General features: G+C 74.0%; 39 protein-coding genes and 3 pseudogenes (1 of these 42 running past the window's edge). 12 read left to right on the forward strand and 30 right to left on the reverse strand.

What is annotated here, in order from left to right; genetic code table 11:
• The 3 genes in view from E6R18_RS04600 to E6R18_RS04610 are tightly spaced (each overlapping or abutting the next) and all read right to left on the reverse strand, a layout consistent with a single transcriptional unit that may run on beyond the window.
• Positions 1–1,727 carry the 5' portion of a hypothetical protein gene (locus E6R18_RS04600; protein ID WP_136315531.1) on the reverse strand. 70 nt of this gene lie to the left of the window's left edge, so 1,727 of the gene's 1,797 nt are visible here — the first part of the coding sequence; its start codon is at positions 1,725–1,727; the stop codon falls past the left edge of the window.
• On the reverse strand, positions 1,724–4,300 hold the full coding sequence (locus E6R18_RS04605) for a lantibiotic dehydratase (RefSeq protein WP_136315532.1): 2,577 nt from the start codon (positions 4,298–4,300) through the stop codon (positions 1,724–1,726). Before E6R18_RS04605 ends, E6R18_RS04600 begins: the two co-directional genes overlap by 4 nt.
• Complete coding sequence (locus tag E6R18_RS04610) at positions 4,297–5,448, reverse strand: hypothetical protein (RefSeq protein WP_136315533.1); 1,152 nt, start codon at positions 5,446–5,448, stop codon at positions 4,297–4,299. The genes E6R18_RS04605 and E6R18_RS04610 overlap by 4 nt, the downstream gene beginning before the upstream one ends.
• Positions 5,449–5,653: 205 nt before the next feature.
• On the opposite strand from E6R18_RS04610, the pseudogene E6R18_RS04615 reads away from it, so the two are divergent.
• Positions 5,654–6,074: pseudogene (locus E6R18_RS04615) on the forward strand (TerD family protein); the annotation flags it as partial.
• Positions 6,075–6,106: 32 nt separating this feature from the next.
• On the opposite strand, the gene E6R18_RS04620 reads toward E6R18_RS04615, so the two are convergent.
• From E6R18_RS04620 to E6R18_RS04655, 8 genes and pseudogenes are all read right to left on the reverse strand, one after another.
• A complete protein-coding gene (locus tag E6R18_RS04620) occupies positions 6,107–6,907 on the reverse strand; it encodes an alpha/beta hydrolase (RefSeq protein ID WP_136315534.1) in 801 nt (266 codons plus the stop codon).
• 233 nt (positions 6,908–7,140) lie between these two features.
• A complete protein-coding gene (gene rpsR, locus E6R18_RS04625; protein WP_136315535.1) occupies positions 7,141–7,380 on the reverse strand; it encodes a 30S ribosomal protein S18 in 240 nt (79 codons plus the stop codon).
• 30 nt (positions 7,381–7,410) lie between these two features.
• Entirely contained in the window at positions 7,411–8,562 is a 1,152-nt protein-coding gene (locus tag E6R18_RS04630) for a GTP-binding protein (protein WP_136315536.1), read from the reverse strand.
• Positions 8,559–8,816, reverse strand: a complete 258-nt coding sequence (locus tag E6R18_RS04635; RefSeq protein ID WP_136315537.1) for a type B 50S ribosomal protein L31 — start codon at positions 8,814–8,816, stop codon at positions 8,559–8,561. Before E6R18_RS04635 ends, E6R18_RS04630 begins: the two co-directional genes overlap by 4 nt.
• Positions 8,817–8,884: 68 nt before the next feature.
• Positions 8,885–9,019: pseudogene (rpmG, locus tag E6R18_RS04640) on the reverse strand (50S ribosomal protein L33); the annotation flags it as partial.
• A 218-nt stretch (positions 9,020–9,237) separates the two neighbouring features.
• Entirely contained in the window at positions 9,238–10,065 is an 828-nt protein-coding gene (locus E6R18_RS04645) for an SDR family NAD(P)-dependent oxidoreductase (RefSeq protein ID WP_136315538.1), read from the reverse strand.
• Positions 10,062–10,274 carry a hypothetical protein gene (locus tag E6R18_RS04650; protein WP_136315539.1) on the reverse strand — a complete coding sequence of 71 codons (213 nt, stop codon included), beginning with the start codon at positions 10,272–10,274 and terminating at the stop codon, positions 10,062–10,064. The genes E6R18_RS04645 and E6R18_RS04650 overlap by 4 nt, the downstream gene beginning before the upstream one ends.
• Before the next feature lie 117 nt (positions 10,275–10,391).
• Positions 10,392–11,402, reverse strand: a complete 1,011-nt coding sequence (locus tag E6R18_RS04655) for an AraC family transcriptional regulator (RefSeq protein WP_136315577.1) — start codon at positions 11,400–11,402, stop codon at positions 10,392–10,394.
• A gap of 148 nt (positions 11,403–11,550) precedes the next feature.
• Between E6R18_RS04655 and E6R18_RS04660 the strand changes: the two genes are divergently transcribed.
• The 4 genes from E6R18_RS04660 (at position 11,551) to E6R18_RS04675 (ending at position 15,091) form a co-directional block, all read left to right on the forward strand.
• Positions 11,551–12,087 carry a GNAT family protein gene (locus tag E6R18_RS04660; RefSeq protein ID WP_136315540.1) on the forward strand — a complete coding sequence of 179 codons (537 nt, stop codon included), beginning with the start codon at positions 11,551–11,553 and terminating at the stop codon, positions 12,085–12,087.
• Between the two features lie 43 nt (positions 12,088–12,130).
• Positions 12,131–12,778 (forward strand): class I SAM-dependent methyltransferase, encoded by a 648-nt coding sequence (locus E6R18_RS04665; protein ID WP_136315541.1) that lies wholly within the window; start codon positions 12,131–12,133, stop codon positions 12,776–12,778.
• A 133-nt stretch (positions 12,779–12,911) separates the two neighbouring features.
• Positions 12,912–14,351 (forward strand): rhodanese-like domain-containing protein, encoded by a 1,440-nt coding sequence (locus tag E6R18_RS04670; RefSeq protein ID WP_136315542.1) that lies wholly within the window; start codon positions 12,912–12,914, stop codon positions 14,349–14,351.
• Positions 14,348–15,091 carry a sulfite exporter TauE/SafE family protein gene (locus E6R18_RS04675; RefSeq protein ID WP_136315543.1) on the forward strand — a complete coding sequence of 248 codons (744 nt, stop codon included), beginning with the start codon at positions 14,348–14,350 and terminating at the stop codon, positions 15,089–15,091. Before E6R18_RS04670 ends, E6R18_RS04675 begins: the two co-directional genes overlap by 4 nt.
• A 44-nt stretch (positions 15,092–15,135) precedes the next feature.
• Here the strand turns inward: E6R18_RS04675 and E6R18_RS04680 are convergent, their stop codons facing one another.
• Positions 15,136–15,414, reverse strand: coding sequence for a metal-sensitive transcriptional regulator (locus E6R18_RS04680; protein ID WP_018553589.1), 279 nt, complete (start codon positions 15,412–15,414; stop codon positions 15,136–15,138).
• 206 nt (positions 15,415–15,620) lie between these two features.
• Here E6R18_RS04680 and E6R18_RS04685 point away from each other — a divergent pair, with 206 nt between their 5' ends.
• Together E6R18_RS04685 and E6R18_RS04690 are read left to right on the forward strand one after the other, a co-directional pair.
• Positions 15,621–16,076, forward strand: coding sequence for an SRPBCC family protein (locus E6R18_RS04685; RefSeq protein WP_136315544.1), 456 nt, complete (start codon positions 15,621–15,623; stop codon positions 16,074–16,076).
• Positions 16,077–16,118: 42 nt separating this feature from the next.
• Positions 16,119–17,711 (forward strand): NAD(P)/FAD-dependent oxidoreductase, encoded by a 1,593-nt coding sequence (locus E6R18_RS04690; protein ID WP_136315545.1) that lies wholly within the window; start codon positions 16,119–16,121, stop codon positions 17,709–17,711.
• Positions 17,712–17,736: 25 nt separating this feature from the next.
• Here the strand turns inward: E6R18_RS04690 and E6R18_RS04695 are convergent, their stop codons facing one another.
• A complete protein-coding gene (locus tag E6R18_RS04695) occupies positions 17,737–18,597 on the reverse strand; it encodes an SDR family oxidoreductase (RefSeq protein ID WP_136315546.1) in 861 nt (286 codons plus the stop codon).
• 258 nt (positions 18,598–18,855) lie between these two features.
• Between E6R18_RS04695 and E6R18_RS04700 the strand changes: the two genes are divergently transcribed.
• Together E6R18_RS04700 and E6R18_RS04705 are read left to right on the forward strand one after the other, a co-directional pair.
• Entirely contained in the window at positions 18,856–19,542 is a 687-nt protein-coding gene (locus tag E6R18_RS04700; protein WP_136315547.1) for a HemK2/MTQ2 family protein methyltransferase, read from the forward strand.
• On the forward strand, positions 19,526–19,750 hold the full coding sequence (locus E6R18_RS04705; RefSeq protein ID WP_136315548.1) for a CDGSH iron-sulfur domain-containing protein: 225 nt from the start codon (positions 19,526–19,528) through the stop codon (positions 19,748–19,750). Before E6R18_RS04700 ends, E6R18_RS04705 begins: the two co-directional genes overlap by 17 nt.
• Before the next feature lie 59 nt (positions 19,751–19,809).
• Here the strand turns inward: E6R18_RS04705 and E6R18_RS04710 are convergent, their stop codons facing one another.
• The 6 genes from E6R18_RS04710 to E6R18_RS04735 are packed head-to-tail and all read right to left on the reverse strand — an operon-like array spanning position 19,810 to position 25,094.
• On the reverse strand, positions 19,810–21,039 hold the full coding sequence (locus E6R18_RS04710) for a cytochrome P450 (protein ID WP_136315549.1): 1,230 nt from the start codon (positions 21,037–21,039) through the stop codon (positions 19,810–19,812).
• Between the two features lie 10 nt (positions 21,040–21,049).
• A complete protein-coding gene (locus E6R18_RS04715) occupies positions 21,050–22,261 on the reverse strand; it encodes a cytochrome P450 (protein WP_136315550.1) in 1,212 nt (403 codons plus the stop codon).
• Entirely contained in the window at positions 22,258–22,884 is a 627-nt protein-coding gene (locus E6R18_RS04720; RefSeq protein WP_168712274.1) for an ATP/GTP-binding protein, read from the reverse strand. Before E6R18_RS04720 ends, E6R18_RS04715 begins: the two co-directional genes overlap by 4 nt.
• Entirely contained in the window at positions 22,862–23,188 is a 327-nt protein-coding gene (locus E6R18_RS04725) for a DUF742 domain-containing protein (protein ID WP_168712276.1), read from the reverse strand. The genes E6R18_RS04720 and E6R18_RS04725 overlap by 23 nt, the downstream gene beginning before the upstream one ends.
• Before the next feature lie 23 nt (positions 23,189–23,211).
• The gene (locus E6R18_RS04730; RefSeq protein WP_136315552.1) at positions 23,212–23,640 is read right to left on the reverse strand and encodes a roadblock/LC7 domain-containing protein; all 429 of its coding nucleotides are present in this window, start codon (positions 23,638–23,640) and stop codon (positions 23,212–23,214) included.
• 2 nt (positions 23,641–23,642) lie between these two features.
• Entirely contained in the window at positions 23,643–25,094 is a 1,452-nt protein-coding gene (locus tag E6R18_RS04735) for an ATP-binding protein (protein WP_136315553.1), read from the reverse strand.
• A 552-nt stretch (positions 25,095–25,646) separates the two neighbouring features.
• Between E6R18_RS04735 and E6R18_RS04740 the strand changes: the two genes are divergently transcribed.
• Positions 25,647–26,864, forward strand: coding sequence for an FAD-dependent monooxygenase (locus tag E6R18_RS04740; protein WP_136315554.1), 1,218 nt, complete (start codon positions 25,647–25,649; stop codon positions 26,862–26,864).
• Between the two features lie 70 nt (positions 26,865–26,934).
• Here the strand turns inward: E6R18_RS04740 and E6R18_RS04745 are convergent, their stop codons facing one another.
• The 10 genes from E6R18_RS04745 to E6R18_RS04790 form a co-directional block, all read right to left on the reverse strand.
• On the reverse strand, positions 26,935–27,663 hold the full coding sequence (locus E6R18_RS04745; protein WP_136315555.1) for an ABC transporter ATP-binding protein: 729 nt from the start codon (positions 27,661–27,663) through the stop codon (positions 26,935–26,937).
• A 10-nt stretch (positions 27,664–27,673) separates the two neighbouring features.
• Positions 27,674–28,498 carry an ATP-binding cassette domain-containing protein gene (locus tag E6R18_RS04750; protein WP_136315556.1) on the reverse strand — a complete coding sequence of 275 codons (825 nt, stop codon included), beginning with the start codon at positions 28,496–28,498 and terminating at the stop codon, positions 27,674–27,676.
• On the reverse strand, positions 28,495–30,489 hold the full coding sequence (locus tag E6R18_RS04755) for an ABC transporter permease (protein ID WP_136315557.1): 1,995 nt from the start codon (positions 30,487–30,489) through the stop codon (positions 28,495–28,497). The genes E6R18_RS04750 and E6R18_RS04755 overlap by 4 nt, the downstream gene beginning before the upstream one ends.
• A 1-nt stretch (position 30,490) precedes the next feature.
• A complete protein-coding gene (locus E6R18_RS04760; RefSeq protein ID WP_136315579.1) occupies positions 30,491–31,699 on the reverse strand; it encodes an ABC transporter substrate-binding protein in 1,209 nt (402 codons plus the stop codon).
• A gap of 100 nt (positions 31,700–31,799) precedes the next feature.
• Positions 31,800–32,204 (reverse strand): roadblock/LC7 domain-containing protein, encoded by a 405-nt coding sequence (locus E6R18_RS04765; RefSeq protein ID WP_136315558.1) that lies wholly within the window; start codon positions 32,202–32,204, stop codon positions 31,800–31,802.
• Positions 32,201–34,612, reverse strand: coding sequence for a nitrate- and nitrite sensing domain-containing protein (locus E6R18_RS04770; RefSeq protein ID WP_136315559.1), 2,412 nt, complete (start codon positions 34,610–34,612; stop codon positions 32,201–32,203). Before E6R18_RS04770 ends, E6R18_RS04765 begins: the two co-directional genes overlap by 4 nt.
• A 793-nt stretch (positions 34,613–35,405) precedes the next feature.
• Positions 35,406–37,787, reverse strand: coding sequence for an excinuclease ABC subunit UvrA (locus tag E6R18_RS04775; protein WP_136315560.1), 2,382 nt, complete (start codon positions 37,785–37,787; stop codon positions 35,406–35,408).
• Positions 37,788–37,896: 109 nt separating this feature from the next.
• Positions 37,897–38,346, reverse strand: coding sequence for a helix-turn-helix transcriptional regulator (locus E6R18_RS35225; RefSeq protein ID WP_136315561.1), 450 nt, complete (start codon positions 38,344–38,346; stop codon positions 37,897–37,899).
• 61 nt (positions 38,347–38,407) lie between these two features.
• On the reverse strand, positions 38,408–39,490 hold the full coding sequence (locus E6R18_RS04785) for a hypothetical protein (protein ID WP_136315562.1): 1,083 nt from the start codon (positions 39,488–39,490) through the stop codon (positions 38,408–38,410).
• Between the two features lie 131 nt (positions 39,491–39,621).
• Positions 39,622–40,434 (reverse strand): SAM-dependent methyltransferase, encoded by an 813-nt coding sequence (locus E6R18_RS04790; RefSeq protein ID WP_136315563.1) that lies wholly within the window; start codon positions 40,432–40,434, stop codon positions 39,622–39,624.
• A gap of 268 nt (positions 40,435–40,702) precedes the next feature.
• Here E6R18_RS04790 and E6R18_RS04795 point away from each other — a divergent pair, with 268 nt between their 5' ends.
• Both E6R18_RS04795 and E6R18_RS04800 read left to right on the forward strand, forming a co-directional pair.
• Positions 40,703–42,091 (forward strand): lipase family protein, encoded by a 1,389-nt coding sequence (locus E6R18_RS04795; RefSeq protein ID WP_136315564.1) that lies wholly within the window; start codon positions 40,703–40,705, stop codon positions 42,089–42,091.
• A gap of 437 nt (positions 42,092–42,528) precedes the next feature.
• Positions 42,529–43,704 (forward strand): macrolide family glycosyltransferase, encoded by a 1,176-nt coding sequence (locus E6R18_RS04800; RefSeq protein WP_206308215.1) that lies wholly within the window; start codon positions 42,529–42,531, stop codon positions 43,702–43,704.
• 73 nt (positions 43,705–43,777) lie between these two features.
• On the opposite strand, the pseudogene E6R18_RS04805 reads toward E6R18_RS04800, so the two are convergent.
• Positions 43,778–43,941: pseudogene (locus E6R18_RS04805) on the reverse strand (electron transfer flavoprotein subunit alpha/FixB family protein); the annotation flags it as partial.

Consider the following 43,941-nt stretch of genomic DNA (forward strand, 5'->3'; position numbering starts at 1 on the left):
GCAGGGTTCAGCGAGACCGCCCCGAAGAAGACCGGCAGGGTGCCGAGCACCGGGTCGGAACGCAGCGGTGTCCCCGCCGGCTCCCCGGGCAGCACGCCCGCACCGGCGCAGGCGGCGATCTCCGCGCGCAGCCGCGCCAGCGCGTCCGGGCCCGCCGTCCGCAGGGCCCCGGTGTGCACGTCCGCGACGCCGGCGCCGGGCCGCAGCCGGTCCGCGATGCGGCGGGCGAGCACCGTGGCGAGGCACCCGTGCGCGGCCTCCTGCACGGTCGGGCCCCAGCCGTGTCCGTACAGTTCGCCGGTCTCGGCGTGCACCGCCCGGGCCAGCACCCAGCCGGCCCCCGGCACCTCCAGCAGCCGCACCGTCACCGGGAGACCGTGCTCCTCGGCCAGGGCGCGTCGCACCACCTGAGTGCCCGGCAACAGGCGCTCGGGGACCGGCCGTTCGCTCGGCACGGCGTGCTCCGTCAGCAGCCGCAGCGCGCCGTCCAGCAGCCACTGGTCCTCAGTGGTCCCCGCGGCGCCCACCGCCGACGCGCCGTCCGGACCGGCCAGCCGGCGCAGCGCGTCCAGGGCGACCGCGACGGTGGCTGCCTGCTGGTCCCCGGCCCAGCCGATGACGCCGGCCCCCGCCCGGCCGGGCAGCCTCGCCTCGCGCAGTGCCAGCGGGAGTTGCGGCAGGTCGCCGCCCTCGGCCAGCTCGAACAGCCCGGTCCAGGGCGCGGACAGCGGGGCGACGACACGCTGTAGCGCCGGGTCGGCCGCCGGAGCACTTCCGGCTTCCGCCGAAGCCGGGGCGGGCTCCGTCGCGGCGGCGCCCGCCCCGGTACGCAGCACGTCCGCGGACAGATCCTCCCCGTGCACGACATGCGCGCCGCCCGCGGTACCGACACCGGTCAGCGCCTCGAACACCAGCTGTCCGGCCAGGGCCCCCGCCAGCGCGTCGGCGCCGGGCATCGGCGCGGGCCCGGTCCCCCGGGCCGCGGCCCAGTCATCGGCACGGGCCGCCAGCGCGTCGGCGGTGTCCGCGCCGGACCCGCCGGTCACCACCGGGCCGACGAGGGCGGTGGCGCCGAGCCGTACCGGCACCAGCGGCACGCCCGCGGGGAGCCCGAGGAGCCGAGCGGCGGCCTCCGCGACGCCGGTGCCCTCGGCGCACCAGATCACCGCGTCCACGCCGGTCACCGCTCCGGGGCCGGTCACGCCGTCCGTGAGCAGCGTGGCGCCCAGCCGCCGGGCGGTGGCCACCGCGTCCTGCGGGTCGGTGGGAGCGAGCACCAGTCGGCCCGCTCCGGCCCGGGCCAGCCCGCGCGCCGCGGGCAGCACGGCCGCGCAGGGGCCGTACAGCAGGACCCGGGCGGCCCGCAGCGCGCCGAAGGCGGCGTACGGGTCGTCGCTGAACGCCTCCAGATGGGCGAGCGCTTCACCGAAACGCTCCCGGGTCTCCGCGTCCGGTGCGGCGGCGGTGAACCGCTCGGGGTCCAGCAGCAGGTCGCGGGCCCGTAGTTCGTCGGTGAGCCTGCGCACGGCCGGGCGGGCCCGCTCCGAGCCGAGGGCCGCCACCATCTCGTCCTCCGTGGTGCCCGTCTCGAGCAGCGGGACGCAGACGTCCGCGACGGTCAGCAGCACCTGGGGCCCCAGAATGACGAACTGGGTGTGCGGTCCGCTGAAGTAGACGCCTCCCGAGACCGGTGCATAGTGCAGATACGGCCGTGACCTCATCGTCATGCGGTCTTTCCTCCGTAGGTGAAGGGGGCGCCGGCGGTCCGGGCGATCTCGACCACCCATTCCGCCGCGTGCCGGGAGTCCGCCACGGCGGGCAGGGCCTCTTCCAGGTAGCCGGGGCTCCGGCGGTCCATGAGCCGGGGCAGTACGCGTACGCTCACGGCGCTCTCCAGGTCGGTGTACTGGGGCTTCTGCCGCTGCCGGTGCTCCTCGGCGCCGAAGCCGAGCGCGGCGGCGGCCCGGAGCGCTTCGGTTCCGTAGGTGGCCTCCAGCGGTGTCTTGAGGACCACTTCGGCGGGTGCGCCGTGCCGGGTGCGCCAGCGGGTGAGCGCCCGCAGCCGGTCGGTCTCCTCCCGGCCGGCCGTGACCGCCTCGGCGAGTTCGGCCCCGCCGTACCAGCGGCGCCGGGCCAGCACCGCGCGTCCCACCAGGATCCGCGGGCAGGCCCGGGTGGCGGTGCCCGGACCGCCCGCCGAGGCGTGCCAGTCGCCGACGAAGTCCTCCATCAGCCGGCCGCCGCTGACCAGCCACGCCGCGATGCGCACCGGGGCGGGCAGGAACTCGGGGTGCCCGCTGCCGAGGGTCAGCACCCGCAGGTCGCGTCCCTCGGCATCGCGGACGCACAGCGCGTCGGTGGCCGGGTCGTGGGCGAGGCGCAGCGCGGACCAGCCCTGGGCGTCGATGCCGTCCGGCAGGACCCGGGCGTGGGCGTTGACGTTCAGCCGGTGCAGCCCGAGGTCCTCGGCGACGCGCCGGCCGTCCGCCCCGTACTGCCGTCGCAGCCGCTCCGCCAGATACGGCAGGGCCCGGCCGCCCAGCTCCCGGTCGGCACCGAGGAACCGGCCGTAGAGCATGCCGTGCCCGGCGTAGGCGTCGTTGAAGACGAGCCGGTCCCGCCAGGGTTGTACGAGGACCCCGTAGGCCAGCGGGTCCCGGCGGAAGCGGTCCGGCAGTTCGGCGACCAGACCGCGGGCCTCCCGCGCGGACAGCACCGCCTCCCGGGCGTCGGGGCCGGCGGCCGTGAGCGTGCTCCGCATCCGGGCCAGGACCTCCTGCCGCAGCCGGTGCAGCCGGCCGAGGGAGCCGTCGGGCGGCCCGCCGTCCTGCGGGATGTCGCCGTCCAGCGAACCTCCCCGCCGGTACACCTCGGCGGCGATCCGTTCGGCGTGCTCGGCGAGCGGCACCTCGGCTCCCGCCCCGTACCACTCCACGAAGATCGCGGAGAGCACCGCGCGGATGTCGTGCAGCCGGTCGAAGACCGACAGGAGTTCCACCACCGCCGCCATGTCGTCCAGGGCCCCGCCCCAGGGGCCGGTGTCCACCGTCAGGGGCGGCAGTACGTAGTCCTCCTCCACCAGGACCTGCGCGGGGCGGGCGGCGCGGTGGCTGAGGCCGGCGAGCGTGCCGCGCAGCCGGGTGAGCACGGCGGCCCGCTGCTCGGCCGGGGCCGCCGCGACCTCCGGGAGCAGCCGGTCCACCTCGCCCAGCAGCGGGGCGCTGGGCAGGCCGGGGCGGTCGAGCATCGTGCGGAGGGGCAGGGCGCCGTCCTCCGGGCCGTCGCTGAGGCAGAGGATGCCCGCGCGCACGGCCCCGCGCACCGCGGTCAGCGCGTCCTCGGCCGAGCAGCCCAGCTCCCCGGCCACCTCGGCCGCGACGGCGGACACCTGCCTGGCGCCCAGGGCGACGGCGTTGACCAGCGGGCGCACCGGTCCCGCGACCGGGGTGGAGAGCCGGCGAATGACGCCCCCGGCGGGCTGAAGGAACATCAGCTTCTCGCGGCCCGGGCCGAACTCCGAGGTCGGCGGCAGCTGCACCCAGTCCTCGGGACCCGGCGGCCGGTCCGGCGTCGCCTCGTACCGCAGCCCGCCGAGTACGTAGTGCAGCATGATCCGGTCGAGTCCGACGACCGGGACCGCGCCGGCGGGGGCCTCGTCACCGAGCGCGACGCCCTCCCGGCCGGGAAGGGCCAGCCCCACCGCGGTGAACCGGGAGAGCGGACTCGTGCGGATCATCGCGCGGGTGACGTACTGGACCAGGCCGCGTTCTGACTTGCGCAGCCGGGCGGACAGCCTCCCGCCGCCCTCCAGGGCGGCCCGGTAGCGGTCGGCGCCGGCGGCCACCTCCGGGGCGACCAGGGCGAGCGCACGCCTGAGGTCGTCATCGGCGAGGAGCCCCGCCAGCCGCTTCCGTTCCCGTTCCGCGGCCTGCGGGTACTCCCGGTCCAGCGACTCCCGCAGGGTGTCCCGCACGGCGCGGGCCGCCCGCCACCGCGCCACCGCGGGCACCGGATCGTCCTCGGTGCGCGGCACGCGGTCGTTGTGGATGTCCCGGCGCAGCGCGATCAGCGGGCCGCGCGCGCCGGGGTCGGCGGCGGCGCCGATCAGCTCGTGCAATTCCGCGGAGCAGACCTCCGCGGCGGCCTCGACCTCGTTCTCCGCGGCGCACACCTCGTCCAGCAGCGCGGCCAGTACGGAGTCCGCCAGCCGCACCCGGACCAGCGGGTTGACGCGCAGCATCCACAGCGGTTCACCGGTGTGCCCGGCCTGGGCCTCCTCGCCCGTCGTCCCGGGCCTCACGCGGCGGACCCGGCGGGCCGGCCGGCCGCCGCCCGGGACAGGCGGTCGCTCCAGGATTCCCCCAGCACCTCGTCCACGGTCTCCGCGATGGCGTAGCACAGGTAGTAGCGGTGCAGCGGGGCCACGTCGAGCAGCAGGAGCTGCTGGTAGAACAGGTTGATCAGCAGCCGGTAGGAGGCGAACCAGTCGGTGGTGCCGGCCACGGCCCCGGAGGCGTTCACGGCCGTGTGGAAGTCGCTGCCCCGCCGGCCGGTGACGTCCTCCTGGCCGGGCGGCCCCATCGTGCGCCGGTCGAAGCCGCCCTCCCGTTCCTCCAGCGTCCGCAGGGTCAGCGCCCCCTGCGCGACGGCCGAGTCGAAGACCCCCATGCAGTAGTGGAACGCCTGACGCCAACGGGCCGCCGACGGGCTGCCGGTGTCGTCCAGGGTCTGCTGCACCAGGGCCCGCAGCAGCGGTGCGTCACCCGCGAGGCGGCGGTCGAAGGCCGGCCGTACGTCCTTGCGGGGCGCCGCCCAGGACAGGAACGCCTCGGCGTGACTGCGCAGCGAGAACACGCCGAACGGGATGCCGGAGTGGTGGGCCGCCGCCAGCGCGACCATGGCCTCGGCCACCCGGGTGGGCAGGGTGCCCGCCCCCGCGGCGGCCTCCGCGACCGCCGCCGTCAGCGGCCGGTTGATCCGGGTCAGCGCCAGGTCGCACAGGGCGTTCAGCGGCTCCGGCCAGGTGGCGGTCCGCGTGGCGTCCAGCCATTCGAGCCGGCCGTGCGGGTGCATCGGCAGATAGGGCGGCTCGACCCGCTCCAGCCTGCCGAACTCCCGGGCGCGGGCGAGGTATTCCTCCTCGCTCTGCTGCTCCTCCGGCGCCAGCGGTCCCGCGTCCAGCTTCGCCGCGAGGTCGTCCCAGGGCAGCACGGCCCCGCCCTCACCCCCGGCCGGCCGGGCCACCAGGTCCACATGGGGGCCGTGCAGCCAGCCCCGCCGCAGATACAGAACCGGCGCGTTCAGTTCCTCGTCGAGCATCCGCACGGCCGGGAGGACGGCGTTCGCCAGCCACCCGGGGTGGATGCTCCCTCGGGTGTGGAGCCGGACTCCGGTGGTGCCGCCTGGGGCACGGGCCGGAATTGCAGCGGGTTCGGTATCCAGGTTCAAACCGTGTCACCTGCCGTGATCGGGGCGGTCGGGGCGAGCCGCCGCCGATCCTGCGTCGCCGCCGGGTGACCGGACAACGGTGTGGAGATCCCGGCTGACATGCGTCATGCCTTTGATGACATTGATCACTGACCCCGGAGAGGGAGTCGACGGCCGTGCGACCGGGCTGCATAGGATCGGGCGGATGCGCCGGCCGCACCTTGCGGACGTCATCGCCTTCGCGGTCGACGCGCAGGAGCAGGTCCGGGGGGACGAGGACTTCGCCTTCTACGGCGCGCCCGAGCATCCGGACGGCACCGTACGCCTCGGCACGGACGGTCCCACGGAGCAGGTCGTCGCCGCCGACCTGGCGCGCCTGCCCCTGGAGGTGCACCGGGTCGCCGTCGCGGCCGCGGTCGACGGTGCCGCGACCTTCGCCGACGTCGGGGCACTGGAGATCACCGCCACGTGCGGGGCCGGCGCGGCCCCGGCCGCGCGGGCCACCCGACGCGCCCACCACCGAACGCACCATGATCCTCGCGGAGCTCTACCGCCGAGGGGCGGGCCGGCGGATGCGTGTCGTCGGGCAGGGGTACGACCACGGCCCGGCCGATCTCGCCCGCCGCTACGGCGTCGACATCGCGGACTGGGCGGCGGGTCCGGCCCCCGCCGCCCCGTCTCAGGCGAGCTCCGCCAGGAACCCGGACAGTGCCCCGTACACCGCCTCCGGCGCGTCCAGGTGTACGTCGTGTCCCGTGCCGGGGACGCTGACGGCCCGGATGTCCGGGCGCAGGCGGAACATCTCGGTGACCTGGTCGGCGGGGATGAAGCCGGACTGGGCCAGCACGAGCAGAGTGGGGCAGGTGACGCGGGTCCACTCGTGGTGGAAGGAACGCTGGGCGAGCTCCGCCAGTGAGCGGACCATGACGTCCCGGTCGAAGCGGGGCCACCAGCCGTCTGCGCGGTGCTCCAGGCCCGCCGCCCAGCCCGCCCCGGCCCTGCCGCCGCCGAAGAACGCGGTTGCCGCCTCGCGGGAGGGGAACGGGACCGGCCACGAGTCCAGCCAGTTGCCGATGTTCGCGGGGAGGTCCGGGTTCGGGCCGCCGGAGCCGGCTTCCACGAGGGCCAGGGCGCGGATGAGGCCGGGGTGTGCGGCGGCGGTGAGCACGGCGGTGTGGCCGCCCAGGGACTGGCCGACCAGGACGGGGCGGTGCAGGGCCAGTCGGCCGATGACGGCGACGACGTCTTCCACGTAAGCGGCGCGGGAGACGTCGTGCGGGTGGCGCTCGGCGGCGCCGTGTCCGCGTTGGTCCACCGCGACGACCCGGTGGGTGGGGGACAGCCTCTCGGCCAGGTCGTCCCATTCGCCCGCGTGGCCGGCCAACCCGTGGAGCAGCACCACGGGTTGGCCGGGCCCGCCCCAGTCCCGGCAGGCGAGCCGGACGTCGTCTCGTATCAGCAGGTGTTCACGCCATGGCATAGCGGCTCCCAAGGGCCCGGTGATCGGCTGGCCCCGATCATGCCGTAGGCGTGGTCGGCGGCGCGCTCAGGCGCCCAGGGACTTCGCCGCCTCGCGGCCGTGCTCCTGGTTGGCGAGGATGTACGGGCGCAGCTGCCGCTCGCTGATCCGTGCGCTCGCCGACACCGTCCGGCAGTGCCCGGACGGTGTCGGCGAGCGGCGCTGACGCCCCGGCCCTCGCTCAAAGGCCGGGGTCAGCGGCCGGCGTGGGGGAGGAGGGCCATTTCGCGGGCGTTCTTGATCGCCGCGGCGAGCCGGCGCTGCTGCTGCCGGGTGACCCGGCTGACGCGACGGCTGCGGATCTTGCCGCGGTCCGAGATGAACCTCCGCAGCAGGCCGGTGTCCTTGTAGTCGATGTGCGTGATGCCGGCCGCGTCGAGCGGATTCGGCCGCGGCTTGCCCACGGGCGCGTTCTTCGTGGTGGGGCGGGTCATGGTGGCTCCCTCGGTGGTGTGGTGGGCGGGTCAGGCGGCGGGGTCGAGGAGTTGGTCGAACCCGGTGGGCCGCGACCAGGAGTCGGGCCCGGACGTCAGCTCCTCGTCCGTGAGCAGGCAGGCGTCGAGCAGCGCGAGGAGGCCCGCCCGGTCGAGCCCCGGTGAGGTGAAGACCAGGTGCTGGCAGCGGTCGCCGTGTTCGGGGTGCCAGTCCAGGGCGGCGGCGGTACGGCGCTCGGCGGGCATCAACTCCCAGGCGGCGTCCGGGAGCGACGCCATCCACGGCCCCGCGTTCTCCACGCACAGGGCGCCGCCGGCCGCCTCCCAGGCGAGCAGGCTGTCCGGCCGGTCGGCGAGCCAGAACCGCCCCCGGCTCCGGGCCGCCGCACAGCACAGATCCTCCAGCGCCTCGTAGAGCCGGCCGGCGTGGAGGGGCCTGCGGCGCTGCCACACGAGCGTGCCGACCCCGTGCGCGTCGCAGTCGTGGGGGAGCCGGGCGCAGGCCGGATGCTGTGCGGCCGCCGCTGCCGCCATGTCGAAGCCCGCCGTCGCCGCCGCGCCCAACCCGCCCGAACGGAGGCGGAGTCGGGCCGCGGTGGGGTGGAGCTGCCGCAGCAGCGCGAGATCGTCCCGGCCGGTGTCGGGGCTGTCGGTCACCGCGAGCACGGGGGCGTACTCCAGCTGCCGTGCGAACGTGTCGCCGACCGTGCGCCGGTCCGTGACGGCTGCGGCCAGGCCGGCGTCCGCGAGGTCGTCGCCGTTGGACAGGCAGGGCAGGACGAGAGAGGGGTCCACGGCGGTCATCACGTTGGTGAGCCGGAAGAGGCCGTCGCCGTGGGCGGCGATCACCTCGGCCATGGAGCGGGGCTCCACGGAGTCCCACAGTTCCACGACCGCCAGGCGGGTCACGCCGTCCTCGGCCAGCCGCACCAGTTCGGGGACCAGGTCCTCGCGCAGCGCGCAGCAGGCGCAGTCGTTGACCAGGGGCGTGTCGCCGAAGGACGTTTCGCCGCCGGCGTCGCGCACGCTGCGGCGTACGGTGCCGGCCGGTCCGGCGGACAGGTCGTGGTGCAGGGCGACGCTGCCGGACACCTCGCGCAGCAGCTGCCCGACGGTCTCGCGCCGGGCGTCGGCGTGCAGCCCGGCGACGACCACCACGGGCATCGGTCCGAAGGGCGTCATCGCCGCCCTCCGCCCTGTCCGTAGCGGCGCTCGAAGCGTTCGACGCGGCCGGCGGTGTCCAGGACGCGTGCGGTGCCGGTGTAGAAGGGGTGGCTCGCCGAGGAGATCTCGACGTCGACCACCGGATAGGTGTGTCCGTTCTCCCCCTCGACGGTCTTCTCGCTGGTCATCGTCGAACGGGTCAGGATGGCGAAGCCGCCGGCCTTGTCGCGGAAGACGACCGGGCGGTAGGCGGGGTGGATTCCGTGCTTCATGGGTGATCGGTTCCCTGGGCCGGGGTCGGGAGTGGCTGGGTGCGGGGCGGGGACGTGCCGGCGCCCGGTCAGCGCTCCTCGCGGAAATCGACATGGCGGCGGGCCACCGGGTCGAACTTGCGCAGGACCAGCCGGTCCGGGTCGTTGCGGCGGTTCTTGCGCGTCACGTACGTGTAGCCGGTTTTGGCGGTGGAGCGGAGTCTGCCGTGAGCGGCCCGTGGGACGGGATGCCCGTGTGCGGCACGGGACGGTGGCCGGGCTTCCTGGGACGGCCGCCCCGGCCCCGGCCGGCCGGTGGAACGCGGCTGCGTACACGTGGTGTGCCGCCGTCCCGCCGGTCCGCGGGCTCTCCACGGGCGGGCGGGACGGCGGGGCGCTCTTGGCCGCGGTGCCTTCCTGAGGCAGTGGCGGCCCGCCCCGGTCAGGCCCCCTCGCCCCGCCCAGCCCGCATCCTGCGCTGTACGCGCCTGCCCCGGGCCACCGCCAGCGGCAGGGCCCGCAGGCCGAGGCGGGGGAAGGCGTCGGCCAGGCGGACCTGCACACCGCGCCGGCGGGGGACCGCCGTGACCGGGCGCGGGCGGTCCAGCACCTGGCGCACAACGGCGACGACCTCCTCCGGTCCGAGCAGCTTGCCGGAGAAGGAGAGCGCCGACGCCGGGTCGTCCAGCTTGTCGTGGAGCATCGGCGTCCAGATGCCGTCCGGGCACACGCAGGAGATGTCGATCCCGGTGAGTCCGGCCAGCCGCAGATCGGCGAGGGTGCTCAGGCTGAAGCCGATCGCGGCGTGCTTGGAGGCCGCGTACACCGCCTCGCCCGGGACCGGGGTCAGGCCGGCCAGCGACACGACGTTGACGATGTGCCCGCCCGTCCCGCGCATCGCCTCGATCGCGGCCACGGTGCCGTTGACGGTCCCGAGCGCGTTGACCTCCAGCATCAGGCGGCGCACCTCGGGGGCCTGCTCCCAGGCCGGCCCCGTCACGAGCACGCCGGCGTTGTTCACCCATACGTCGAGGCGCCCCGCCTCCGCGACGGAGCGGTCCCGGGCGGCGGCGACCTGCGACGCGTCCCGGACATCGACCACCGCCCACGACACACCTGGCCCGAGCTCCGCCGCCGCCGAGCGTGCCGCGGCCTCGTCCACGTCGGTGACCAGGACCTGGTGGCCGCGCTCGACCAGGGCGGCGGCGATCAGCCGGCCGAGCCCGCGTCCCGCCCCCGTCACCACCGCGCCCGCGCGGTCCGCGCTCATCGCCGGCCGCCTTCGGCCGTGCCGTACTCGATGGAGCCGTGGACGTCCCTCGGCACCACCGGCCGGAACCGCTTCTCCTGGTACACCGCGGCCGCCCGGCGGGCCGCCCGCAGCCGGTCGCCGCGCGGGCGCACCTCGCGCACACCGTCGAATGCGGGGACCGGCCGTGCACCGATCGAGGTCAGCCGGTTGGTATCCGTCGCCGTCATGGCCCACTCTCCTCGCGCTCGCCGTCCGGCCGCAGCATGCCCGGCCGGGCGGGGCGGGATTTGTTCCGGCGCGACAAATCCGGGAAGCTCCCGGCCGTCGCCGGACGGCACGCCCCCTCAGGACGTACCGCGTGCCCGCCGGCGCACCTCACTGGGGCTCGCGCCGCGCCACCGCCGTACGGCGTGGCTGAGACCGGACTGGTCGGCGAAGCCCGCCATCGCGGCCACCTGGCCCAGGGGGAGGTCGGTGGTCGTGATGTAGCGCAGCGCGAGGTCCCGCCGTACGTCCTCCAGGATCTCCCCGAAGCCCGTCGACTCCGCCGCGAGCCGCCGTTGCAGGGTGCGCGGGTGCATCGCGAGGAGCCGGGCGATGTGGCCGATGGCCGGGGGAGCGATGCCCACGGTCTCGATCAGGGCGCGCCGGGCGTGCGTGGCGACCCGGTCCTCCGGGTCCGTGTGGTGACGGGCCAGGTGGTCGACGGCGAGCCGGCGGACGGCCGCGTCGCCGCTGCTGAACTCCCGGTCCAGCAACCGCCGTTCCACGCGCAGCGCGCCGGCCGGGCTCCCGAACCGCACGTCCGCGCCGAAGAAGCCGGTGTACCGGGAGACCGGCGACAGCGGCTGGTGCGGCAGCTCCACCGACCGCAGCCCGCGCACCCCGCCCACCAGCGCCGCCGCCACCCCGTGGAACAGGCCGATGCCCAGCTCCATGGCCTGCGGGGAGTACGGGGACTCGCGCGGGTCCTTGCGATAGGTCAGCGCCACCACCTCGCGGCGCCCCCTCGGGTCCGGCTCCACCGCGATGCTGAGGGCCGGGCTGTGGACGAACAGGAACCGCGACGCGCACTCCAGCGCCTCGGCCACCGTGGACGACGCCTCGATGGCGGGCGCCAGCCGGCCCAGGATGCCGATGTCCTGGCCGCGGGCGAGACGGAGGCCGAAGTCGGGGCAGCGCAGGTCGCGGGCCGCCGCGTCGAGCATCGCGTCGTGCCCGGTGATCGGCACCAGCTCGTCGTCGGAGACCAGAGCCCGCAGCGGGATGGCGAACCGCCGGGCGAACTCGACCGGGTCACCGCCCAGTTCCTCCACGAGACGCGTGAAGCCGCGCAGACTGGCTCCCCGGATCATCGCTCCCACGCGGCGATGCTAAGCGCAACGGCGGCGGGGCGCCCCACCGCCCGGCCCCGGCGTCGACTGGGCCCCGGAACGACTGGGCCCCGGCGCCGACTGGGCCCCGGGACGACCCGGCCGCCGGGCCACCGGGATAATCCGTGCGGTGAGTGAGCGTGTGCGGTTGCCGGGCGGGCTGAGCCTGCGCCCCTGGGAGATGTCCGACGCCCCCGCCGTGCGGGAGGCGTTCGCCGAGCCGGGGATGGAACGGCAGGCCGACGCGCCGGTCGTTACGGTGTCCGACGCCGGGCAGTGGGTCGGGCGGCGGCAGGAGCAGTGGAGCCGGGGCGCCGCCTTCGCGTTCGCCGTCGCGGACGCGACGGGCACCGCGCTCGGCGGCGTGGCCGTGAGCGACCTGGACCCCCGGCACGCCACCGGCTGGGTCTCCTACTGGACCGGTTCCGCCGCGCGCGGCAGGGGAGCGGCGACCCTCGGCTGCCGGGCGCTCGCCGACTGGTGCTTCGCCGAACTGGAACTCTTCCGGCTGGAGCTGGGGCACCGCACCGACAACCCCGCCTCGTGCCGGGTGGCGCTCGCCTCCGGTTTCGTCGCCGAGGGGCTGCAACGGCGGAAACTCGTGTACGACGGCATCCGCTACGACGTCGAGACGCACGCCAGGCTCGCGACGGACCCGGCCCCGTAAGGGGCTCGGCGGCCTGTCCGTGCCGGGCGATACTGTCGCCGGCATGGTCGAACACGATGCCCTCCGTACCACCCGCGACGCCTACGACGACGCCGCGGTCCAGTACGCCCAGCTGTTCACCGACTCGCTCCGCGACAGCCCGCTGGACCGCGCGATGCTGGGCGCCTTCGCCGAGCACGTCGGCGCGGCCGGCGGCGGCCGGGTCGCGGACCTCGGCTGCGGGCCCGGCCATGTCACGGCCCACCTGGCGGGGCTCGGCCTGGAGGCGTTCGGCGTGGACGCCTCGCCCGCGATGATCGAACTGGCGCGCAAGGCGTGGCCGGAGCTGCGGTTCGACGTGGGGGTCATGGCCGCGCTGGACATCGCCGACGGGGCGCTGGGCGGTGTGCTCTCGCGGTGGTCGGTCATCCATACCCCGCCGCCCGGACTCCCGGCCGTTCTCGGCGAGTTCCAGAGAGTCCTGGCCCCCGGCGGCCACCTCCTGATCGGCTTCTCCGCGACCGACGGGCCGGACCACCCCACGCAGTCCTTCGACCACGCCGTCGCGCTCGCCCACCGGTGGTCGCCCGATCATCTCGCGGGGCTGCTACGCGCACACGGGCTGAGCGAGGTGGCCCGGATGGTCCGCGAACCCCGGCCCGAGGACCGGCGCCAGTTCCAGGAAGTGCACCTGCTCGCCCGCAAGGACTAGCCCCCGCGCCTCTCCTCGCGAGGGGCGCCTGCGGCCTCAGGAATACCCCGGGGGGTACCCTGTTACAGTGAAATATACCCCCGGGGGTAAATCCCGGGCAGGAGTGCGCAGAGAGCGATGGAGGGAGTCGACCGTGTTCTTCGTGGACACCCTGGAGACCGAGGGCCTGGGCAATCGCAGCTACCTCGCCGGCGGGAGCGCGACGGCCGTCGTCGTCGATCCCCCGCGCGACGTGGAACGGATCGTCGCCGCGGCGGCCGCCCGGGGCGTGCGGATCGGGCACGTGGTGGAGACCCATGTACACAACGACTACGTCACCGGCGGCCTCGAACTGGCCCGGCTGACCGGGGCCCGGTACCTGGTGCCCGCCGCGGCCCGGGTCTCCTTCGCGCGGGTGCCCGTCGCGGACGGGGACCGGATCACCGTCGACGCCGGGCTGAGCCTGCGGGCGCTGGCCACCCCCGGGCACACCCCGCACCACACCTCCTACGTGCTGGCCGAGGACGGGCGCGAGGTCGCCGCGTTCACCGGCGGCTCGCTGCTCATCGGTACGGTCGGGCGCCCCGACCTGGTCGAGCCGAGGCTGACCGAGCGACTGGCCCGGGCCCAGCACGCCTCCGCCCACCGGCTGGCCGCCGAACTCCCCGACGACGTCCGGGTGCTCCCCACCCACGGCTTCGGGAGCTTCTGCTCCTCCGCGCAGACCGAGGGCGACGCCACCACCATCGGCGAGGAGCGGACCGGCAACGACGCCCTGACCCAGGACGCCGACACCTTCGTCGCGCGGATGCTCGCCGGTCTTGAGGACGTGCCCGCGTACTACGCGCACATGGCCCCGCTCAACGCGGGCGGGCCGCCGCCGGTGGACCTGACGCCGCCGGAGGCCGCCGACGCGGAGGAGATCGCGCAGCGCCTGGCCGCCGGCGAGTGGGTGGTGGACCTGCGCAACCGTACCGCGTTCGCCCGGGGGCATGTGGCCGGGACGTTCAACTTCGAGGGCGAGGGCAAGCTCGCCACGTATCTGGCCTGGCTGATCCCCTGGGGCAAGCCGCTGACCCTGCTCGCCGCGTCCGCCGAACAGCTCGCGGACGCGCAGCGGGAGCTGGTCCGGGTCGGCATCGACCGCCCGGCCGCCGCCGCCACCGGTGCGCCGGACTCCTGGCTGCGGGCGGGCGACGAGCTGCGGTCCTTCCCGCGTACCGACTTCGCCGCCCTGAAGCGGGCCCGCGAGCGCGGCGAGGACGTCGTGGTGCTGGACGTGCGCCGCGACTCCGAGCGCGCCGGCGGGTACGTACGGGACTCCGTGCACATACCCGTGCACGAACTGCACGAGCGCTCCGGCGAGGTGCCGGACGGTGTGGTGTGGGTGCACTGTGCCGGCGGGATGCGGGCGGCGATCGCCGCGTCCCTGCTCGACGCGGAGGGCCGGCGGGTCGTCGCCGTCGACGACGGCTTCGAGGCCGCCCGGCACGCGGGCCTGACCGTGACCGGAGGCGACGCGGACGACCGCCCCGGTACCGGCGGCGGCAGGGGCGGCGGCTCCGGTACCGGCAGGGGCGGTCCGGCGGCGTGAGCGTGCTGATCCTGGCCCTGGCCTGCGGGGCAGTGGTCGGCCTGGCACTCGGCGCGCTGGGCGGGGGCGGCAGCGTCCTGGCCATCCCGGCCCTCATCTACCTGCTCGGCCTCACCCCGGCCGCCGCGACCACCGCGAGCCTGTTCATCGTCACCGTCACCTCCGCGACCGCCCTGTACGCCCACGCCCGCGCCGGACACGTCCGCTGGAAGGCCGGGGCGGCGTTCGCGGCGGCGGGCATCGTCCCGGCCGCGGTGGCCGGCCTGGCCGCCACCCGGCTCCCGGACGCGGTGCTCACGGCGGCCTTCGCGGCGGTCGCCGCGCTCGCCGCCGTGAAGATGCTGCGCCCGGCCCCCGAGCGGGAGCGGGGCGAGGTGCGGCCGTGGCGGGCCGGGGGAGCCGGGGCGGGGCTGGGTGCGGTGACCGGGCTGCTTGGGGTGGGCGGCGGATTCCTGGCCGTACCCGCGCTGGTGACCGCCCTGGCCTTCGAGATGCAGGCCGCCGTCGGCACCAGCCTGCTGGTCATCACGGTCAACTCGCTGACGTCCCTGGTCACCCGCTCCGGTGGTGCGGCGGGCATGGACTGGGCGGTGACGGCGCCGTTCGCCGGCGCCGCGATCCTCGGCGCATGGGACGGCAGACGGCTGGCGGAACGGGTCTCCGGACGCGGGCTGCAGAGGCTGTTCGCCCTCGTACTCCTCGCGGTCGCCGCCTTCATGCTCGGCGACGCGCTGATCTGACTGCGGCGTTCAGCCGAAGAGACGTCCTGATCCGACCGGGGCGGTCAGGCCAGGGAGAGGAACAGCTTCTCCAGGCGGGCCCGCATCTGGTTCCGGTCCGCCACCGGCTGCTCGCCGTCGGCCATGCAGTGCTGCAGACCCGTCGCGATGATGGCGAAACCGGCCCGGTCCAGGGCGCGGGAGACCGCGGCCAGCTGCGTGATCACGTCCTCGCAGTCCCGGCCCTCCTCGATCATCCTGATGATCCCGGCGATCTGGCCCTGCGCCCGCTTCAGCCGGTTGAGCACCGACTTCAGCTCATCGGCCGCCATGTCGAGCTCCACGGTTCCTCCCTCGCCATACCCCTAGGGGTATATCCTACCGCGTTCGAGGCCCTAAGAGTCTGACATCCGGCGCGCCCCCGTACGGCGTACCCCCGCTTGTGAGGCGTTGGGCGCCGGGTGAGGGTGGTGGCCGATGGCGTGGTTTCGCCGTCGTCACCCCTGACGGCCGGTCCTGACCAACCCGACCGACGAGAGCTGGAGGACCGATGGCTGTACGGCACCGCCTGATCGAACGCACCGTGGAGGACGTCTGGAAGGTCCTCGCGGACGACAGGCTCTACAGCGACTGGGTGGTGGGGACCTCGGACTCGCGTCCCCGGCACGGCACCTGGCCGGAGGTCGGCTCCAGCCTCACGTACACCGTCGGGCTGGGGCGGTGGTCCGTGCAGGGGACCACCTACGTCCGGCGGTGCGAGCCCCCGCACGTGCTGGAACTGGAGGCCGACAGCGGCTGGATCGGCACCGCCCGGATCGCCCTGGAGGTACGCCAGTGGGGCGAGAGCGCCCTGGTCACCCTGGACGAGCACCCCCTGCGCGGCCCGGCCGGGAAGTTTCACAACGGCGCCGTGGACGCGCTGATCCAGCTGCGCCACCGCAGCGTGCTCGCCCGGCTGGCCAAGACCGTCGAGGCGTCCCCGAAGGGCACGCGCCAGGCGGTCTGACCGAGCCGGTCACCCTTCGGCTGCGAAGAGATGGAGGCATCGATGCCGGACGCGGTGGTCATCGGCGCGGGACCCAACGGTCTCGTCGCGGCGAACCTCCTGGCCGCGGCGGGGTGGAGCGTGGAGGTGCTGGAGGCGCAGCCGGAGCCCGGCGGCGCGGTCCGCAGCGACCGCGGCGTGCACCCCGACTACGTCAACGACCTGTTCAGCTCCTTCTACCCGCTCGCGGCGGCCTCCCCGGTCCTCGGCGGCCTCGGCCTCCAGGCGGAGGGGCTGCGCTGGTCGCGTGCCCCCCGCGTCCTGGCGCACCCGCTGCCGGACGGCCGGTGCGCGGTCCTCGAAGGGCGTGCGCACGACACGGCGGCCGGGCTCGACGCGTTCGCCGAGGGCGACGGGGCGGCCTGGCTGGAGCTGTGCGCCACCTGGGACCGGGTGCGGCGCGACCTGCTGGGCGCGCTGTTCACCCCGTTCCCGCCGGTACGCTCCGCCGCCCGCCTCGCCGCCCGGCTCCGGGCGGCCGACGGCCTCCGGCTGGCGCGGACCCTGCTGCTGCCCGTGCGCCGCCTCGGCGAGGAGCGGTTCGGCGGCGAGGCGGCCAGGCTCCTGCTCGCGGGCAGCGCGCTGCACGCCGACCTCGGCCCCGAAGCGGCGGGCAGCGGCGGCTTCGGCTGGCTGATGTCCATGCTCGGCCAGACCTACGGGTTCCCGGTGCCGGTCGGCGGCGCGGGAGCCCTCACCTCGGCACTGGTGCGGCGGCTGGAGCGGCACGGCGGCGTCGTCCGCTGCGGTGAGCGCGTGACCGAGATCGTCGTACGCGGCGGACGCGCCGTCGGCGTACGCACCGCGAAGGGCGAGGCCGTCCCCGCGTCCCGTGCCGTGCTCGCCGATGTGTCGGCGCCGGCGCTCTACGGCGGGCTGGTCGACGCCCGGCACCTGCCCGGCCGGCTCCTGGACGACCTGCGCCGGTTCCAGTGGGACTTCGCGACGTTCAAGGTCGACTGGGCGCTGAACGGCCCGGTGCCGTGGACCGCGCGGGCGGCGACCACGGCGGGCACCGTGCACCTGGCCGAGGGCGTGGACGGCCTCACCCGGTTCGCGGCGCAGATCGCCACGGGCCGGGTGCCCGACCGCCCGTTCCTCCTCTTCGGCCAGATGACCACCGCCGACGCCACCCGCTCACCGGCCGGCACCGAGGCCGCGTGGGCGTACACGCACGTCCCGCACCGCATCAAGGGCGACGCGGGGGAGGACGGCCTGACCGGGCGCTGGGACCGGAGCGAGCAGGAAGCCATGGCCGACCGCATGGAGCGGGAGGTCGAGCGCTGGGCGCCGGGCTTCCGCTCCCGCATCACCGCCCGTCGCGTCCTGGCCCCGCCCATCATCGAATCCATGGACGCCAACCTGCCCGGCGGTGCGATCAACGGCGGCACCGCGGCCGCGCATCAGCAACTGCTGTTCCGCCCGACCCCGGGCACCGGCAGGCCCGAGACCCCGGTGAAGGGCCTGTACCTCGCCTCCGCCTCCGCGCACCCGGGCGGCGGGGTGCACGGCGCCCCCGGCGCCAACGCGGCTCGTGCCGCGCTGCGGCGCACCCTGCGCCCGGTGCCCCGGGCCTCGCGCGGCCGGAAGCCCTGAGGCACCGCCCCCGCCGGCGCGCCGGTCAGTTCTTCTCCGCGGCCCGGCCGCCCGCGCCGAGCAGGCCCGTGGCCGTGAACTGCGAGCGGGTCAGCTCCTTGCGGGTCGCCAGGGCGACCACCCCCGGCAGCGCGGCCCGTACCGCCTGTACGCCGTGCAGCCACCCCGGGACGTACACCGACGGGGCACGCCGCTCGATCGCGGCCACCAGGCGCCGGGCCACATGCGGCGCGGGGTAGGTCTTGCGGGCGGGCGGCGGCATGTGGGCCCGCAGCTCGCGGAGCACGGGGTGCTGGTCGGCGTCGCGGATCATGTCGGTGTCGATCCAGTTCAGGTACCCGATGCCCACGCTGACTCCGCGCGGGGCGAGCTCGGCCCGCAGGGAGTGGGCAAGGGACTCCACGCCCGCCTTGGAGGCGCAGTACGCGCTCATCATCGGCGCGGCGCCGATGGAGGCCAGCGAGGCGACCTGGAGGTAATGGCCGCGGGTCTCCAGCAGCTGCGGCAGGAACACCCGCGCGGTGACCGCGCTGCCGACGAGATTGACCTCGATCACGCGCCGCCAGCTCGCCGGATCGGAGTCCGTGAACGGGCCGCCCTCGGCGACGCCCGCGTTGGCGACGACGACCGACACCGGGCCGAGACGGCGGCGTACCTCCTCGGCGGCGCGGGCCATCGCCCCGTCGTCGGTGACATCGACGTGCCAGTGCCCGGACGGCGCGGGGAGCGTGGCGGCCACCCGGGCGAGCGCGTCCTCCTCCAGACCGAGCAGGGCCACGCGCATGCCCCGGGCGGCCAGCTCCCGGGCCACGGCCTTTCCGAGGCCGCGCGCCCCGCCCGTCACCACGGCCGTCCGGCCGTTCAGCAGGTGCTTGCGGTCAGTCACGGGACTCCTTCGCGGGGCGGGAGGGCCAGGGGCGCCCTCGTAACGGCCATGGTGACCCGCGGGTCGCGGATGTGCGCGGCGGGAGCCGCCGCCCGCCCGCCCCGCATGCGGCGGCGGACGCGGGGCACGAGGCCGGAGACCGTTCGTTCGAGTCGCGGCGGGCCGCGACCCCGTTCACTCTGAATGGGGTGAACCCGCGCCGGCGGCCGACGAGTACCCGCCTGCCCGCACGTGTTCGTACCCTCACGGAGGATTCGGATGACGACAGCCGCCGCACCACCCGTCGACCTGGGGAGTCTGTGGACCCTCCCCGGGGTCTACGCGCCACAGGCCGACACCCACCTGCTGGCGCGGGCGCTCCAGGCCGAAGGACTCACCGCGGACATGGACGTCCTCGACATCTGCACGGGAAGCGGCGCCCTCGCCCTGCTGGCCGCGCGGAGCGGGGCCCGGGTCTCGGCCATCGACATCTCCCTGCGGGCCGTGATGACCGCCCGCCTGAACGCCGCCCGCGCCGGACACCGCGTCCGTATCCTGCGCGGCGACCTCACCGGTCCCGTCGCCGCCCAGCACTTCGACGTGGTGATGAGCAACCCGCCCTACGTGCCGGCCCCCCACGCACGCCGCTCCCGCAGCCACGGCCCCCAGCGCGCCTGGGACGCCGGCCTCTGCGGCCGCGAGTCCCTGGACCGCATCTGCGCCCACGCCCCCGGCCTGCTCCGGCCGAACGGCGTGCTGCTCCTCGTCCACTCGGGTCTGTGCGGTGTCGAGGAGACGCTGGACCGGCTGACCGCGAGCGGCCTGCGCTGCGCGGTGACGAGCCGGGCCTTCGTACCGTTCGGGCCGGTCATGACCGAGCGGCTGCCCTGGCTTCGCGCCCAGGGCCTGATCGGGCCCGATGAGAACACTGAGGAACTGGTGGTCGTCCGTGCCCAACGAAGCTGACCGCCCCCGTCGCCTGACCGTCGAGCGCAACGGCCCGGTGCTCGTCGAGGGCCCGGTGGAGATCGTCCAGGAGGACGGCACGATCGCCGCGTCCGACCGCTTCGTCGTCGCCGTCTGCACCTGCCGCCGCAGCCGGATGTACCCCTGGTGCGACACCAGCCACCGGCGCCACACGAAGCCCCCGGGCGCCGGCCGGGGCGACGGCTGAGCGGCACCGGCACGTGCGACGGCCCGCACCACCCCCGTGCGGGCCGTCGCCGGTAGTCCTCAGCGAGCAGGGCGGAGGCGGACCGGGAGAGTCTGGTGGCCGTTGCTGATCAGGGAGGGCAGGGGGAGCAGGTCGGCGGCGGGGACGGCGAGTTCGATGTCGGGGAAGCGTGCGAAGAGCTGCTGGAGGGCGGTGGCGATCTCCAGGCGGGCGAGCGGGGCGCCGAGGCAGAAGTGCACGCCGTGGCCGAAGGCCAGGTGGTCCTTGGCGGGGCGGGTGAGGTCGAAGTCGTCGGCGGTGGGGCCGTGCCAGTCGGGGTGGCGGTTGGCGGCGGCGTACGAGGCGAGGATCGCCTCGCCCTCGGCGATCGTCTGTCCGTCCGGCAGGGGTATGTCGGAGAGTGCGTAGCGCAGGGGGATGTGCTTGACGGCGGGCTCGTGGCGCAGGGTCTCCTCGACCACGTCGTTCCAGTCGGCGCGGCCGGCGCGCAGGTGGGCGAGCTGCTCGGGGCGGGTCAGCAGGGCGGTGATGGCCTGGTCGATGACGTTGACGGTGGTGTCGTAACCGGCGGAGATCATCAGGAGCAGCGTGTCGCGCAGCTCTTCGTCGGTGAGGCTGCCGCCGTCGCCCTCCTCGTCGCGGGTGGCGAGCAGCAGGGAGGTCATGTCGTCGCCGGGCTGGGCGCGCTTGGAGGCGATGAGCTGGTTGAGTGCCTCGTACAGACCGGCCGTGTTGGCGGTGGCCTGCTCGACGGTGAGGGTGGTGTCGAACACGCCGTCGACCACGGAACGGAAGCCGTCGAGCTGATCGTCGGGGACGCCCATGAGGCGGCCGATCACCGCTATCGGCAGCGGGTAGGCGAGGTGCGTGCGCAGGTCCACCGGCTCCCCGGCCGGCTGCGAGTCGAGGCCGTCGAGGAGTTCGGAGACGACCTTCTCGACGGAGATGCGCAGGTCCTGGATGCGGCGGGCGCTGAACGCGGGGGCGACCATCCGGCGCAGCCGCCGGTGGTCGCCGCCGTACGCGGTGAACATGTTGTTCACGGCGACCCACAGGGCGAGCGGCCAGGTGGCCACCGTCTCGGCGAAGGCAGGCCAGTGGGCGCGGGCGTCCTTGGAGACCTGCGAGCTGGTCAGGAGCTCCTTGAGGAGGGCCGGGTCCGTGATGGACCACGCGGTCACCCCGAGGACGTCCACGCGGGTGGCGGGGCCGCGCTCGCGCAGGGTCCGGTACTCCGCGTGGCGGTCGGCACCGGCGGGGTCGAGGACGAGGATCTGCTGCTCGGACATGTGGCTTCCTTCAGTGGGAGGCGGTGAAGACGATGGGAAGGGATTCCAGCGCGCGGTGGAACGGACCCGGCCGCCAGCGCAGTCCGTCCTCCGGGACGGCGAGGTCCATCTCGGGCAGGGCGTCGAGCAGATAGGTGACCGCGGTCTCCGCGATGAGGTACGCGTGGGACCGGGCCGGGCAGCTGTGCGGGCCGATGCTCCAGGCCAGGTGGGCGCGGTTGCCCGCGATGCCTCCCGGGGCCTGCGCGATGGCCGGGTCGTTGTTGCAGGCGGACATGGAGACGAGGACCGGCTGGTGGGCCGGGAGGAGCACGCCGTCGATGTCCGCCGGGTACGGCGGATAGGTGACGCAGTAGTTCGCCAGCGGCGGGTCCGTGTACAGGACGGTGTCGAGCGCGTCCCGCACGGTGGAGTGCCCCGCGTGCAGCCCGGCGGAGAACTCCTCGTCGGTGAGGATCTTCAGCTGGGTGTTGGCGATGAGGTTGGTCAGCGGCTCGATGCCCGCCCCGTACAGGGTGACCAGCTGGTGCCCCATCTCCTCGTCGGTCAGCTGCGCCTGGTGGGCCAGGAGCCGGGAGGTGATGTCGTCGGCCGGGTGGCGCCGGCGCAGGGCCACGAGGTCGACGACGGCCTGGCCGAGGATCTCGTTGCCCCGCTGGGCGTCGGTGGCCTCGAAGACGCGCGACATGCCGTCGGCGATCCGCGCCCCGATTTCGTCCGGGCAGCCGAGCAGGGAGCTCAGGACGCGGAAGGCGATCGGCCAGGCGTACTGGGTGAGCAGGTCGGCGCTGCCCGCGGTGATGAAGTCCCCGACGGCGCTCTCGGCCAGCTTCTCCACCCGGGCCCGCAGCTCGTGCTGGTCGACGGCGTCGATGGCGGTGGTGTTCGCCGCCCGGTAGCGGGCGTGGGCGGTGCCGCTGCTGCGCAGGGCGTTGGGCCGCCACTCCATCATCGGCCGCACCGGGCACGAGGCCGGCACCTGCTCCTGCCAGACGCGCGGGTCGTGCGGGAAGTAGAGCGGGTCGTTGAGGATGCGCCGCGCCTGGAAGTAGCCGATCACCAGCGTGGCGGGGACACCCGGGGACAGGTCGACGGGGACCAGGGGCCCGTACGCCGCCCGCATCCGCTCGTAGGCGGCGTGCGGGTCGGCGGCGAACTCCGGTTCGTACAGGGCGATCCGGCCCGCCGGGGCCGGCGGCACGGTGCTGCTGGGGGAGGTCATGGCGTGGGCTCCAGGGAGAGGGCCGCGCGGTGCGAGGCGAGGTATTTCGTGAGCGTGATCAGGGCGTACACGCAGGAGGTACGGTCCCGCGCGTCGCAGGTGGTCAGCGGTGTCGCCGGGTCCAGGGCCAGGGCCTCGCGGATCTCGGCGAGGCCGTACTCGGGGGCGCCGGGAAAGACGTTGATCGCGACCGCGTACGGAATGGCCAGGTCCTCCAGCAGCCCCAGCGCCCCGTGGCTCGCGTCCAGGTCCCGGGTGTCGGCCAGGACCAGGCAGCCCAGCGCCCCATGGGCCAGGTCCTCCCACAGGGGCTGGAAGCGGACCTGCCCGGGCAGCCCGAACAGGTACAGGGCCAGGGCGCCGCCGGCCAGGTGGATGCGGCCGAAGTCCATGCCCACGGTCGTCGTGGTCTTGTCCGGCACGCCGCGCAGGTCGTCGACCCCGGCGCTGTCCTGGGTGATCGGCTCCTCCATGCGCAGCGGCCTGACCTCCGAGACGCTGCCGATGAAGGTCGTCTTGCCCACGCCGAAACCGCCGGCGATCAAGATCTTGGCGGACTGGGTCACCGTGGACGGAACGTACGAGACGCCGTTCGGTGAGTCAGACCAGTTCTCGCAGTCCATCAAGCACCTTCTGCAGGAGGTCGTTTTGTGGCTGGTCGTCGGCGGCCGGGGCCGGGCTGGCCAGGTGGCCGCTGTCCATCAGGGAGGACACGATGATCCGGACGGTGGAGGGCGGCAGTTGCAGCGCGGCGGCGATGTCGGCGACGGCGAGGCCGCCCCGGCCCACCGCGAACAGGCTCATCACCCGCCGCGCGTCGGGCCCCAGCTCGCCGGCCGGGCCCGAGGCGGCGACGACCACGCTCTCCAGGCGTACATCCCGGTCCGGGCGGACCCGCCCGCCCGTGCGGACGTAGGGCCTGACCATGTCCGGGTCGTGCCGTGGTCCGCTCATGCGAGGGGGCCCCCGTCCGGCTGGAGGACCGGTGTGCGTTCCTTCGTCCCCAGCTGCTCGCCGAGGCGGACGACGAGCAGGGCCATGTGGTGGCTGATCAGGCCGACGTCGGCGTGCGGGCCCGTCGTGACCACCGAGAGCATCGTGTGCTGCCCGGCCGCGGTCGTGAGACCGATCGTGGACACCGACTCGATCAGCTGCTGGCGCACGCCCTGCCCGCCGGTGAACTCGTCCCACGCGCGGCCCGAGGCGCGCAGCGAGGCGGTCAGGGCGGCCAGCTTCTCGCCGTCCTCCTGGCTGATGGTGCGGGTCCGCGCCTTGAGCAGACCGTCGCCGCTCATCAGCACGGCGTACCGGACGCCGTCCACCGATCCGAGCTGCTCGTCCAGCAGCCAGCCCAAGGTGTTCGCGTGCGTGTCCGACATGATCAACGTCCTTCGTCCGTACGAGGGGTGTTCTGGTTGTCCCGGCTGCGGCGGCTGCCCGCCATCCACGCGGCGGCCACCGCGGGCCTGCCCGGCTCCACCACCGGCTCGGGCCCGGACCGGGCGGCGGCGGGCCGCCCGCCGCGCCGGCGGACGGTGAGCCCGCTGGCCGTGGTCGTCTGCGCCGCCTGGGACTCCGGCTCCGGCACGGAGGCCGGCTCAGGCGTCGGAGCCGGCAGAGGCACGAGCTCGGGCTCGGGCCGGGACATGGGCGGGGCCTCCGGCAGCAGGGACGGCTGCGGGGCCGGCGGGACGGCGGCGGACGGACGGGCCGCGGGAAGCGTCTGCGCGGAGACGGACCGGGACGGACCGGGCGTCGTCAGCAGCGCCTGCGGGAGCACGATGATCGCGCGGGTGCCGCCGTACAGGTTGGGCGCCGTCAGCTCGACCCGGAAGCCGTACTGGTGGGCGAGGACCGAGGCGACGCGCAGCCCCGTCTGCGGGTACGCGCCCAGCCGGGTGATGTCGTTCCGCTGCTCGCCGGACATCACCTCCCGGGCCCAGGTCAGCCGCTCGTCCTCCATCCGCAGACCGGCGTCGTCCACCACCAGGAACGCCGCGTTCGCCCCGTGCTCCAGGGAGACGTGCACCCGGGCGTTCGGCGGCGAGTAGCGCAGGGCGTTGTCCAGCAGCACCGCCAGGGCGTGGACGACCGCCTCCACGGCACGGCTCTGCACCGCGAAGGACTCCAGGTCCGTGTGCTGGATGCGCTGGTAGCCCTCGACCCGGCCCATGGCGGTGCGCACGACATCGGTCAGCGTGGTGGCCGGCCAGCGCCGCGACAGCTTGTCACCGGCCAGGACGCCGTAGCCGGACGCGGTGAGCAGCATCTGCTGGGCCAGGTGGTCCAATTCGACCAGCGTCGCGTACGCCTCGTCCGAGACGTGGCGGCGCACACCGGCGCTGATCGTGCTGCTCAGCTTCGCCGCGCGGTGCACCGTGCTGGAGGCGAAGGCGCGGACGGCCGCGCGCGCCACGTCCACCGACTCCTGACGGACCTGGGCGACCTGACGCTCCGTCTCCGACCAGACCTGGGCGAGCTGTTCCTCGGCGGCGTTCTGCGCCAACTGGCCCGTCATGGTTATGGCGGAGCGCACCTGGCCGGCCAGCGCGCTGAGCCCGTTGGCCAGCTGAGTGTGCGCCAGCTGCGGCGGGACCGCCAGGTCGAGCTGGTAGGGGCGGCCGGTCTGCGCCTCCGACGCGGCCGCCTGGACGACGGTCTGTGCGATGTACGCGACGAACTGCTCGGCGGCCCGCAGCTGCTGGACCAGCTGCTCGCGCTGCTGCTGGAGCTCGTCCGCCCGCCGCTTCTCGGCGCGGGCCCGGCGCAGGAAGTGGAGCGACGCGCCGGCGCCGGCCGCCAACACGAGCAGGATCGCTATCAGTTCGGTCATCGGGTCCTCGCGAGGATCAGGGGGACGGTTCCTGCGGCTCCGGCGGGCATGCCGGCCCGCGGGCCGCCGAGGCCGAAGCACCCGCTGCCGGGGGCGTGTCGCATCGTGTCTGTACTCCGTAGTGCCCGGACTTCCGGGATCTGGCGGCGCTCAGGACGGGCCGCCTGGGGGAGGGGAACGTGTCGCCGAAGGCGCTCGGTCAGCTGCGGCCGGAAGCGGCGAGGCGTCTTCGCAGCGTGTCGCGGCCGGCTCCGGAGCCGGCCGGGAGGGGGCGATCTGAGCGGTTGACCGGCGAGGGGGACATGACAGAAGCCTAATCCGAAACGACCAAGGAGCGCAGAGGAAACCGGGTCTGACGGGCCATCGCGCGGGGAAAAGAGCGGAACCACCTGCGAGGGCCGCACGTCCCGGGCCCCTCGCTAGGATTCGGTGGCGGGCCCGGACCGCGGGGACGGGCCAACCAGCGCCAATGCAAGCGTACTTCCGAACCGACGCGCCGGCGGGAGAGCGGCCGGGCGGTGGGCGGGACATCAAGTGAGTGGAGAGCCAGACATGCGTGGAGGCAGCATCGCCGTGGTCGGCGGGAGCATAGCGGGGTGTGCCACGGCCCTGGCCGCGTCGCGCGCGGGAGCGGACAAGGTCACCGTCTTCGAACGCGCCGACGCCGAACTCCGGGACCGGGGCGTCGGGATCGCCCTGCAGAGCGACCGCTACAACGAGCTGAAGGACGCCGGATACGTCGCCCCGGAGATGCCCTGGGCCCCGCTGACCCGGCGGGTGTGGAGCGTACGCGACGGCGACGCCGCCAAGGGACGGTCCTTCGGCGAACAGCCCTTCCCCTTCCGCGCCTACAACTGGGGCTCGCTCTGGAGCGAGCTGCGCCGCCGGGTGCCCGAGGACGTCGACTACCGCTCCGGCGCCGTCGTCACCGCCGTGGAACCGGGCGACGACGGGGTGACGCTGCGGCTCGCCGACGGGCACGAGGAACACTTCGACCTCGTCATCGGCGCCGACGGCTACCGTTCCGTGGTCCGCGAGGCCATGTTCCCCGGGGTCAGCGCCGAGTACGCCGGCTACATCGGCTGGCGCGGTGCGTCGGCGGACGTCGAAGGGCTGCCCTCGGACGGCCTCGACGCGCACAACATCGTCTTCCCCGGCGGCCACTGCATGATCTACCGCATCCCGGACGGCGCCGGCGGCCACCGCCTCAACTGGGTGCTCTACACCGCGCCCCCGCAGACCGACGGCCTCCACCCCGACCTGCGCACCCCCACCTCCCTGCCGCCCGGCCGCCTCAACTCGCAGCTCACCGACCACCTGCGCGCCCTGGTCGCCGCACACTTCCCGCCGTTCTGGGCGGACAAGGTCCTCGGCACGCCCGCCGAGACCACCTTCATCCAGCCCATCTACGACCTGGCGGTCCCGCACTACACCTCCGGGCGCATGGCGCTCGTCGGTGACGCCGCCAGCGTCGCCCGGCCGCACGTCGGCGCCGGCAGCGTCAAGGCGCTCCAGGACGCCACCGCACTGGAGGCCGCCTGGATCGCCGGGGAGAGCTGGAAGGACGTGCTGGAGCGGTACGACAGCGGCCGGGGCGCGGTCGGCTCCGCCATGGTCGCGCTCGCCCGCCGGATGGGCAGCACCCAGGTCGAGAACACCCCGGACTGGTCCGCCATGGGCCAGCCGGAGTTCGATGCCTGGTGGCAGGACCAGAACAGCGGCTCCGACCGCAGCAGCGGCTTCGGCGGCCACAGCCTCAAGGTCAAGTAGAGCCCCGGACGCGAAGGGGGGCGGTCACCGGAATCCGGTCACCGCCCCCCTTCGCGCCGCCCGGCGCCGGTCAGGCCGCCGCAGGCGCGAGTTCGAGCGCGGCGTGCAGCGCGGTGGGGTCGGTACGGGCGTCCGCCCCGTCCAGCCGCAGCCCGACCCGCCCCGAGGTGAGCACCGTCAGCGTGTGCGCGCACTCGGCGGCCTGGGCCGGGCTCGGCGACACCAGCAGGACGGCGATGCCCTCCTCGGCCAGCGTCGTCACCAGCTCGTGGACCTGGCGGACCAGGGCCGGGGCCAGGCCCTCGGTCGGCTCGTCGAGCAGCAGCACACTCGGCGAACCGAGCAGCGCGCGGGCCAGGGCCAGCATCTGCTGCTCGCCGCCGGACAGGTCCGTACCCCGGTTGCCCCGGCGCTCGCCCAGCCGCGGCAGCAGCTCCAGCACCCGGGCGGGCGTCCAGACGCTCGGGCGCGTGGCGTCGCCCCGGCGCGGCGGGCGGTAGGACAGCCGCAGGTGTTCGGCGACGCTGAGGTTGGCGAAGACCCGGCGGCCCTGCGGGACGAGACCGATCCCGGCGCGGGCGATCCGGTGGGCGGGCTGCCCCGTCACGTCCCGGCCGTGCAGCCGCACGGTGCCGGCGCCGGGGCGCATCAGACCGGCGACGGTGTGGACGAGCGTCGTCTTGCCGGCGCCGTTGTGGCCGACGACGGCGTGGACCGTGCCGGCGGGTACGGACAGGTCGAGGCCGTGGAGGACGGTTCCGCCGTGGTAGCCCGCGGTCAGGCCCGTGAGTTCGAGCATCGGGGGTCGGTCATCCTCTCGCGTCGGTGGTGCCGGTGACGAGGTCCGGCGCCTCGCCGGCCATCGGGCCCGTGTTGTGGTAGGCGTCGCGGACCTCGGGGTGGGCGAGCGCCTGACGGGTCGGGCCGGTGACCAGCACCCGGCCGGCAGCCAGCACGGTGACCGACGTCGCGAGCTGGGCGACGACCTCGACGTGGTGCTCGACCAGGACGACCGCGACGCTCGAAGGCAGGGCGCCGAGGATGGCGAGCAGCCGGCCGATGTCCCCGTCGGTGAGGCCCGCCGCCGGCTCGTCCAGGAGCAGCAGGCGCGGCTCGCCCGCCAGGGCGGCGGCCAGGTCGAGCATGCGGCGCTGCCCGTGGGAGAGCGTGGAGGCCGGGCGGTGCGCGAGGTCCGCGAGCCCGACGGTCTCCAGGTGGTGCCCCGCGGTCTCGGTGTGCCGGCGGTAGCGGGACGGGCTGCGCCAGGCGCCGCGGCGCGCCGGGTGGTGCGGCCACCCGGCCAGGACGATGTTGTCCAGCACCGTCAGTTCGGAGATCACCGAAGGCTGCTGGAAGCTGCGGGCGATGCCCAGCCGGCTGCGTTTGGCGGTGGACGCCCGGGTGACGTCCGTACCGCTCAGGGCGATCGTGCCGTGGTCGGGCCGGTCGGTGCCGGCGATGAGGTTGAGCAGGGTCGTCTTGCCGGCGCCGTTGGGTCCGATGACGGCGTGCCGGGCGCCCTCGGCCAGCCGCAGGCTGACGTCGTCGACGGCGGTGAGGCTGCCGTACCTGCGGGTGAGGCGGTCGAGGTCCAGCACGGGGGCGGCCGGTGCGGCGGTCGGTGCGGGCGTCATGCGGAGACCTTCCCGGCGGGGGACGGGGTGGGTTGGGCCACGGGCGCGGCGGGGCGGCCGAGGGCGGTGCGCAAACCGGCCAGACCGCGCGGCAGCAGATACACGGCGGCGATGAACAGCGCCCCGAGGAGCAGCGGTCCGTGGCCGGGCCAGGAGCCGGCGACCCAGTCCCGGGTGAAGACGATCAGCCCGGCGCCCAGCAGGGCGCCGATGACGGACGTCGTGCCGCCGATGACGACGGCCAGCAGCGCGAACGCGGCGATCTCGAAGCCGACGTCGGCGGGGGAGAGGTACTGCTGGACGGTGACCATGAGCGAGCCGCCGACGCCCGCCAGCGCGCCGGCGCAGATGTGGGCCACCAGCAGATAGCGCCCCACCGGGTGGCCCGAGGCGCGCATCCGCGCCTCGGCGCCCCGGGTGCCGGTCAGCAGCTTGCCGGCCGGGGAGCGCAGCACCAGCAGGGTGAGGGCCACCGCGACGACGGCGACGACGAGCGCGTAGACGTACAGCTCGCGCTCCCGCGTCATGCCCTCACCGCCCCACAGCGCCTGGGTGGCCGGGAAGCCGACCAGGCCGTCGGCGCCGCCGGTGACGGACTTGACCTGGTTGATCACCGCACTCGTCAGCTCGCCGACGGCGAGCGTGATCATCAGTACGGTGGTGCCGCGGGCCCGGATCACGGCGGGCCCGGTCAGCGCCGAGAACACCGCCGCCGCCAGCGCCGAGAGGACGATCTGGACCGGGCCCATCGTCCAGCCAGCGTCCGCGAGGTTGGCGGTGGCGTACGCGCCGACGGCGAACGGGGCGGTCTGCCCCAGGGTGGGCAGCCCGGCGTAACCCGTCAGGACGGTGACACTGACCGCGAGCAGCCCCAGCGCCAGGGCGGACCCGGCCAGCGAGATGCTGTACGAGTCGAGCATCCCCGGCAGCGCGAACAGCAGGGCGAGCAGCACCAGCAGCGGGGCGGCCTGCCGCCACCCGGCCCCGCGCGGCCACGCCCCGAACCGCCCGGGAGCCGCCGGGGCGGTCTCCCGGGCCGGGGCCGTACGCGGACGGTTCTCCCACCGTGCGGCGAGCAGGTGCCGGAGCCGGGAGACCGGGTCCGAGGACGGGCCCCGCTCCTCGTGCGCCGCCGGCTCCGCGAAGCGGGAGCGGAACACCAGTACCGCCGCCATCGCGGCGAACAGCAGGTACGGGGCCAGCTCCGGGAGCACCGAGACGCCCAGGGTCTGGACCTCGCCCACGGCGACCGCCGCGAAGAACGTCGCCCACAGCGAGCGCAGCCCGCCGAGGACGACGACCACGAGGGACAGCATCAGGACGTTCTCGGAGGTGCCGGGCCCGGGGCCGATGATCGGCGCCCCGAGCACGCCCGCCGCTCCGGCCAGCGCGCCCGCCGCCGCGAGCACACCGGTGTGCACGGCCCGGGGGTTGTGGCCGGTGGCGGCGAGCATCTGCGGATCGTCCGCCGACGCCCGGACCGCCGCCCCCACCCGGGTGCGGGTCAGCACCCAGGTGCCGAAGGCCGCCAGGACGACGGCCATCGCGATGAAGCAGAGCCGGTAGGCGGGGTAGCGGTGGCCCAGCAGGTGGACCGAGGAGTCGAGCGCGCCGGGGACGCGCACCGGCAGCTCGTCCGCCCCGAAGAACTGGATGAGCAGATCACCGCCGGCCAGCGCGATCCCGAACGTCAGCAGGGCTTGAGCGAGATGCCCACGCCGGGCGAGCGGAACCGTCGCGGCGGAAAGGCCCGCCCCGGCGAGGGCGGCGGCCGCCGTTCCGGCGGCCAGTCCGACGACGAGGCCGCCCCAGGTTCCGTCGCTCAGCTCGGCGCCGGTGTAGGCGCCGATCGCGTACAGCATGCCGTGCGAGAGGTTCAGTACGCCGGCCGTGCCGAACGCGAGACTCAGGCCGGCGGCGACCACGAACAGCAGCAGCCCGTAGGCCACTCCGTCCACCGCCGGCACGAGGTGGGCATCAAGGAGCTCCATGTCAGCCGCCGAGCGTCGCCAGGTCCTGGACCATGACGTTGGACAGCTGGTTGCCGTCCGGACGCACCTGGCGCAGGTACCACGTCTGCACCGGCGCGTGCGCCTTCGCGCTGAACTCCCAGGAGCCGCGCGGGCTGTCGATCTGGCCCAGGCCGTCGATGGCCTTGTTGATGGTCTGCGGCGTCACGTCGCCCTTCTTCGCGGCGTCCGCGATCGCCTTGTCCAGCACGGCGGCGGCGTCGTAGGACGACATCGCGTACGTGGTCGGCTGGGTGTCGTGCTCGGCGGTCCAGTCGGCGGCGAACTTGCGGTTGGCAGCGTTGTCGAGGTCCGGCGCGTAGTTCAGGACGGAGTAGATGTCCTTCGCGGCGTCGCCCTCGGCCTGGAGCACGCTGCCCTCGGTGACGAAGGCGGTGTACAGCGGAAGGTCGGCGATGTCGGACTGGGCGTACTGCTTGGCGAAGTCGATCGCGGCCTTGCCGGCGTAGAAGCAGTAGACGGCCTTGGCGTCCGTCTTGGCGATATCCGCGAAGTACGGCATGAAGTTGGTCGTCTTCGGGAACGGCGTCCAGGTCGTCTTGCCGTCGGGGTTGGCGAGTTCGCCCTTGATGCGCTTGAACTCGTCGGTGAACCCGCGCAGTTCGTCGTAACCGCCCTGGTAGTCCGGGCCGATCGCGTAGACCGGTCCGTTCACCTTCTCCTTGACGTACGGGGCGATGGCCTTGCCCGGCTCGTCGGACATGAAGCTCGTCGTCCAGACGTACTCGGGGTCCTTGACTTCGGGCCGGGCGTTGGAGCCCAGGAACGGGATCTTGGCCTGGTTGACCAGCGGCAGCACCGCGTTGACCGAGCCACCGCTGACGAGGCCGGTCAGCACGTCGACCTTGTCCTTCTTGACCAGCTTGGTGGCGGCCGGGACCGCGGTCGGCGGGCCGTCGCCCTCGTCGGCGACGATGAGCTCGACCTTGCGCCCGCCCAGCTTGTTGTCGTGCGTCTTCAGGTACAGGTCGAAGCCGTCCCGCAGGTCGGTGCCGACCGGCTTGTAGGTGCCGGACAGCGAGGCGACCAGGCCGACCTTGATGGTCTCGTCGCCGGAGCCGCTGTCGCTGCTGCATCCGGTGACGGCGGCCAGGCCGAGGGCGAGGGCGGCGGCGCCGGCCGGCCGGACGAATCTGCGGTGGCGTGTGCGGCGGGATATGTCGAAGAACATGAGTGCTCTCATCGGGGGAGTGTGTCGGGCAACGGTGTGACCCGACCGCGGAGTCGGCTCCGCGGACGGGTCGGTGCGGCCGTGGGGGAACGGCCGACGGTCAGTGCGTGGGGGAGTTGTGCGGGGAACGGACCTGGGGGGACAGCGAGTCGCCGACCTGGTTGATCAGCTCGGACATCATGTAGCTGACCTCACCGATGTCCGCGTCCCTGGTGGTGGTCACCAGGAGCGAGGCACCGCTGGAGACGGCCATGGAGAACATGTAGCCGCCCTCCATGGCGGTGAGGCTGTGCTCGACCGGGTCGGTGTCGGTCAGCTGCGCGGCGGCGGAGAGCAGATTGACGACGCCCGAGGCGATGGCGGCCAGCCGGTCCGCGTCGTCGCGCTCCACGCCGGTGTACGCCAGCGCGAGTCCGTCCACGGACACGGCTATCGCCTGGGTGACCTCCGGGATGCGTCCGGCGAAGTCGCTCAGGATCCAGCTCAGGTCGGTGGGTGAGGTCATTTCTTGGTCCGTTCGGTGTTGTCATCGGTGGCGGAACGCCCGCGGGGGTTCGTGCTCCGGTTGATGCCCTGGGCGTAGGCCGCGAGGACGTCGGAGACCTGCCGGGAGTCCCGGCGGCGGGGAGTCGGCCTCGGCGTGGCGGCGCCGGACCGCTGATCGGTGCCGCCCCGCTTGCCCAGGCTGGGCCACTGCTGGGGCGTGTTGCGCTGCCGGAGGGGCAGGCCGGACGAGCTGACCCCGGCGATGCGGGAGACCTGCTCGTCGTGCACGGGGTGCGGGGCGGGCGCGGAGCCGCTCTCGCGCGGGTCGGTGCCGCTCCCGCGCGCCGGGCCCTCGTGGTCCTCGCGCCTGCCCGCGTCGGCGCCGCCCGGGCGGGCACCGGTACCCGCGCCGACGGGGCGCCCGACGCGGCCCCGCACGTCGCGCGGCTTGCGGCCGGCGGTGACCGGACGCGGCGCCTCGTAGCGGACCTCGTCGCCCCGGCCCTCGCCCGGCGTGCCCTGGACGGGCGGAGCCTCGACGGGGACCTCGGCCAGCACGGCCTTGGGCAGGGTGACCTCGGCGATGGTGCCCGGGCCCGAGGAGTCGCGGAGCTCGACAACGATGCCGTGACGGGCGGCGAGCCGCGCCACCACGTGCAGGCCCATGGACCGGACGTCCCCGATGCCCGCCTTGGGCTCGCGCAGCGCGGCGTTGTGCACGGCACGGCGCTCCGCGGAGATCCCGACGCCCTCGTCGACGATCTGGACGACGGCCCGGTCCCAGAGCCGCCAGACGGCGACCCCGACCTGGGCGTCGGGCGGCGAGAAGCGGGTCGCGTTGTCCAGCAGCTCCGCCAGGATGTGGGCGACGTCGTGCACGGCGCGGGCGGCGATGCCGATGCCGGCCTCGATGGCGCCCAGGGACACCCGGTCGAAGCGTTCGATCTGCTGGGCGGCGGCCACGATCACGGTGGAGCAGCCGATGTCCGCCGAGCGCACCCGGGCGTTGCCGTAACCGCCCAGCACCAGCAGGTTGTTGGTGTTGCGCTCCATGCGGATGGCGAGGTGGTCGAGGGCGAAGAGCGTCTTCATGCGCTCCGGGTCGGCCTCGTCGCGCTGCACGGTGTCCAGCTCGGACACCATGACGCTGGTCAGCTGGGCGCCGCGGCGGGCCACCCGGACCAGGGTCTCGGCGAACTGCTCGTGCACGCGGGCCTGTTCGGCGGCGAGCCGGACGGCCTCGTGGTGGACGGCGTTGAACGCCTCACCGACCTCACCGATCTCGTCCCCGCCGGTGGTCTCGACCGGGTTGCCGGTCCGTTCCGCGACCTGCTCCGGCGTGGAGCCGCTCAGCGCGCCGGGCTGGGACAGCTCGCTCATGACGGCGGGCAGCCGGGTGTGGGCGACCTCGTGCGCGGCGTTGCGCAGGTCGCGCAGCCGGCGGATCATGACGCGGCCGAGGCGGATGGCGACGACGACGACGACCACCAGGGTCAGCAGCACGAGGGCGACCTCGCCGCCGGCGGTCCACAGCAGCCGGGTGCGCTCCCTGTCGACGGTCGCGGCGACGGACTCGTCGATCCGCTTCTCGACCGTGTGCAGCAGGGTCTGGCGGTCCTCGGACGCCTTCTGCCACTCCTGGGGGGAGACGCCGATGGACTTGCTGGTGTCCGTGCGCCCGATCTTGTCCTCCAGCTTGCGGGACGCCAGCGCCTTGGGGCCGGAGAGGGTGCGCTCCAGCCAGGTCCGCCACTCGCCGGGGCCGAGGCCGAACATGACACCGGTCGACTCGGTGTAGCCGAGCCGGGTGGCGTCGAACGTGCGTTGCGAGGCGACCGTGAAGCCGCCGGCGGCCTGCGCCCTCATGACGGTGACCTGCTGCTGGGCGGTGTGCTCGGCGGCCTCGGACAGGGCGGCGGCCGCACGGATGCGGTCCGCGATGTCGGCGTCCACACCGTCGGCCTGGGCGATGCCGTCGCGGTAGCCGTTGAGGTCCGCGATCACGATGCGGTAGCCGAAGGCGAGTGCGGAGATCGTGGTGCTGCCCGAGCGCACCTGCGCGCGCAGGGCGGGGAGTTCGTCGATGAAGCGGTCGATGCGGTCCAGCGCCTCCTGGGCGCTGCCGGGCACCTCGGAGAGCCCGCTGGTCCGGCTGTTGAAGGCGGCGATGCTCTTGTCGGTCGCGTCGGACGTCTCCTGGAAGGCGGCCGAGTCCCCTTGGTGCGAGACCAGAGCGGTGGCTGCCGCCCGTTCACGCTGCAGTTGATGCGTTAAATCGGCGGCACCGGCGGCTACATCGACCATGGAGGCCAGCCGGTTCGCCTGGAGGGCCTGGTTGGTCGCGGGTGCGAGGGCCAGGGCGGAGAAGGCGACCGCGACGGTGAGGGGCGCGGTGACGAGCAGGACGAGACGACGATTGATTTTCACTGCGCGGCTCCATCGCCGGAACCGGTGCTGAGTATCGGTGACACGCAGATACCTGTTAACGGGTTGTGGGGGTGTCGGTAGGGACGCTCGTACATCGTGTGCACAGTTGCTGATAGGACAGGCGGGGCGGACGGGGCTCCTGTGGCGCGGCTTGATCCTATGCCTAGTACACAACCCCGGATGCGGACAGCGTCGAAGATTTGCGTTCACTCAGAGGCGCAGAAACGATCTGCTTCGATCAAACCTGTCTCCACTGCGGAACACCATGAGGCTAAGCGGAATGATCAAGTCCCGCCCGTACGCACACGCCTGACTGCTGTGCCACCGGGCGGGATGGCGCCCCGCACCACAAGACGGAATGACCAACGGGCCCCTGACCGGCCCGGCCCGCCCAACCGCTGCCGAGTGTCAGGTTGTTGCGGAAAGGTTAGATCCGATTAGCGATGGTGATTGTTTTGGTTCGGCTTCCGCCGGGCACGCGCTCGCGCGACGACACAGGAGGACGCAGACCCCAAGAGGCGTACCCCGCAAGGTTGGTGGCGGTGTGTCACGGTTCGCCAGCCCTCGCACACGGCTCACGCCGGTGCGAACCGGCCATCTTGAAAAGGTGCACGGGCTCCGCGGCCCGCCGCCTTGACCTGATCGCGTGTCCGGTGCGGCCACCGCCGGCCCGGCGCGCGCGAGAAGAAGCGCCCGCCCGGCCACCATGGGCCGGGCAGGCGCGTACGGCTTCGCTCAGGCGCCCACGCCGCGTACGGCTTCGCTCAGGCGCCCACGCCGCGTACGGCTTCGCTCAGGCGCCCACGTACTGCGCGAGGTGCTCGCCCGTCAGGGTCGAACGGGCGGCGACGAGCTCGGCGGGGGTGCCCTCGAAAACGAGCGTGCCGCCGTCGTGCCCGGCGCCGGGTCCCAGGTCGATGATCCAGTCGGCGTGCGCCATGACCGCCTGGTGGTGCTCGATGACGATGACGGACTTGCCCGCGTCCACGAGCCGGTCGAGCAGGCCGAGCAGCTGCTCCACGTCCGCGAGGTGGAGGCCGGTGGTCGGCTCGTCGAGCACGTACACACCGCCCTTCTCGCCCATGTGCGTCGCGAGCTTCAGCCGCTGGCGCTCGCCCCCGGAGAGCGTGGTGAGCGGCTGGCCGAGGCCGAGGTAGCCGAGTCCGACGTCCGCGAGGCGTTCGAGTACGCGGTGCGCGGCCGGCGTACGCGCCTCGCCCGAGCCGAAGAACTCCTGCGCCTCGGCCACCGGCATCGCGAGCACCTCGCTGATGTCCCGGCCGCCGAGCCGGTATTCGAGCACGGAGGACTGGAACCGCTTGCCCCCGCACTCCTCGCACACCGTGGCGACGCCCGCCATCATCGCCAGGTCCGTGAAGACGACGCCCGCGCCGTTGCAGGTGGGGCACGCGCCCTCGGAGTTGGCGCTGAACAGGGCCGGCTTCACGCCGTTGGCCTTGGCGAACGCCTTGCGGACCGGGTCGAGCAGCCCGGTGTACGTGGCCGGGTTGCTCCGCCGCGAACCCCGGATCGCACTCTGGTCGACCGGCACCACCCCGTCCCGCCCGGCCACCGAGCCGTGGATCAGCGAGCTCTTGCCGGACCCGGCGACGCCCGTGACGACGGTCAGCACCCCGAGCGGGATGTCCACGTCGACGCCGCGCAGGTTGTTCGCCGTCGCACCGCGCACCTCCAGCACGCCGGTGGGCCTGCGGGTGGACTCCTTGAGCGTGGCCCGGTCGTCGAAGTGGCGGCCGGTGACGGTGTCCGAGGCGCGCAGCCCGTCGACCGTGCCCTCGAAGCAGACGGTGCCGCCCGCCGCACCGGCGCCGGGACCGAGGTCCACCACGTGGTCGGCGATCGCGATGGTCTCCGGCTTGTGCTCCACTACCAGGACGGTGTTGCCCTTGTCCCGCAGGCGCAGCAGCAGGTTGTTCATCCGCTGGATGTCGTGCGGGTGCAGACCGGCGGTCGGCTCGTCGAAGACGTACGTGGTGTCGGTCAGCGAGGAGCCGAGGTGGCGGATCATCTTGACGCGCTGCGCCTCGCCGCCGGACAGGGTGCCCGCCGGACGGTCGAGCGCCAGGTAGCCGAGGCCGATCTCCACGAACGAGTCCAGGGTCTGCCGGAGCGCGGTGAGCAGCGGCGCCACCGAGGGCTCGTCCAGGCCGCGGATCCAGGCGGCCAGGTCGCTGGTCTGCATCGCGCAGGCGTCCGCGATGCTGATGCCGGCGATCTTCGAGGACCTGGCGCCCTCGCTGAGCCGGGTGCCCTCGCAGGCGGGGCAGGTGGTGAAGGTGACCGCGCGCTCCACGAACGCCCTGATGTGCGGCTGGAGCGAGTCCTTGTCCTTGGACAGGAAGGACTTCTGGATCTTGGGGATCAGCCCCTCGTACGTGAGGTTGACGCCCTCCACCTTGACCTTGGTCGGCTCCCGGTAGAGGAAGTCCTGCATCTCCTTCCCGGTGTACTTCGCGATCGGCTTGTCCGGGTCGAGCAGCCCCGACTCCGCGTACACCCGCACGGTCCAGAAGCTGTCCGACTTCCAGCCGGGGATGGTGAACGCGCCCTCGGCGAGTGACTTGGAGTCGTCGTAGAGCTGGGTCAGGTCGATGTCGGAGACCGTGCCCCGCCCCTCGCACTCGGTGCACATGCCGCCGGTCCGGCTGAAGGTCGCCTTCACGGCCTTCTTGTTGCCGCGCTCGACGGTGATCGCACCGCTCGCCTTCACGGACGCGGTGTTGAAGGAGTACGCGCTGGGCGGGCCGATGTGCGGGGAGCCGAGGCGGCTGAAGAGGATGCGCAGCATGGCGTTGGCGTCGGTGGCGGTGCCCACCGTGGAGCGGGTGTCGCCGCCCATCCGCTGCTGGTCGACGATGATCGCGGTGGTCAGCCCTTCGAGGACGTCCACCTCGGGCCGGGCCAGGGCCGGCATGAATCCCTGGACGAAGGCGCTGTAGGTCTCGTTGATCAGCCGCTGCGACTCGGCCGCGACGGTGTTGAACACCAGCGAGCTCTTACCGGAACCGGAGACACCCGTGAACACCGTCAGCCGGCGCTTGGGGATCTCGATGCTGACGTCCTTCAGATTGTTCACGCGCGCCCCGTGCACACGGATCAGATCGTGGCTGTCGGCGATGTGCGGCTGCGCGACCTTGCCGGTGGCCCTGCTCATCGTGTCTCCCTCGGTTGGCGGGGCCGCCGAGCAGCCCCGTCGTCGCCGCCCGGCCTGAACGGCGGCCCTTCCGCGTAAGCCCCGGCGGACCCGACCCGCCTGACGTTCCTCACGCTAGCGGGGCTCCCGGCGGCCGTGCTTCTCCATTCCTGACCGGACGGGTCACCTGCTTGGCCACGCACGACGGCATCCCCGCCGTCGCCCGCGCCGCCTCCTGCCGGTACGTGCTCGGCGGCATCCCGACCAGCTCGGTGAAGCGTGTACTGAACGTGCCGAGCGACGCGCAGCCGACCGCGAAGCACACCTCGGTCACGCTCATGCCCCCCCGGCGCAGCAGCGTCATCGCCCGCTCGATGCGCCGGGTCATCAGGTAGCCGTACGGCGACTCCCCGTACGCGCGCCGGAACTCGCGGCTGAGGTGTCCGGCCGACATGTGCGCCCCGCGCGCGAGCGCCTCGACGTTCAGGGGCTGGGCGTACTCGCGGTCGATCCGGTCGCGGACCCGGCGCAGCCGGGCGAGGTCGCGCAGGTGCTGCGCCGCGTCGGGTTTGCTGGTCACGGTCGGAAGCGTACGGGGTGGGGGCGCCGCCCGCCGGGAATCGACGGGCGGGCGGCGGAGATCACGTACGCGTGTAGGTGCCGCACTCCCACTCGCTCCGGTCCCGCGTCAGGTCGTCCATCGAGGCGCTCCGGTCGTACGGGTCCACCAAAGGCCCCTCGCCCGTGCCGGCTCCCTCGTCGAAGGCGGGGACGAAGTAGCCGGTGTCGTTGTCGCAGCCGCCGTTGGCGGAGTCCACCTTGTAGGACAGCAGCGTGAAGGTCCCCGGCTCGGTGATCACCTTCGACGGGTCGTCCCAGCTCATCACGATCTCCCGGCGCACGACCGTGCGGGCGACGCCCCCGCTGCCCTCGGCCGCCCGCACGAGCGGATAGACGAAGGTGACGTCGGCGGTCACCTCGACCGCACCCCGCTCGCCCTCCCGGTACGTGATCCGGCCGCGCGTCTTGACCACCTCGCCGGCCGGGCGCGCGTACGACGGATCGAAGCGGCTGAACAGCAGCAGCGGGTTGTTCTTCCGCGACGGGCTGTCGAAGGCGCTCGCCAGGTACGCCTTGGTGTCGGCCTGCTTCGGGTTGAGCGCCGCGATGGCCTTCGCCGGACGCTCCCCGCGCAGCACGCCGGGGTCCAGACCGGCGTCCACGAGGAAGGCCCGGCTGCCGTCGAGCGCCTGCGCCACCTGCTTCCTGCTCATCCAGCCGGTCGCCCGCGCCGCGGGCAGCGTGATCCCGGCCGCGCCGTCGGCCCAGCGCGCCGCCGGTGACCCTCTGAACGGCTCGTCCAGTGTGGGGCGTTGGCCGGCCCCCTCGGTGGCGGGCGGCGCACTGGGGCGGACCGACTCGGCGGCGAGCGGGGCCCCGGCGTCGTCGGACCCGAACCAGCCGGTCACCAGGCCCGGCTTGAGGGCCACGACGAGCAGCGCGACGACGACCAGCAGGGCCACCGCGTACCGGCCCTTGCCGCGCCGCCGGGGCGGCTGGTGGGTGCGCCAGGGTTCGGGCGGGCCGGTCTCCTCCCGCAGCCGCTGGGCCACCATCCGGGCCCGGGCAGACGGCTCCTCGGGGGCGCCGGCGGTTCCGGCCTCGGCCTCCCGCAGGAAGCGCTCCCACTCCTCGTCCGGTATGGATGACCCGCCCGTGTCCACGCTGCGCTCCCGCCCCTCCCGGCACCCCGGCCGGCCCGTTTTTCCGTGCATCATCACACAGCCCGGTGACACCGGGCGCGGGCGGCTTCCGCGTCAAGTGCCCACCGGGCCTGTGTGGATGAGCGGTCGCGTTACGGCTTGCGGCCGACCGCCACGTAACCCGGGGTGACGACTTCGCCCGTGCCGGGGACCGGCTCGCCGAGCTCGGGGTGCCATGCCTCGGCGGCGACGACGCCGGGCTCCACCATCTCCAGCCCGTCGAAGAACGCGGCGAACTGGGCGCGGCTGCGCGGCGCCAGCGTGAGCGTGTTGGCCCGGTACATCTCGTCCACCTGGCGGGCCTCCTCCGGGTGGAAGTCGGCGGTGATCTGCGAGATCACCATGTAGCTGCCGGGCGCGAGGACGTCGGTCAGCCGGCTCACCAGCTCGTAGGCGCCGTCCTCGTCGCTCACGAAGTGCAGCAGCGCGATCATCGACAGGGCCACCGGGGCGCTGAAGTCCAGCGTCTTTCCGGCGCGTTCGAGGATCGTGTCGACGTTGCGGGCGTCGGCCTGCACGTAGTCGATGACGCCCTCGGGCGTGCCCTTGAGCAGCGCCTCGGCGTGGGCCAGCACGATCGGGTCGTTGTCGCAGTAGACGACCCGGGTGGTGGGCTCGGCCGCCTGGGCGACCTGGTGCAGGTTGGGCTCGGTGGGTATCCCGGTGCCGATGTCGAGGAACTGCCGGACGCCCTGGGCGGACAGCCAGCGGGTGGCCCGGTGCATGAAGGCGCGGTTGATCTTCGCCATCACCGGCACGTTCGGTTCGACGGCCAGCATCTGGCGGCCCATGGCCTCGTCCACCGGGTAGTTGTCCTTGCCGCCCAGGAACCAGTCGTACATCCGCGCGGGATGCGGCTTGCTGGTGTCGATGAGCGGGGCGGTGGTGTTCTCCGGTCGGGACATGGCCAACTCCAGGGTGCGGGAGGCTGCGGATGATCAGCTCGCGCCCAGGATAGGCAACTGAACGGCCGGCACGGGAGAGTTCACCCGCCGGTCCGGGGCGGCGGTGCGCAATTCCCGCGCCCGACAGACGGCTTGGGCGGTGCGCACACCCGGGGAGAGGGCCCGGACGATAGTTACCACAGCGTAACTTACTCGTGGGTTACCTCTGGTAACTACCGCTGCTAGTTTGCGCTCACCCGTATCACCGGAGCAGAGCGAGGAGTGAGCTGTGAGCCGCAAGGACAGCCGTTCGCGTTCCACCGTCCCCCCGACCCCCACCCACCGGCGCACCGGCACCCTGCGTGCGGCGGCCGTCGCCGTGACCGCGGCGGCCTGCGTCGCCGCGTACGCCGCGCCCGCGTCCGCCACGGACGGCACCGGGCCCGTCGTGTCCCGGGGCGTGACCATCCCCGCCTTCTACAACCCGCCCGCCGAACTGCCCGCCGCCAACGGGGCGCTGATCCGCCAGGAGGCCCTGCCGCTCGGCGCGAGCCTGCCCGGCCTGGACGGCCGCCCGATGCCGGGCCGGGCGACCCGCCTGATGTACCGGTCGACCGACTCGAACGGGCAGCCGGTCGCGGTGACCGGCGCCTACATCGAACCCTCGGCCGCCTGGAAGGGCAGCGGCCCGCGCCCGCTGGTGGCGCTGGCCTCGGGCACCATGGGCCAGGGCGACCAGTGCGCGCCCTCGCTGGCACTGCAGAACCCGCTGACCCTGACCGGCGACACCGTGTCGGTCGGCTACGAGATCCTCGCCGTCTACCGGCTCCTGTCCGCCGGTGTCTCCGTCGTCGTCACCGACTACGTGGGCCTCGGCACCACCGACCGCCTGCACACCTACGTCAACCGGGTGGACGAGGGCCACGCGCTGCTCGACGCGGCCCGCGCCGCGCACGCGCTGCCCGGCACCTCGCTCACGCCCCAGTCCCGTACCGGCCTGTACGGCTACAGCCAGGGCGGCGGGGCCAGCGCGGCGGCCGCCGAGCTCCAGCCCTCGTACGCCCCCGACGTCACCCTCGCAGGCACCTACTCCGGGGCGCCGCCGGCCGACCTGACCGCGGTCATGAAGGGCATCGACGGCAGCGCCCTGGCCGGCGCCCTGGCCTGGTCGATCAACGGCTTCGCGCAGGCCGACCCCGACCTGCGCGACGTCGTGGAGGCCAACATCAACGACGCCGGGCGGGCTGCGCTGAAGGACGCCTCGACCATGTGCGTCGGCGACGCGATCCTCGGCTACGGCTTCGCCAAGAGCACCAAGTGGACCACCTCCGGCAAGTCCCTCGGCGACATCATCGCCGCCGAGCCCAGGGCGCGGGCCGCGCTCGACAAGCAGCGCATCGGCGCCCTCAAGCCCGCCGGGCCGGTGCGGCTCGCGACCGGCGTCCAGGACGACATCGTGCCGCACAACCAGGCACGTCAGCTCGCCGTGGACTGGTGCCGCAAGGGCGGCAGCGTCACCTACGACGCCGTCATCCTGCCCAACCTGGGCGACAAGATCCTCACCAACCACCTGGTCCCGTTCATCACCGACCAGGGGGACGCCATCTCCTGGATGACCGACCGCCTCTCGGGCAAGCCGGCCACCTCCAACTGCTGGTCGATGCCGATCCAGCCCTGACACCCGGCCGCCGCGCCCGTCCGGTCCCACCGGGCGGGCGCGGACCCCATTCGAGGGCCCCCGCCTCCGCCCGACCCGGGGATGAGACGGCGGAGCGGAGCACTTCGGCCGGCCCGCGCCCGGGCCCGGCTCAGCGGACTCAGCGAGACCGTCCCGGCGCCGGCCGGAACGCTGACCGCCGGCCCCGGTCTCGGCTGACGCACCGGAACCGCCGCCCGGTCCGCACCGACGGGAAACCGCGTGCGCGCGGTGCGGGCGGCGGTTAGGGTCGCGGGTATGAACATCTGCCAGCTCTACGGCTGACGCGGACGGGGCAGGCCCCCGACCCCGTCCGGCACACCGCATGCGCGCGCCCACGGCCCGGCCTTCGCCGGGGTGGCCGACGCGCCGGTCCGCCGTGTCCACTTCCGCCGCAGAGCTGAAACGAGTGATTCCCCATGTCCCGTCGCCGTGCCCATATCGCCATGGTCGGCATCCCCGCCGTCAGCCATGTCCTGCCGAGCATCGAGGTCATCCGCGAACTGGTGGCCCGCGGCCACCGCGTCACCTACGCCAACGACCCGGTGATGGCCGAGCGCATCGAAGCCACCGGCGCCACCTTCGTCCCGTACGACTCCGTGCTCCCGGTGGGCGACGACAACTGGCCCGACGACCCCATCGCCGCCATGGGCCTCTTCCTCGACGACGCCATCCGCGCCCTGCCGCAGCTGCGCGCCGTCTACGACCGGGACCCGGCGGACCTCTACCTCTACGACATCGGCGCGTACCCCGCGCGTGTGCTGGCCGAGTCGCAGAACCGACCCCTCATGCAGCTGTACCCGACGTTCGTCGGGTGGCGGAGCTACGAGCAGGACGTGGCGGTGCACCTGTGGGAGCTGCCGGGCGCCGACGCCTACCGGGCCAAGTTCACGCAGTGGCTCGCCGGCTGCGGCGCGGCCACCACGGACATGGACGCCTTCGTCGGGCGCCCCGGCCACACCCTGGCCCTGATCCCCCGGGCGATGCAGCCGCACGCCGACGACGTCGACACCGACACCGTCACGTTCGTCGGCCCCTGCTTCGCCGGGCGCGGCGACGAGCAGACCTGGACCCGTCCCACCGGGGCGGAGAAGGTGCTGCTGGTCTCGCTGGGGTCGGCGTACACCAACCGCCCCGCGTTCTACCGCAGTTGCCTGGACGCCTACGGCGACCTGCCCGGCTGGCACGTGGTGCTCCAGATCGGCAAGCAGACCGACCGAGCGGACCTGGGCACGATCCCCGGCAACGTCGAAGTGCACCGCTGGGTACCGCAGTTGGCGATCCTGCACCAGGCCGATGCCTTCGTCACGCACGCCGGCATGGGCGGCAGCTCCGAGGGCCTGTACACCGGGGTGCCGATGATCGCCGTGCCGCAGGGCGTGGACCAGTTCATGAACGCGGACAAGCTCGTCGAGCTCGGTGTGGCCCGCCGCATCGACACCGATGACGCCACCCCCGAAGCGCTGCGCGAAGCCCTCCTGGCGCTCGCCTCCGACCCGGAGGTCGCGCGGCGCTCGGCGCGGTTGCGCGACGAGGCCCGGGCGGAGGGCGGCACCCGGCGGGCCGCCGACCTGGTGGAGGAGCTGCTCGGCTGATACGGCGCGGCCGGGGCGGTGAACGGGGTTTCCCGGTTCACCGCCCCGGCCGGGCAACGCCGATGACGAGGTGTCAGCCCTTGCGGGTGTTGATCTCCTCGGTGAGCTGGGGGACGACGTCGAAGAGGTCACCGACGACGCCGTAGTCGACGAGGTCGAAGATCGGGGCCTCGGAGTCCTTGTTGACCGCGACGATCGTCTTCGAGGTCTGCATCCCCGCCCGGTGCTGGATCGCAC

Source organism: Streptomyces sp. A1277, from assembly GCF_004795015.1.
In the GTDB taxonomy this organism is placed as follows: Bacteria; Actinomycetota; Actinomycetes; order Streptomycetales; family Streptomycetaceae; genus Streptomyces.

What these genes read in the sequence shown, in the direction of transcription:
- E6R18_RS04730 (WP_136315552.1), bottom strand. Translation starts at nt 23,640, where the DNA reads ATGTCGGACACGCACGCGAACACCTTGGGCTGGCTGCTGGACGAGCAG.
- E6R18_RS04630 (WP_136315536.1), bottom strand. Translation starts at nt 8,562, where the DNA reads ATGACGCCCTTCGGACCGATGCCCGTGGTGGTCGTCGCCGGGCTGCAC.
- E6R18_RS04765 (WP_136315558.1), bottom strand. Translation starts at nt 32,204, where the DNA reads ATGACCTCACCCACCGACCTGAGCTGGATCCTGAGCGACTTCGCCGGA.
- E6R18_RS04690 (WP_136315545.1), top strand. Translation starts at nt 16,119, where the DNA reads ATGCCGGACGCGGTGGTCATCGGCGCGGGACCCAACGGTCTCGTCGCG.
- rpsR (WP_136315535.1), bottom strand. Translation starts at nt 7,380, where the DNA reads ATGACCCGCCCCACCACGAAGAACGCGCCCGTGGGCAAGCCGCGGCCG.
- E6R18_RS04740 (WP_136315554.1), top strand. Translation starts at nt 25,647, where the DNA reads ATGCGTGGAGGCAGCATCGCCGTGGTCGGCGGGAGCATAGCGGGGTGT.
- E6R18_RS04715 (WP_136315550.1), bottom strand. Translation starts at nt 22,261, where the DNA reads ATGACCTCCCCCAGCAGCACCGTGCCGCCGGCCCCGGCGGGCCGGATC.
- E6R18_RS04635 (WP_136315537.1), bottom strand. Translation starts at nt 8,816, where the DNA reads ATGAAGCACGGAATCCACCCCGCCTACCGCCCGGTCGTCTTCCGCGAC.
- E6R18_RS04650 (WP_136315539.1), bottom strand. Translation starts at nt 10,274, where the DNA reads ATGACGGCGACGGATACCAACCGGCTGACCTCGATCGGTGCACGGCCG.
- E6R18_RS04720 (WP_168712274.1), bottom strand. Translation starts at nt 22,884, where the DNA reads ATGGACTGCGAGAACTGGTCTGACTCACCGAACGGCGTCTCGTACGTT.
- E6R18_RS04655 (WP_136315577.1), bottom strand. Translation starts at nt 11,402, where the DNA reads ATGATCCGGGGAGCCAGTCTGCGCGGCTTCACGCGTCTCGTGGAGGAA.
- E6R18_RS04685 (WP_136315544.1), top strand. Translation starts at nt 15,621, where the DNA reads ATGGCTGTACGGCACCGCCTGATCGAACGCACCGTGGAGGACGTCTGG.
- E6R18_RS04755 (WP_136315557.1), bottom strand. Translation starts at nt 30,489, where the DNA reads ATGGAGCTCCTTGATGCCCACCTCGTGCCGGCGGTGGACGGAGTGGCC.
- E6R18_RS04700 (WP_136315547.1), top strand. Translation starts at nt 18,856, where the DNA reads ATGACGACAGCCGCCGCACCACCCGTCGACCTGGGGAGTCTGTGGACC.
- E6R18_RS04620 (WP_136315534.1), bottom strand. Translation starts at nt 6,907, where the DNA reads ATGCCATGGCGTGAACACCTGCTGATACGAGACGACGTCCGGCTCGCC.
- E6R18_RS04735 (WP_136315553.1), bottom strand. Translation starts at nt 25,094, where the DNA reads ATGACCGAACTGATAGCGATCCTGCTCGTGTTGGCGGCCGGCGCCGGC.
- E6R18_RS04790 (WP_136315563.1), bottom strand. Translation starts at nt 40,434, where the DNA reads ATGTCCCGACCGGAGAACACCACCGCCCCGCTCATCGACACCAGCAAG.
- E6R18_RS04710 (WP_136315549.1), bottom strand. Translation starts at nt 21,039, where the DNA reads ATGTCCGAGCAGCAGATCCTCGTCCTCGACCCCGCCGGTGCCGACCGC.
- E6R18_RS04645 (WP_136315538.1), bottom strand. Translation starts at nt 10,065, where the DNA reads ATGAGCGCGGACCGCGCGGGCGCGGTGGTGACGGGGGCGGGACGCGGG.
- E6R18_RS04725 (WP_168712276.1), bottom strand. Translation starts at nt 23,188, where the DNA reads ATGGTCAGGCCCTACGTCCGCACGGGCGGGCGGGTCCGCCCGGACCGG.
- E6R18_RS04760 (WP_136315579.1), bottom strand. Translation starts at nt 31,699, where the DNA reads ATGTTCTTCGACATATCCCGCCGCACACGCCACCGCAGATTCGTCCGG.
- E6R18_RS04665 (WP_136315541.1), top strand. Translation starts at nt 12,131, where the DNA reads ATGGTCGAACACGATGCCCTCCGTACCACCCGCGACGCCTACGACGAC.
- E6R18_RS04800 (WP_206308215.1), top strand. Translation starts at nt 42,529, where the DNA reads ATGTCCCGTCGCCGTGCCCATATCGCCATGGTCGGCATCCCCGCCGTC.
- E6R18_RS04775 (WP_136315560.1), bottom strand. Translation starts at nt 37,787, where the DNA reads ATGAGCAGGGCCACCGGCAAGGTCGCGCAGCCGCACATCGCCGACAGC.
- E6R18_RS04750 (WP_136315556.1), bottom strand. Translation starts at nt 28,498, where the DNA reads ATGACGCCCGCACCGACCGCCGCACCGGCCGCCCCCGTGCTGGACCTC.
- E6R18_RS04745 (WP_136315555.1), bottom strand. Translation starts at nt 27,663, where the DNA reads ATGCTCGAACTCACGGGCCTGACCGCGGGCTACCACGGCGGAACCGTC.